Origin of the sequence: Arthrobacter sp. NPDC080031 (genome assembly GCF_040702485.1) — a bacterium.
Lineage (GTDB): Bacteria > Actinomycetota > Actinomycetes > Actinomycetales > Micrococcaceae > Arthrobacter.
The window spans coordinates 1-57026 of sequence record NZ_JBFBLA010000030.1 but is presented as its reverse complement, the minus strand read 5'-3'; the positions used below and the strand labels follow the sequence as shown (position 1 = coordinate 57026).

Below are 57026 nucleotides of genomic sequence, written 5' to 3'. Positions count from 1 at the left end.
GGTCCCGACTCGACCACCGTCCCGATTTCAACGACTATGACGCGATCAGCTATGGCGCTCACGACAGCCAGATTGTGCGTAATGAAGACGGTGGCGAGTCCCTCCTGGTGTAAGCGAGACAGTAATTTTAGGATCGCTGCCTGGACCGATACATCAAGGGCGGACGTGATCTCGTCACATATAAGAACCTCGGGCTGGGTCGCGAGGGCACGGGCGATTGCAACGCGTTGCCGCTGGCCGCCTGAAAGTTCTGCAGGGTATCGGTCTACGAAATCACGCGGCAATTCGACGCGCTCAAGTACGTCAGCTGCGATTTGCCTTGCCTTTTCCCCTCTGGCAATACCGAATTGCCGAACAGCGACAGCAATCGAGTCCCCGATGGTACGCCGGGGTTGGAGAGAAGCGTATGGATTCTGGAAAATGTACTGCACCCTGCGCTGGTCGCTCCTCGACCGTCTGCGCGCGTACGTCGAAAGCGGCCGTCCTCCCAGAGTTATTGACCCGGACGTTTGTGCATGCAGTCCGATCAGAGAGCGGGACATCGTTGATTTGCCGGAACCCGACTCCCCGACGACTGCTACGCATTCGCCTGGGCGCAGTTCGAAATCAATTCCGTGCAGAACTTCATGCTGACCATAGCTGGCGCGCAAATCACTGACCGTGAACACGGGGGCTTCACTCGCGGGCTCACTTTGAACTCTTTCCAGATGGCTGCGTAATGTCGGAGAGGCGGCGATAAGCGTTTTCGTGTACTCGTGCGCCGGTGAGGTGAGAACCTGCTGCGCAGGCCCGCTTTCCACAATCAGACCGTCCTTCATGACGGCGACGTCATCAGCTACGTGCGCGACCACCGCCAGATCGTGGCTGATGTAAATCGCAGATATGCCGTGTGCTTTTGTCAGGCTTGTAACCAGGTCCAGGACGCGGCGTTGCGTTGTAACATCCAGTCCTGTCGTTGGCTCATCCAAGACGACGGCCTTCGGGCGTGGTGCAACAGCCATGGCAATGCCGATGCGCTGCTGCTGGCCTCCGGAGAGCTCGCGGGGTTTCCGGCCGAGAAATTCGTCGTCGTCGGGCAGACCGACGTCACGGAGGATGGACCGTATCGCTTGCAGGGGTTCGGGTCCGGGCATCCCCTCTTTTAGTTGGGTCCGGAGACTGAGCTTTGGGTTCAGCGCCGTGCCTGGGTCCTGCGGAACGTATGCCACTCTTGCACCTCGTGCTTGGCGCAGGTCCTCAGGTGGGAGTGTGAGCATGTCAAGTTCATCTACCATCACGGAACCCTTTGTGATGGCCGTGCCGGGTCGTGAATATCCGAGTAGCGCGAGTCCCAGGGTGCTCTTTCCTGACCCGGACTCTCCGACTATTCCGAGCACACGCCCCGGCTCGAGCTCAAGATCAATTCCGTGAAGAATCGGCTGTCTTGTCGCGGTTGCGACTACGTGTAGGTTTCGCATCGAAATTGTCGACATTAGGCGGACCTCTCCTCTGTTCGCCCCACCACGCGAGCGACGCCTTCGGCAAAAAGGTTGCCTCCGATCGTGAAAACCGCTATCGCCAGGATTGGAGGGATAACGGACATTGCCTGCACACTAAGGCCGCTTCGGTTCTGGTTAATCATGAGGCCCCAATCAGACGCCGGCGGCTGGACTCCGTATCCAAGGAAGCTCAGCGCGGCAAATGTTCCGACGGACCACATCAAGCGCAGGCCTACTTCCACCATGAGCGGGGAGACCACGTTGGGAAGAATTTCGCCCATCACGATCTTCCTCGTCGGAAGGCCAACGCTTCGCGCCCAAAGCACGTACTCACTCCTAACAATTCCAAGTGCACTTCCTCGAATGACCCGTGCGGCGCTCGGCACGTGCGCTATGGCCACGACCGATACGAGTAACACCTCGCTGGTTCCGAACATCGATATGAACAGCAGGGCGAAGATTACGGTAGGGAAGGAAAGGAATACGTCCATGATCCGCATGGTGATCATGTCTCCCCATGAACCTGTGTAGGCTGCGAACAGTCCAACTGCAGCCCCTAGGGCGGTTCCGATCAGAGCAGCACAGATCGACATGACAATGAGGTTCCTGCCCCCAAAAAGAAATCGCGAGAGGACGTCGTGCCCCAGGTAGTCCGTACCGAGAGGGGTCTCTCCTCCTGGAGGAGCAAAGGGCGCCCTGATTATTGCGGTGGGGTCATGTGGGGCGAACCAGGGGCCGACCACTGCCACGGCAATCACGATACCCATCATGATCATGCCTATACGTGTACGGGGCGAGCGGAGGACGCGCACGGCCAAATTACGGGAGTGCCGTCGGGACGGTACATCTACGGTGAATTTATCCAACTTGTCCATATCAGGCCTCGCTCCCTGAACGCTCACCTGCGAGGATGTCTGCGACAAAATTACACACAAAGAAAGCTGTCGCAATGAGCAGGATTACTCCCTGCATCAGGGGTAGGTCGTGAGTCTGGATGGCATTGGAGAGCAGCATCCCGATGCCGTTGTAGTTGAAGACGTTTTCAATGACGACTAGTCCGCCTAAAATCACAGCCACGGAGATGGACGAGGCCTGTATGAGAGCCCCGGTCGCATTTGGTAGCGCGTGCAGGAACAGGATGCGCAATTTTCCGAGTCCTCTGAGTTCAGCCATCTGTATGAATTCGCTGCCCAGGACGTCGATGAAACTGGACCTCACGAGGCGGTACAGATACGTCGTGCACATGATCACGATGGTCATAACCGGGAGTACCATCCTGTCAAGGTGTGCCAGCGGCCCTTCCCCGAGGGGGATAAGCGCGACCGGCGGAAACAGATGGAACACCGTTGTACCGAACAAGACCACAAGCAGGAGTCCCAGCACGAAATCAGGGATGGCATTGGCAATCATCGAAAACTGTAAGAGAAATCGATCGGCTATTCCGTCACGCTGGACAGCGGTAAACACCCCAAGAACGATGGAGAGTGGAACGGAAATGATCATGCTGGCGCCCACCAGGAATAGTGAGTTCAGGAGCCGGGGAGTGATTTCCTGCAAGACCGGCGCGCCACTCGCCAGCGACACCCCGAGATCTCCGCGCAGCAGACCGCCTGCCCACCCCAGGTACTGATCGACAACCGGGTCGTCAAGGTGCAGGTTACTGCGCAGTTGCAGAAGCTGGTCAGTTGTCGCGTCTGGACCAAGAATGAGCCGGGCCACATCTCCCGGCAAGGCCTGGGTTGCTGTAAAAACAAGAACTGAGACGATTGCCAGGGTCGTGATTCCCATAAGGGCCCGAAGCAGGAGCCATCGCCCGAAGCTTCGGGCCCGGTTATCTCGCCGGCCAAAATCTTGGGAAGTCAGGCGTTCGAGGGGGAGAGTCACTGACTGATCCAAACGTCTTTCAGGCGGTTGACTGCCTTACCGGTCTTATCAGGCTTGAGCCCGTGAACCCGGTCAGAGTATGCGTTGACGACATTCGCGAACCCCCAAACGATGTTCGATCCCTCGTTGTACTCAACTTCGCGCATTTGCTTCTGGAGCTCGCAGCGTTTGCCCGCATCTGATGTTGCAAGCGCTTGGGCGGCCAGGCTCTGAAATTGAGCGTTGTCCCAATGCGTCTCCCAGCCCGAGCCTCCAGGCAGGAGGGTCCTTGTGGCCAGCTGGAGGTAGTTGTCAGACCAATAGTCGATCGTGAGGGGAAATGTGCCGAAGCCCTCGGTCCATGTGGATATGTCCAACGTTTTTACGTTCACCGTGATATCCGCTTTTTTGGCTTGTTCGGCGAAAATCTGAGCGGCCTCGAGCATCCCTGACGTTGCGTTGGCCGTGCTTAGAGTCACCGACAAGTTAGATTGCCCGGCGTCGGCCAGGAGTTTCTTTGCTTCAGCGATGTCCTGTGTGCGCTGGGGAACATCAGGAAGCCCGCAGGCTGAGTAACGGCCCACCCAGTCATTTCCAATCACCCCGTGACCTCCCAATGCATTTTGGACGAGCTGATTGCGGTCTGCGATAAGCATGAAGGCCTTGCGCACGCGGGGGTCATTGAATGGGGCGACGCTGCTGTTCATTACAATCGGAAGGTATTGGACGGTCTCACTGTCAAGAATCTTGATCCCGGGTGTACTCTTCAGCGATTCGATCTGCGCCAACGGAACGGTGTAGGCAATGTCTACTTGACCACCACGCAAGGCGTTTACGGCGGCGTCGTTGTCGGGGAAGTCTGTGACCTTCAAGGTGTCAATTTGCGCAGTACCGTCCCAGTAGTTGTCGTTCCGAGCGAAGGTTGATGACGCACCGGCGCTGAAGGACTGATACTTGAACGGGCCAGTTCCTACCGGTTGTTTGGGATTGAAGTCGGTGGGGACCATGCGGAGGTACTTGTTCGACCAAATCTCGGTGAACGGGCCGTAGGGACGCTTCAGGCCTACGCGGACTGTATGGTCGTCAACAGCCGTAAGCTTAGCTGGGTCGATAAAGGATAGAAGGGACTTGCCGTTCGCGGTGGAGGTAGGACTGATGATGCGGTTGATCGTGTAAATAACGTCGTCCGCACCGAAATCTGATCCGTCGTGGAATTTGACGCCCTTACGAAGGTGGATTGTCCATTCCGTTGCATCTGCATTCGGTTCCATGGATTCGGCGAGCGAGTAAACCAGCTTTTGATCCTGGTCGAGCTTAGTAAGGTTATCGAAGAGCTGCTCGCTGCGCATCGTATCGATGGCGTTGCCTTTGTTGATGTTTGGGTCCAAGCTGTCCGTTGAGCCGCCTGGCATCGAAACGCTAAGCGTGCCACCCTTTCTGGGCGTGGCGTTGATATCCGTCGATGAGGTCGAAGATCCGCTGCATGCCGCAAGAGCGGTGACGAGGCCAACGGATATCACTGTTGCGGCAAACCGTTGCCGCAAGCCTGCAGTCCTACTCAATACCATTGAAGGTCCTTAGCCTTGGGCTCGAAGTACCCGAACCAGTTCCGGTACCTCGAGTGTTTCTGGATGGAAGCTATTTCCCTTTGGGGTTTCCCTTAGGTGTTCGGCGGCTTCCCTCTGGGCGTGCAGGCAACCGGTGGGCGGCCTGCACGATGCTGTGCGTGTCTGGATACACTCAAGCAGATTTATTTCCAAATGAAAATAGCTGACTGATGTTTCCCGGATATTTCATGGAAGGACTCGGAGTGTTAACTTGCGGCTCGGATTCGAGTAGTCGCTTGCAACCGCACCCCGAGAGGACGCCGGCCCGACTGGGGACCCGAACTCAAATTGCGGCAGCGGGCGGAGACATGCGCCCACCGCTCACGGCATCACGATCTCAAACTTCAGCCCGTTGGCAACTGCAAGTTGCCCAGCACCAGCGGGTAGTCCTGCGATTGATTCATGCATATAAGGCTGGCCGTTAGGTGTGCCCAACGATGCCGGAACGAGAAGGCCCTCGGCATCGAGTCGCGAAAGGATGTGTACAGCGTGGTACGAACGCTCCCCCCAGCTTGTAAGCGTCGGGGCATCCGCAGTGAAGGCTTTCCGGTAACGCTCGGCGAGTTCCTCGCGAGCTCCCTCTCTATGCGCATCAAAATGATGCATTGACGCGAACAAGTTACCGCTGCTATCGCCCCCGATGGCGTAGAGGGCGTTCTCTTCTATAGTGCCAGGCGCGAACCTGACAATTTTGTTATCGAGCCGTCGGGAACGAAGCGCTCTGAGTACTGTAACTACGTCTCGGGGTTCCATGTTCAGCAGCACACCGCGGGCCCCAGACGTGCAGACGCCTTGAACCAAGGTAGCTACATGTGCCGGTACCGTTCCCTGAGGCACTGTGATGTCAAAAACGACCGAACCACCCGAAGCCTGAATAGCTGCGCACTGCACTGTCCGGGCCACACGCGGATAGACGTAGTCCGTGTTAATGACAGCCCATGTATCAATATTTCGCTCGCGCATCAGCCAAGCTATGCCTGCTGTTGATTGCAGGGGGGTCTCACCGGCGCAGTAGAAACCGGGGAGCCGGTTTACTGCTTCGTGCCCAGCTGTCACTATATAGGGCACTTTGGAGCCGAGGGAGCGCTCAATTGCTTCCAAGGTGTAACTGGTATGAAGACCCACGAAGGCTGAGACGGCATTCTCCGCGATGAGGTCGCCGAGCATCGACGCAACCGATTCTGGCTGACCTCCCGAATCAACCAAGACCAATTCCACGGGCCGCTCGGATGATCGACTATTGATCTCACTCGCCGCAAGACGACTCGCCTCAATCACAGTCGGCCCGATCATCCCCATCCCACCCGAAAGTGGTGCCACAAGACCCAGACGCAATGCGCGGGAATCAGGACCTCGAAGGAGTACATCCAACGGGTCTAGCATGTTGGGTGCAGCGACCATCCTCCTACTTTAGACAGTTTGTACGCTTCTGTCTCCGGGGATTGAACAATAGGACGGCGCCAAGGAGTTCGTATCTACCAACGCGCCGTATACCGCGGGAGTGATGTGGTATGGATCCCTGGTAGTCGTCGCCAGCCCCCCCTTCGAGCCGTGCGATCAGGCTTGTAAGGGCGCTGGGGGAGAGTGGTACGGCCCATGCAATTGCTGCATCCGCAAGCATTGGTTGGTGCCGTGGCGGCGTGTCGATCACGGACAGGCCGAAGGTTTGTTGCAGGGCTTGTTCCATTGCTACTCCACGATTGCGCGCAGGCTCGATGGGTTCCGCCAAACTTTCCGGAATCACGATTTTCCAGCACATTCCGCAAAATAATCGGATTGAATGGGAAGTCGGAAGCGGTGACGACAAAAGTCATTTGACCCGGGCCATGGGGCCGTGATCAGGGGACCTCGCCAATCGAGCGGTGCGGTCGGACCTTTGGAAAAGTGCACGCCGTGATACGAACGTCCACCCCAGTTTGTGAGCGCCGGTGTATCCGCCTGACGGCATTTTGGTAGCGATCAAAGCTACCATTACCCACCCCTGGTAGTTCATTTTAGAATGCATTGGGGTGGGAATCTGCAGTCTTCGTCGCCGTGCTCAGCCGCAGCATGGCCTCGTCCAGCTCGTTCACCTGCTCGCGCTCGAGCCCGAGCTTGCATCATGGTTTCTGGCTGCATGGAAAGTGCTTGGCTCCGAAGCGCAGAACCTGCAGCCGTGAGCTCAGCAGCGAGGGATCATTCGTTTCCCGCTGCCTGCGGCGTGTAATAGGCCCGACGACTCAAGCCGGCGAAACAGCGGGGAGATCGTGGTCGGTTCAAGGTCCAGTTCGTCGCTGATCTCCCGCAGAGAGCGGGGGGTATTTTCCCAAAGCGCCAGCATCACCAGATACTGCGGATGCGCGTGAGCCCAAGACGCTCCGATACCGGCTTGTAGTCGCTAATCACCCTCCTGGAGGCGTCGCTCAAGGCGAAGCACAGTTGCCTCTCCGCTAGGAGATCCCGGTCTCGGCTTCCGCGACTGCGCCGGCACCCATGTGCGAGGAATTCGTGCCCTCCCAACGTTCCTTCCATGCTTTGCCAACGGCGACAATGACAAATTCATACGTTTGGGCCCTTTCTTGGCCCCAGCGAGTCCAGCCGATGAATGGCGGGGGGTTGAGAGCCGTCCCACGGCCAGAGGGGCGGGGTGACAATCGGAGCCGGTGACACGACCAGGGATTCGCCGCCCAGTGCGTCCTTGACAGCGAAGGCATCGGGCTCGCTGGCTGTCCACACGCTCAGCACCGAGTCCGCACCGGTATGGGGCTCCGCCGCGTCGAGCTTCAGCAGGGTCGCTGCGACGGCCCATTCGGGGACCTGCGAGGGGTCGGCGCCGAATGCGAGGATCCGGCTGCCGGTCTGCCGGCCGGGTACCAGGACGGTCTCTTCGACCAGCGCGGAAAAGGCCTTCTCTCCAGACATGAAGGAGTGCTCGTGCTCCCGGATTACCTTGCTCTGATGACTGTCGAAGGCCTCTTGCTCGAGCGTGGCCGAGTCGTACCAAAGCTCGGCGACGCCGTCGTACAGACCGCGTCCCCACTGCGCGGCGACGGGCCGGTTCTGCACGTAGCCGCGCAGGTTAACGGTCGGCGTAAGTAGCCTCGAATGGACCATCTGCCATCCGAGGTGGAAGTCCTGGTAGGTGATATCGGTGTTCTTGGCGACGAAGACGATACGGTGATGCATGAGTTGCCTTTCCTTCATGAGCTGGAGTGGGTTGACCTGAATGGCTTGGGATCAAGAGCCTGGCAGCGATGCGGACGGTTCCCTGCTGGTTCAGCGCCGCGTGGCGGTGTAAGTGGGGACGTGACCTGTCAGCGGGCCACGCCGTTACTCGCTCTCGCCAGCCCGCTTCAGGCGGCGATTAGTGTCCGGCGGGTGGGTGTGGAGAGTCTGGTGAAATGTGATTGGTGGAAGACCAGGGGATCGCGAGGTGAGTCGGAGTTCTTGCGTCCAGGACCTTGCCCACAACGATGTCGTGGTCTCCCCCCCCCCCCCCGGGTACACGGCCTCGATCTCGCAATCGAACCAGGCCACCGCTTCGGCGAGTTGAGGGTTCCCTGTTACCGGTGCGGGTTTGAGCAGCATGCCATGGAACTTGTCGCAGTTTCTCTGCGCGAATTGGAGGGCGATGGCGGATTGATTGGCCGCAAGGATACTGAGAGAGAAGCTTCCGGCATCTCTGATGGCTTGCCAGCTGCCGGAAGTTTTTGCTACCGAGAGTTGGATCAGTGGTGGGTCCAGCGATAGCGAGACGAAAGACTGCAGGGTAAGTCCCGCAGGTCCTGTTGGGGTGTTGGCTGCAGCGACGACCACGCCTGTGGGGAAGCTGCCAGCCGCTCGTTTCATGGAATCAGTGTCTGCTTTGGTAAGAGCTTTAGCACCAAGGGCCTATGTGCGCCCTGAATCCCAGGTTTCTCGCCCGGATTCTCGGGGTTTTTGCAGGCAACGATGGGTGATGAATTGTCATTGGTTGCCGCTGATTAAGGTGAGTTAAAGGTGAGTCGGTTGCAATGGGGTCCCCCCAGTAACGCGCGACCGCTCCGCGTCCGAAACCCCGCACAGCCGCTACTTCCTCCTGTCCGCCAGAAGGATTTCAGCAGTCCGCAGCTGGTTCTTCATGGTTGACGATCTCCGATGCCGCATGCCTGCGGCTGAGCCTTTAGAACTTTTTGTCCAGTGAGTTGTTTTTCAGCTCACTCCCCTACACCGCCTCGGCGCGTTGACACAAATACGGTCGTGCCGGTTCGAGCGCAGCCTCGGAGAAGGTCATCTCTCTCGGACGGAGAGGACATCCTTGTCTCGCTTCAGATGTGTGCGTGCGCGGGACTCCCACCAGTGCTCGGGGTCTTCGGTAAATTTGAAGCCTGCCGGCAGTTCCATGACGATCCCCATTGTTATAGTGCATCCTGTTGACGTCGGTTCAAACGTGTAGGTGGATCGGCTGTTTGTCTTGTCCGGCGTGACAGACCTTGTCGCTGCCCACCTCGGGGTCTCCTCACCAATGACTTCAATGATGGACACCGTACCGTCGCGTCCGATGACGCATTGCTGCTCTCCACTGAACGTCGTAGCCGGACTGGTTGCGCGGGACGCCTGAGCCTTTTGCGCTGCTTTGACGGCACGCTTATGGCGCGTGTTCACGATGCCTGTAGCGACCGCCAGCATCAAAACCAGGGCCGAGGCAACGATTAGGACACTTAGTCCCAGCTCCGGCTGCCGAAAGCGCTGATCACTGTAGCGAGGGCACAGATGGCGATAAAGCCGCCAACAAAGAGGATGTTCTGGAGGACTTTCACGAACATGATCACGTCGTCATTATGACTGCCATAAGTTCTTGCGACCGTGAGGTTCGGCATGCGCGTCTGGCAAGAAGTCATAGTCGTTAGCCGGTCGATCAGGGGGAGAAGACCCCCGATCTCTCACCGAATTTGGGGGCAGCGCCAAATGACCTCATCGTTCGCTCTCATATCCCCAGGCTGCCTTGTCCTGCATGGCATCGGATTCAAAATACCAAGATTTCGAGACAGTCCTCAGAGCGGCAGAGAAAGCGGGGCCCGGATTCGATGTAGTTCAGCTTGTGGCGGTTTGGGCACCAGATGCGGGGCTCCCCCTCCCCCCCGTTACCTTTTTCATGGCCCCTTGATCGAGTGATGATTGGGGTAGTTGGCCTGTCAGTCCCGGCATGATTAGTGCCCCAGTCATTGATGATCCGGGGGTGTTGTCACCGGGATTCGATAGGCGCCAAGGGATCGCTAATGGGGACCGGACCAGCGCCATCAAGAATCGCATAGGTCAGCCGTAACGTGGATGCCGGGCCTTGCCGCCGCAGGACAAGCCAACAGAATTAGAGGACACAAATTCTGGGAGGTTTGCGTTGATCAAAGACCATGAACACGTCGACATCTTCATCGGTGTCGACGTCGGCAAAAGCAACCACCATGTGGTCGCCATCAACCGGGCCGGGAGGAAGCTCCTCGACCGGGCCCTGCCCCAGGACGAGGCAAAACTCCGGGCCATCACCGCCTCCGTCGCCGGCAAAGGGCGGGTCCTGATGGTGGTGGACCAGCCCTCGACCATCGGCGCCCTGCCGGTCGCCGTGGCCCAGTCCGAGGGCATCATGGTCGGCTACCTGCCCGGGCTGGCCATGCGCCGGATCGCGGACCTGCATCCCGGGGAGGCGAAGACCGACCTGTTGACCGAACTAGCGGCAGGGGTTTTGTAAGGAATACGCGAAGCGTCCTTGGCCTGTGGCTAGGCTCGCGTCGTGATTAACAACGAGGATGTGCCGCGGGATCTGTCCTGCCTGGTGGTGCCGTTGGTCGGGTCCCTCGAGGCGACGGAGGATCTGTTCGTGCCGTATCGGCTGTTGGATGGCCGGGGCTCGACGGTCGCGCCGGCCGCGGCGTTCTTCGCCGAGTTGATGGCCTCCGGGCGCCCGGCGACGACGCAGCGGTCGTATGGGATGGATCTGTTGCGTTGGTTCCGCTTCCTGTGGGCGCTCGGGTTGGGTTGGAATCAGGCGACACGGGTTGAGGCACGCGATTTTATCCGGTGGCTGCAGGTCGCGGCCAAGCCCACGCGGGCGCATTGGCGCTATCCGGCTGGTGGTTCCCCCGGATCGGGCGGAGACCCGGCGGTGGCCAGGGTGAACGAGGTGACCGGCAAGCCGTCTGGTGGCGATCGGTACGAGCCTGCGACGGTGGCGCATTGCGAGAGCGTGCTGCGCGGCTTCTATGATTTCCATCTGGAAGCCGGCACCGGGCCGATGCTCAACCCGTTCCCGCTGGCACGGCACGCCCGTGCCGGCCGTGCGGGAGCGCACCGCAGTCCGATGGAGCCGCTCGGCCGCGAACCTCGTGGCCGGTATCGGCCGAAGCTCGTGACGCGCGCGCCGCGCAGCATCCCGGACGATTCAGTTCGATGAGCTGTTCGCGCAGTTGGGCTCGCACCGCGACCGGGCACTCGTGGCGTTCTGGGTCTCGACCGGCGCACGGGCCAGTGAACTGCTGGGCGCCACGGCCGGTGATGTCGATCCGGGCCAACAGCTGATCACGGTGATGGGCAAGGGAACCCGGGTGATGCAACCGCTGCCGGCCGCACCGGACGCGTTCGTCTGGCTGCGGCTCTACCAAGCCCAGCTGGAGGACCTGGCACGACTGGCCGGGACGAGCCGCTGTGGTGGACGCTGCGCCGTCCGTTCCGGGCGTTGGGATACGACGCGGCACGGGCCATGTTCACCCGTGCGAACACTGCGCTAGGGGCGAACTGGTCACTGCACGATCTTCGCCATACCGCCGCGTATCGGATGGCGCGGGACCCGCAGATGACGTTGACGGATGTTCAGTGGGTGCTGGGCCATGCGCACCTGTCGACCACGCCACGATCCCGGAACCAGCGCGTTCCAGCCGCCTGTGACACGCCAGCGAATGTCGCCGCCGCTTCGCTCGCACACCCCGTCGCAATCCCACGCCAGAACACCCGCTCGGTGTCCCGCCGTAATGAAGGCTTCCGGGGGGATTTCATCACAGGCCTGCCCGTCAACGTCTTCATCCAGCCAGCCGGTCTGCCCATAACTACCTCCGGAATCGAGGTGTTGCGACGACCGGTTGAATCTGTCCTGGCTCCCGGCATCGGAGTGATGAATCAGCCCCGGGGGCACGGGCTGCTGGTGTGTCGGCGGCGCCAGAGCGCCATGCGCAGGCAGTGTTCCACGAAGGCAGTGTCCTTCGCCGTGGAGGTCTCCCAGCCCACGATGGCCCGCGAGTACAGGTCAATGACCAAGGCGACGTAGACGAACCCGGACCAGACCGGAACACAGGTGAAATCCGTCACCCAGGGATGGCTCGGAACGGGGACATGGAAAGTCCCGGTTCAGCAGATCCCGGGCCCTCCGGCCGTCCTTGCCCGGGATCGTGGTGCGCGTCCTGCGGCCGCGGGCACCGCATCACTGAGTGCCACAGTGAAGGAGTGACGGTCATGTCGCGTGACCAGAATGCCCCGACACCGTTCCTCCATTGCCCATGCCTTGGCGATGGCCGTGGCGTCATCGAGCTGCCGTTCCATGTTGGCGCGGGCGGTCACGATGACTGCAATTTCGAGGTCAATTAGGTTTTCCATGGCTCCAGCTTTTCGTTGCTCGATTGTTTAATGCGCCCACCGCTGTCACCGGCTCCTGCGGCCCCGGGTGTTCTTGCCAGATTTGAGGTAATTGGTTTCTAGCCCAGACCGTCGTTCCGGCTGATGGCAACGGGCGCGTCAACTTGGGCTGACGAAAGGGCCGTTATCGGAGATGGGACTCTGGCTCGGATTGGCAGGCTGCCTTCATGCAGAATTAAAAAAGGTGGCAACGAATGCACTAAATCAGTAAGATCATTTTATGACTCTAGCTGTGATCGCCACTGTATCCAAACGTGTGCTCATGATCGACGTGGACCTGGTGCAGGTAAACTTCAGCCGCTTCTTCGCCTGGATGGATGAAGGGTTCAACGGGCTGCTCCACGAAGTCGGACTACCGCTTTCAGGAATAGTCGCAGACGGTTTTGCGACGCCGGTGGTGGACGCCCGGTGCTCCTACCTCAGGCCCGTCGGCCTTGATGACACCTTTACAGTCCATTCATGGATTGGCCGCACGGGCACTTCAAGCTTTGAAGTCAAGCATCGCTTTAGCGACCAGAACGGCGTCTTCGCGGAGGGAAGGTGCACCCATGTGTGGGTCGAACTCAAGACCGACCAGCGAGCCATGCCGTTGCCGGACCAAATCAAGAATGCCCTGCTGGATGTATCGGAGGGCGACGCGGGGATACCCCTGGTACCGGCCAGGTAATACCCGTCAGGACCTGTGCCTCCGCGACGCAACAGCGGCACAACCAAGCAGCGGCACTACACACCGGCCACAATGCCGATATGTAGTGCCGCTACGTAGTGCCGCCAGGCTGTGTTCAGACCGAAGGTTCCTAGCGCGGGAAAGCCTGGAAGTACAGTTCCCGCAGGTCCTCTTGGGCCGACAGCAACTGCGGGCTTTCCATGTCTCGGACCGGGTGGATATTGTCCCGAACGCCTTCCGGAGTGAGGTCCGTATCCAGATGGCCCTTGCTGCGGGCAAAGTCCACCCGTGCAATTGCCCCACCGCCGGACGTGAAAATCTCCGAGGAGACCTCAAGCTCGCGGCTCACCAAGTACGTGCTCGTGGCAGCCACTTGCTCAGGCCGGAAGTGCCGCTCCATCCACTCACGGAACTTCGCATCAGGATGCTTGTTGAGCAGGGGTGTATAGGCAGAAGGCATCAAGGCGTTGACCAAAATACCCAAGGGCCGGCCAGTAATGCCCGCCTCCTTGGTGAGCCCGATCAAGCCAGCCTTACTCGGTGCATAGGCGCCACTGAAGCCCGAACCCAGGACCGCGCTCGAGCATGTATTCAGAATCCGGCCGTATCCCTGCTCGCGCATGACGGACCACGCCGCCCGCATCAAGGCATAGGGCCCCATGAGATTCACGGCCAGGACCTGTGCGATATCTTCGTCGCTGTCTTCACCGAATGCCGCCGGCCGGGAAATTCCGGCATTGTTGATGAGGATGTCCAGCCGTCCGAACGATTCCGTTGCGGCCCGGACTATATCCATCGCAGCGGAAGGTGATCCCACAGGCGACGATTCCATGACCGCCACCCCACCCAGCTGCTCGATGGCTTCGCAAGCTGCCTTCGCGGCAGCCGCGTCCACGTCATTGAGCACCACTTTGGCCCCGCGCTGGGCCAGCATCGTCGCTGTCGCGAGACCTATGCCCGATCCCGCCCCGGTGACCACGGCGACCTGCGCATCAAAGCGAATAGGCCCTTTGGTGTTCATGCATTTCTCCTGTTGCCGATGAATCGATGACTTTCCGGGTGCTCCCCGTGAGCTACGGCTCAGACCTCGCCCCAGGCAAGTGATTCCGGCGCCTTGGAGGTGGGGATGCCTACAACCTTTGTTTCCAGGAAGTTCTCGAAGCCGCGCACCCCGCCTTTTCGGCCAGTACCACTCTGTTTGTAGCCACCGAACGGTGCATCGGGTCCGCTCCAGACACCGCCGTTGATGCCGATGGTTCCCGAGCGGACCTTGCGGGCAAAGGCAAGAGCCTCCTCTTCCGTGGTGGCCACCACCGTGGCGGAGAGTCCATAGACAGTTCCGTTGGCAATCTCCAATGCTTCCTCAACAGTGTCGTAAGGAATGATGGCCAGAACCGGCCCGAAGACTTCCTCCTGCTCGATATCCGAACCCGGCGCAACATCGGCCAGAAGCGTCGGCTCCACAAAGTAGCCATGTTCCTGGTCCTGGGGAATGCCGCCACCGGTGACCAAGCGGGCGCCCTCGTCCACGGCTCGCTGAATGCGGGCGAGAATGCGCTCCTGGTGGAACTTCGAGACCACCGGCCCCATAAAGTTGTTGAGGTCCGATGGATCACCATAAGTCACGGCTTCCATCGCCGCTTTGGCGGCCCGGACCGCTTCTTCGTAGCTTTCACGCGGCACAAGGAGGCGGCTGCGTGCCACACAACCCTGTCCAGCATTGGTGCAGATGGTCTTTCCGGCCTCTGCAGCCTGTTCCGCTGCATCGACGCCCGGCAGGACAATCCAAGGCGACTTTCCGCCGAGTTCGAGATAGACCTGCTTGATCGTCCCGGACGCTGCTTCGGCCACCCTTCGCCCGTTCGGCACGGAACCAACGAACGTCACGAAGTCCACGTCCGCGCTTCGAGTCAACACCTCGGCCCGGGGACCTATGGATGAGGTCACGATGTTGACCGTTCCCGGCGGGAAGTCCGTTCCTTCCAAAATGATTTTCCCAAGGTAGGTGCCGGCAAGGGGAGTCAACTCGGAGGGCTTGAGCACGATGGTGCAGCCGGCAGCGGCCGCGTGGGCGATATCGCCGAGCAGCTGGGGCCAGGGCGCGTTGTAAGAGCAAAGACCAAGGACAACGCCGAACGGTTCACGCCAGACCAGGCGCTTACTCACTACTCCACGGAAATCGCGGTCTGCCAGGACTTTCTCCCAGGGATAGGCTTCAGCCAGGTCAGCGATTTCGCGGATGTTCTGCACTGCAACGTCGAGAATCGTGTCCCTGGTCAGCCAACGCGGTGATCCGATCTCTGCAACGAGCAGGGTCCTGATCTCATCGATGTTCTGCTCCACCACATCCGCAAGCTGCCGGAGGCATCGGAGGCGAAAATCAAGGTCGGTGCTCCACGTCGTATGGTCGAACGCGCGTCGTGCAGCAGCCGCGGCCAGCCGAAAATCATCTTCGGTTCCATCGGCCGCTTCTTCAATGACTTGCTCGGTATAGGGATTGATCGAGGGAAAGCGCTTCTCGTCCGAGGAAGGCACCAGTTTGCCATCAATGAGCATCCGCCATTCAATGTCATCCAACACCACGGATTGGCTATCAGCCATATTTCTTGCACCTAACTTTCGAAGTGGAGATACAGATTATTGTTTATATTCATCTAGATGTTTTGATGAGATTAGTGGCGATGCCGTCGCTCGTCAAGGGTTTCGAAGACATTTTCGGGCTGGGTTTAGTGGAGCACCCATGCGGGCCGGTGGGAGGACCAAGAGCGCCAAAAGGGCAAGGACAACCGTGGTGCAACCCACCGCCGCCAAGGCGGCCGCTGTTCCCACCGCGTCGATGAACCACCCTAAAAGCGGACTCCCGAACGGAGTTGATCCTACGAGCAACAAGGTCTGCAAGGAGAGGATCCTTCCCCTGACTTCGCGGGGCGCAATAGATTGGATGGTCACGCCACTCCCCACGGCATATGCCATGGAACAGATCCCCAGTCCCAGAGTTGCCAAGCCCGCCAGAATGATACCGGACAGTACCCCAATCAGCACGATACTCGTTCCCAGCCCCACGGCGAACACCAAAACACCGCGGGCACCATACTGCATGCGTCCCGCCAATGTTGCTCCAATAATGGAACCCACGGCAATGATCGTGTTCAGGAACGCGTACAGCTCGTTGGTATTTGGTGACAAATCCACGGCGCGCGCAATAAGCAGGACCGAGAAATTGTAGGCTAGGACACCACAGACTGCGGCAAGAACCAAAAGAAAGCGAATTGTCTGATCACTCGTGAAATCACGGACACGGACTGTGTTCCCGCTGGTGGGTTTTGCTGGTACGGCCCGACGACGTGACGCCAAAAGCTTCCTCATCACCTGGGAGGCAGCCACAGCCGCACTGGCCATGAAACCGACCGAAAACCACAGTGCCAGTGAATAGCCGCCTGCGAGGATAAGCAACCCACCAAGGGAAGGCCCTGCCAGACGCCCGATCTGCTGGGAAACCGATCCGACCCCCAACGCCGGACGCAGGAGCTCGAGTGGCACCACATCGGCAATGGTTGCCTGGCGCAGAGGGATGTCCAGCGCGGTGGCAACTCCGAAGCAAAGGGCAGAAACGACAAGGCCGGGCATCGTGAGTGTGCCGCTGGTGATGGGCAGCAGCAAGCCCAATGCTCCACCCCCCCACAAGAAGTGGCGAAGCAAGCAAGGCCCAAGGGCCAAGCCTGCTGTCCGCAACCTTTCCTCCGAGATAGGTGAGCAGCAGGTGGGACCAAACTGGCAGGCGGTGACAAGCCCTACCGCGGTGATGGAGTGGGTGAGTTCAAGAGCCACGAGGTCCTGCACAACCCTGAACAGCCAGGCCCCCATGGAGGCGGTAAAGGTGGATGCAACGAATAACCGGAAGTCCCTCAGCGCAAACAGCGAGCCGCGGGCGGAGGCCGGCTTGCCCTGCCGCCTCCGCCCGCGTCGCAGCCCCTCGGCTGTCCTGGCCATCAATGGAACGCAAGTCCTCCATCAACGTTGATCGTCTGGCCGGTGACGAAGTCGCTTGCCTCGGAAGCGAGGAACACCACCGTGCCCACGAGGTCCTCCGCTACCTGGACTCTCCGCAAAGCCGTTTCACCGGCCATTTTCTCGCGAGCCTCGCGTGTTATGGTGGCTCGCTCCACCTCCGTCTCGGTGGAACCGGGTGCGAGCGCATTCACCCGAACTCCCTGCGGTCCCACCTCACTGGCAAGTGCACGGGTGAGGCCAATCACCGCGGCTTTGCTGGTGACGTAGTGGAGGTATCCCGGTCGCCCCGTAAACACGGTGGCCGAGGAGATGTTGACGATTTTCCCGTATCCAGCTGCCGCCATGCGCGGAGCAAATTCCTTGCAGCAAAGGAACGTGCCCGTGACGTTGACGTCCATCACGCGTTTCCACGTCTGAAGGGAGATCTCGTCATAGCTTCCCATCGACAGGGTGGAGAAGATTGCGGCGTTATTGACCAGCACTGAGACAGCTCCAAGCCCCCCCTCAATCTGCTCGGCCAGCCGGCTAACCGCGTTTTCGTCGCTTACATCGGCGTGGAAACCCTTGGCGATACCGCCGGATGCTTCAACCTTTCCGGCGATTGCCCGGGCATTTTCCAGGTCCAGGTCAACGACGGCGACCGCCCACCCGGCTTCCGCCAGCGCCAGACAGAAGGAACGGCCGAGCCCCTGCCCGCCACCGGTAACCACCGCGACACGCTGTTGCACCGTCATATCTTGGACACTTTGAGGGTTGAGGGGGCGAAGAGGTCATCGGGTGAGAGCGTCCTCGAGGTCAGGCCCTGCTCGTGTGCGTACCGCAGGAACGTCTCCAGTACGTGGCGGTTCTCTTCGAGGCCGTAGGTGAACGGATTGCCTCCGAAAAACTGATCCGTCCGCTCGGCTTCGTCCACCATCCATGGAAGCATGTACTTCAGGGCCGTGGTTTGGCGCAGCTCTTCGTAGGCCAAATCCTTGGCTTCTTCGAACGCTTTCATGAGTGACCGGACTACCCAAGGCCGCTGTTCGTAGACATCCTGTCGCACCACGATGACGTGCATGATGGGGAAGATCGAGGTCTCTTGGTAGTACTGCTGTTCAACGGTTGCAGAATCGGTCCACAGTCGGCGTACCGCGCCCTTGCCGTCCTTGAAAGTGGAGGGCATGTGTGCGGTGTAGAGAGCGTCGATTTCGCCGGTTTCGAGCATCGTCGCGAGCGTACGGTCAGCCGGGATGGGCTCGATGCTGATGCCCGGAGGCGGTGTCAGGGCAACCTCCGTGCGGCCGGGTTGCTCAAGGCCGCCAGTGAAGTATGAGACCGAATCGACCGGAACACCGTGGTGGTCGGCCAGGATGCCTTTGAGCCATACGGCAGCCGTCATCTGGTATTCCGGCATGCCTACGCGCTTGCCAACCAAGTCCTCGGGGCGCTGGATCCCACTGTCAGCGTTGACGTAGACACACGAGTGACGGAACATCCGCGAAGGAAAGACCGGAATGGCAATGAAGGGGCGTTTTTCGGCTTCCACTGTGCGCACATACCAGGCCAGTGACATTTCCGCGGCCTCGAACTCGCCGTGATGCAACATCCGGAAAGCGGGTTCCGGCATCATCAGTGGCAGGAACGTGAGGTCGATGCCCTCGGCACTTACCCTGCCGTCGGCCAGCGGCAGCATCCTGTCATAGTCCCAACAGGCCAGGGTCATCGGTATATTAGCCACGGCTGCCAACCCTTCCCGAATCCAGGCTGCTGAGCCTTTCAAGGGATGCGCGGGCATCCATCGGCTTCCACCACAGCGGCACACCCATGTCTTCACAGATGATGCGGCTGGCAATGTATCCGCCGCCGCCGGAAATCGCACCACCCGGGTGGGTCGGTGAGCCTGCCATGTAGAGGCCTTCGATGGGCGTGCGGTAGCCGAAGTGGTTCCACATTGTCTGCTCGCCGGAGAACGAGCCGACGAAGATATCGCCATCCACCATGTTGATCAGTTCGCGGGAGTAGTCATTCGCCGTGTAGATGTGTTTGGCGAGGATGTTCTTCTTGTTGACGTTGGGAGCCCACTTCTCCCATGTCTCCAGCATGCGTTCGGCGAATTCTTCCTTCGCGTCCTCGATGTTGGCTGGATCGCCGTCCGGCGCATACGGCATGGCATGCCATGCGTACGCGGTTGCCTTGCCGGGCGGGGCCTGGCTTGGATCGAACTGGGACACCGCGCCGGTTCCGAAGGATACCGTGCTTGGGATCTTGCCTTCGGCGACCTCCTCGTGGAGGGCGAACAGCTGCTCGATGGACTCGCAGCCAATATTGACCTTGAGGGACTCGTTGACGTGCGGGTTGAAGTCGGTGCCAATGTGCCGCGGCGCCTCTTCCAGCGCCAGGTGAAGGCCGAAGAGCGTCCATGCCGTCTGCTTGAAGTTCTTGACCTTCTCGCGGTACTCAGCGGAAAGCTGTTCCTCGCCGACCATGTTCACGAAGGTCTGCGGAACGTCCACCGTGCTGGCAACAAACTTCGAACGGATGACGGTTCCGTCCGCGAGCTCGACGCCGGTTGCTTTGTTGTTCTCCACGATGATGCGCTCAACGTGGGCGCCGGAGCGGAACTCGCCCCCTGCTGCGATAAAGGTTTCCATGAGACTTCTGGCGAGCGCCACCGAGCCACCCTGGGCAACCTGGTACTTGGCCTTAAGGTCGAAGCCACGTACCAGTGCGCCCATGGGGCTGCGTGTGCTGACTTGGTCGTAGAGGACGGTGCCGAAGAGCGAGATTTTGAAGAGCAGGAGCAGTTTGACCTGTTCGCTCTCGAAAAGATCGTTGACCGCTACGAGCGGCTGGCGGTCAATGATCTCCAGGAAATCCCGTCCCACTGCGCTGCGGGAGAGGAGCTCATCCCGTTCTATTTCGGGGAGGGGCTCGCTGTAGCGCTCGGGCCAGAAGATGTGATCGCTGATGATGTCAGCCCGCTGGTTCCACTCGCGGTACGTCTGGGCGTCCTTCTTGCTGAAGTGTGCTATCGAATCGCACATCTCATCAATGTCGTGCGAGAACACCAGGGCAGTTCCGTCGGCGTGCGGCTGGGCGAAGTCGTAGCGCGGGGTCACGTACTTCACTTTGTTCCGCAGGCCGAGGTCCTTGTACCAAGGTGCCTCGCTGATATTGAAGTGGTTCACCGAATGCATCTGGTGGTAGAAACCCGGCTTGGTGACCTCGGTGGTGCCAAGTCCACCACCGAAGATGAGGCGGCGTTCGAGCAACAGGACCTTCAGTCCTGCCTTTGCCAGATAGGAACCGAGGACCAAGCCGTGTTGGCCGGACCCGATAATGATTCCGTCGTATTCTTCGGTCATCGTTTGCCCTTCCTGTGGCGCTTCGCTGCGCACTCAGATTGCTAGAAACGGATATAGATGTTCTTCGACTGGGTGAAGCTTTCAAGCTCCCCGAGGCCCTCCTCGCGGCCGATGCCGGAGTCCTTGACACCGCCAAATGAAGCCCCGGGGATGTGACTGGAGCTCCAATTCACCCATACGTAGCCTGTCTCGATGTCGCGGCTGGCCTTCAGGGCGGTCGCGAGGTCCTTGGTCCAGACGCTCGCGGTCAGGCCCAGAGGCAACGCGTTGGCACGAGCAATGATTTCGTCATAGTCGTCGAAGCATGTGGCTACCAGAACCGGTCCAAAGATCTCTTCACTGAAGAGGCGGCTCTGCTCATTCTCGGCAGCAAAGAGGGTGGGACGGATGAAGTTTCCCGGCTGGGCAGGGTCGGGCAGGCCGCCCGCGATCAGTTCCAGTCCGTCGTCAATCCCGGAGTGGAAGTAGGACGTGACCTTCTCGTACTGTGCCCGCGAGACCACGGGTCCAACCTCTGTCTTCTCGTCCAGAGGGTCTCCCATTCCCATGAGGTCGAGGCGGCGTCCAAGTTCTTCCACGAACTGCCTGTAGATGGAGCGATGCACGTAGAGCCGTGACGTAGATCCGCACGACTGTCCCTGCCAGGCGAAGTTCATGCCGCGGATCGCGCCCTGGATTGCCTCCTCGAAGTCGGCGTCCGGGAACACGATCATCGGGTTCTTCCCGCCGAGTTCCAGGGTGACGACTTTTACCGATGCGGAAGCTGCCTGCGCCTGGATACTCCGGCCGACTTCCCCGCTACCGGTAAAGGCAAGCCGGCGCACTTCGGGATGCCTCACAATCGTGTCACCCACGGTGCGGCCGGGACCGGAGACGATGTTGAGGACTCCGGGCGGGAAGATGCCTGCGGCGATCTCACCCAGCCGGAGTGCGCTGAGGGATGTTGCTTCGGCAGGTTTGAGAACCACCGTATTCCCGGCGAGCAGGGGCGCCGCGATGCGCGACGCGGCGAACATGAAGGGGTGGTTGAAGGGAACGATCCGCCCCACGACGCCAAAAGGCGCCCGGACGCTGAAGTCGACAGCGTCCCGTTGGTCCACGGGGATGCTCTCGCCTCGCAGTTGGAGGGCAAGGCCCGCAAAGTACCGGAGGTGTTCGACGGCGATCCGGTAGTCCCCGCGCATCACGGCGATCGGACTGCCGTTGTCGATGGTGTCGATCCATGCCAACTCCTCCCCCGCTTCCTCAATGGCATCGGCAAGACGGTGCAGGTGCGCTGCGCGATCAGTGATTGCCCGGGCTGCCCAAGCGGGGAATGCTGCAAGGGCCGCGTCGATAGCGCGGTTGGCGTCGGCTTCGTCGCCCCGCGGGATGGTGGTTACCTGCTCGCCTGTGGCCGGGTCGAAAACAGCTGCACGCTCTCCGGAGAGGGAGCCGGTGAGTTCGCCGCCGATGAGCATGCGCCAATCGCGGTCGATACCTTCCCGCAAATCCTTCGCAGCTTGCAGGTACTCCGTGGCATTAGCGCTCATCAAATCCTCCTGAACAGTTAATAGATCTAAATCATCTTACTAATTAATCTAAATAGCAATCCTCCCGGACACAAATGCAGATGTTGTGGGAAGTTCCGAAACGGGTGGTCTATCTGTGTCCCCCGCGGGGATAGTGCTGCGAAGGCTACTGTCTTCAGTGCTTGCGGATTGGCGCTCCGCCGTCGACGCGAAGCAGTTGCCCGGTAATCCAGGCCGCCCGCGGACTTGCGAGAAACACCACTGCCTCAGCGATGTCCCAAGGAGTGCCCTCGGTTTCGAGAAGCGTCAGCATCCTCCGACGCTCGCGCAATGCCGCGGCATCGCCGGGCTTGCGCGCCCGGGCAACCATATCGGACCACACCATTCCGGGCGACACACAGTTGGCCCTGATGCCAAGCGGACCGGCTTGGGCCGCCGTCGCACGTGTCAGTGCTTCGACGGCGGCCTTGGACGCCGCGTAAGCGGTACCGCCGCCCGGCTGGTCGACCGCGGCAGAGGAAATGTTAACTACGGCTCCCCCGGCAGACATGGCTGGCAGGGCGGCCTTGCTCATGAGGAAGGTGCCTGTGGCATTGACATCCATGACCCTGCGCCATTGGACCTCCTCGAGGTCTACGACGTTTCCGCCCGCACCGATGCCCGCGTTGTTCACCAGTACATCCACATCGCCCCACTCCTCGCGCACCCGGGCCACAACCGCAGCACAGTCCGCTCCGGAAGTGACGTCACCGGGTACCGCAAGCGCCAAGGCGCCCTCGGCGGCGACATCGCGCGCAGTGCGTTCTGCCGCCGCCAGATCGCGGTCGACGACGGCGACCCTTGCCCCCGCCCTGGCGAGCAGGATGCAGATGGCCCGGCCGATCGCCATCTCTTCGCCGGTCGAACCGCCGCCCGTGACAATGGCGACCCGGGAACGCAAGCCGCCGGAAGTCCCCTCACCGCTTGCAGACGTCATTCCGCCATCACTTCGGCAACGGCAAAGGCTGATTCGGCGGCAAGCCTGCCGAAACACAATCCATCGGACAGGTTTCCGCCGTCGGCCGGGTAGAGAAGGCCAACGGCCTCGCCGAGCTCACCGGCGGAGTACAGGCCGGGAATCGGGGCACCATTCGTGTCGAGCACACGTGCTTCATGGTCGCGGCGCGGTCCACCGCACGTGTTCGAGCCTCCCGGATACAGTCGAACGCAGTAGTACGGGCCGCTGTCGAGGGGAATGAGTGTCTCGACCGGCCGTCCTTGGGCGTCCGTTCCGCTGCGGCAGGCTTCGTTATATGCGGCGACGCTTCGTGCGGCCTCGGCAGGATCCGACATGCCAGCTTTGCGGGCCACTTCCTCGATGGTTTCGCCGCTGACAATCCAGCCCAACTCGAGTTCTTTCCGGTTGTCCTGGCTCCACGGACGCAGCCCGTCACGGCCCACGGCCCTGCCGCCCAAGGGCCGGGTGGTAAACCGGCGCTGGTCGAAGAACCAGTACGCCGGGATGCGGCTGCGTTCCAGGTGCTCAAGTGAGTAGTCGAACAGCGACAAGTAAACGTCGTGCCGGGAGCGTGCCTGGGCGTATTCATTCATGAAACGCTTGCCATAGCGGTCCGTTATCACGTACCCCGGCGGCCCGATGCTAATCGAGTACGTCAGCTCCTCGCCGTCGGGCATTTCCACGTGCGCAACGCCGCGGCCAACCATCTGGTTCATGTGCCACAGGTCCGCGCCAACGGCCTGCGCCATCCGCACGCCATCGCCGGTATTTCCCGGGTTGCCATAGAAGTAGACGGGGTTGGCAGGTAAGTAATTTGCCTTGAGCTCGTCGTTGAAGGCAAACCCTCCGCACGCCAGCACCACACCGCGATATGACGCCAAAGCCAACGGTTCTCCATCTTTCTCCACCACAACACCGGTGACACGGCCGTCGTCGTGGATGAGCTCCAAGGCCGGCGCGCCATACCAGACCTCAATCGCGGGGTTCCGCAACACGCAGTCGCGCAGTTCTTCGAAAAGCCGCTCGCCACCCATGCGGGGCGGACCTGCACTGGTGAACCAACCTGTCGCAGCCTCCGACGTCGTAAAGCTCTTCGAACGGACGTGGCTGGTGTACGCGGCATTCTCAGCGTTCCAGTAGCACACCACGGCATCATGGCCCGGGATCTCCTCGTGCTCCCCCTGACCGAACTCCGCGAGTTCAAGGTCAACGCCGATCTCGCGCAGCCATTCCTTGATCGTGGACGCCGACTCCGCCCATGCCCGCGAGACGCTGAGGGGGATGAGCCCGCCGCTGCAGGCGTCGAGGTACTCCGTGGCGGCCTCGACGTCCTTGACCCCCATGATCACTCCGCCCGAAAGATACGTGCTGGGGGTATGCCGGTCCTTGGCTTGCTTTTCGATGATGAGCACACGGCCACCAAGCTGGGCCGCGCGGAGCGCCGCCGCGGACCCGGCAGCGCCGAATCCGACGACGATCAGGTCCCATGGCCCCCGGGGCTCACAGCCCGGCGACATGACGCCCCGCGAGGTAGCCGAAGGTCAGCGCCGGCCCGAGGGTGCCGCCACCACCGGGGTAGGACGGTCCGAACACCGAACTGGCCACATTTCCCGCCGCGTAGAGGCCGGGAATCGGAACGGAGTCGAAGTCGAGCACCTCACCGTTGGCGCCAATAGCGGGGCCGCCCTTGGTGCCGAAGCAACCCGCACGCACCCGGAAACCGTAGTACGGACCGTCCGCGAGGGGAACAAGGGCGGGATTCTTCTGGGTGCTGCCATAGTTACGGTAGTCGCGTTCCCACGCCGATTCGCCGCGGTGGAAATCCACGTCCACGCCGTTCTCGCAGTGCTTGTTGAAGCGTGCCACTTCTTCCTCCAGGCCCCTGGGATCAATGCCCAGCTTCTCTGCCAGTTCAGCCAAGGTGTCTGCCTGCGCCACCACGTCTCCGCTGCTCTCGTAAGCCAATCCGCCCGGGGTCTCGTGGTCCAGGGCCACGCTGACGCGCACGCTGCGGTCCGAGATGGCAAAGGCGGGGCTGTTCGGGAACTCGTAGCGGTCAGGGTCGAAGTGTGACAAGACCTTCCCGAAGTCGTTGTAGTTCAGGGTTTCATTGCCGAAACGGCGGCCCTCCGAGTTGACGATGATCTGACCCGATCCACCTGTGCGCAGGCGGGGATGACCCTCATACTCGTCGCCGATCCAACGTGACGGGATCCACCAGACGCCGTCCAACTGGACAGGCCGTGCTCCCGCCGACAACGCCATCTTGAGCCCGTCGCCCTCATTGTAGGGAGGGCTCAGGGGTCCGTCGTAGGGGACACCGACCAAGTCGTCCCACAGGCGGCGGTTCCATTCGAAACCGCCACTGGCCAGCACGACGCCGCGCTCTGCGCGCACAGTCGTGCGCGTCCCTTCCCTTTCCACCACCACGCCACGGGCGGCGCCGTCCTCAATCACGAGCTCGAGAGCGCGGGTGTTGAGGTGCACGGTGACGCCCTTCGCAAGGCAGGTCTCCATCAGCCCGGCCACCAGTGCACAACCTCGCAGGACGATGCCCTTCGCCATCCGTTCCTCGGCAAGTTCAACCCAGCCCAGCGGGTTGCCCGAGCGCACGAACTGCTCCATCTCGTCGTAGCGGATCGGCAGGGTTCCGCCTGGCCAGTGCGGCCGCATCAGAGTTTCGGCCCACTCGCCCAAGCGGGCGGCGTCGTACTCTCCCACGCCCACCGTCCGTCCGGCCAACTTCGCTCCGGGGTAGTCAGCGTGGTAATCCGGCCGCTCGAGGTCGGGATAGAGCTCAAGCACGGTGTTCTCTTGCATAAAGCGCACCGCCTGGGACGCACCATCCAGGAAGCCCTCGACCGTCTCCTCAGGCACGTGCCCCATGGTGAGCTTGTCCAGATACTGCTTCGCATCCTCGCGGCAATCTTTGTTCCGGTTTTCGGGATCAAGCCCGTTGTTGGGCAGCCACATGCCGCCACCGGAAATTGCGGTCGTACCACCAAAGCGCGGGGCACGCTCAACAACGGTTACCTTGGCGCCGCCCTCGGCAGCCGCCAGGGCGGCAATCAGGGCGGCACCCCCGCTGCCTACAACGACGACGTCATTGTTCATCTGGCTCATCTTTTCCTCTTTCTTCTCGTGTGGGATCCCACGTTGACGTGGGGCGGAGGCAAGGCTCCTCATGCCACCGGCGCCGGCTCTTGGCCAGAAGCTTGTTCGGCTTCGGCTCGTGCCAGCAAGTCTTCCGAGTAGTGGCACGCCGCGAAGTGACCGGGGCGCACCTCCCTCATCTGGGGCTCCTCGGCCGCGCACCGATTGGTCGCCATGACACAACGTGTCCTGAAGCGGCAACCCGACGGCGGAGCCAGGGGCGAGGGCAGATCTCCCGCAATCTCCATCGGCAGGATTTCAACTTCAGGGTCCGGAACGGGTATTGCCTCGAGCAAGGCCCGCGTGTATGGATGGGACGGAAAGCGGTGAAGGTCGCCGGACGGTACAACTTCGCAGAGCTTGCCGAGATACATGACGGCGGTACGATCGCTGATGTTCTTGACTACCCCCAGATCGTGGGCAATGAACACCAGAGTGAGCTCCCGCTCCTCGCGCAGACGCTCCAGGAGATTGAGCACCTGAGCCTGGACGGACACATCCAGCGAGGACACCGGCTCGTCACACAGGATCACGTCCGGCTCGAGCATCAGCGCACGCGCAATGGCCACGCGCTGGCACTGTCCACCAGACATCTCGCCGGGCCGTCGGTCGCCGACCGCCTGGGGATCGAGGCCGACGGCGGCGATCAGTTCATTGATCTGTTCGTCGCTTACCTTTCGACCCCATATTTCCGGCCCTTCGCCGATAATCTTGCGCACAGTGCGGCGCGGATTCAGCGCCGAGATCGGGTCTTGGAAAATGACCTGCAGTTTGGGGCGCAGCTGCCGGCGTTTCGACGCCGACAACGTAGTCACCCCGTGACCGGCAAAGTCGATCGTTCCCGAAGTGGGCGGATCAAGCATGGTCATGGCGCGGCCCAACGTCGACTTGCCGCAGCCTGATTCGCCCACGATGCCGAGCGTTTCACCCCGACGCACGTCGAGGGAGACGTTGGAAACGGCATATACCGTGCCCGCTTCTGTCTCGTATTCCACAACGATGTCCTCCACCCGCAACAGAACATCGTCTGTATCGCGGAGATGGGCCTTTCCGCTTCCTGCCATCAGGACATCACCCTCTCAATATTGAGGCCGGCGGGGGTAGTTCCCCTTTTCCGATTCTCTGCCAGAGCCCGCTCGCCCACTTCGGTTCCCACCGGGAAGAAGCACGCCACAGATGTTCCCGTGCCCGGGTCGTGAACGAGGGGCGGATCCTGGGTCAGGCATTCCGGCTGTGCCCGCAAGCAGCGCTCGGCAAACCGGCATTGATTCGGAGGATCGATCACCACCGGGGGTCGGCCGGGGGGTGCACTGAGCCGAGTGTGCGGTGGCTCGGAGAGCTTGGGCAAGGAGCCAAGCAGCGCTTGTGTGTAGGGGTGCCGGGTCTGGGCGAACACCTTTCGGGTGGGGCCTTGTTCAATGATCCGGCCTGCATACATCACCGCGATATCGTCGGTACGCCCCGCGGCGACCCCCAGGTTATGGGTAATAAGGATCATGCCCATGCCGTTCTGTTCCTGCAGCTCACTCAAGAGGTCCAGGATCTGGCGCTGGATTGTCACGTCCAGGGCTGTCGTAGGCTCATCGGCGATCAGGAGTTGCGGTCTGCAAGCAAGGGCTATCGCGATGCCCACCCGCTGGCGCATGCCCCCCGAGAGCTCATGCGGGAACTGGCGCATCCGGCGTTCCGGCTCCGGGATACCGACCCGGCGCAGCAGGCCGATGGCACGTTCCAACCGTTCTGCCTTGTCGAGGGACAAATGCTCCTTCATGCCCTCGACCAGCAAGTCCCCTATCCGACGAACCGGGTTGAGTGAGGTCATCGGGTCCTGGAAAACCATGGACACTACAGGGCCCCACAGCTCGCGAAGGTCCTTACGCGCCAGGCTCCTGATGTCGGTGCCGTTCAAATGTACGGTCCCGCTCGGCTTGAGTGCCTTGGGACTAATGAGGTTCATGATAGAGCGCCCGAGGACTGACTTCCCCGAACCCGACTCCCCGACGATTCCCAACGTCTTTCCCCGCTCTACGGTGACGTCCACACCGTCAACGGCATGGACGGTTCCTTGGTGGGTGTCGAACCAGGTACGAAGATCGCTCACCTCCAGGAGCCGTGTGGCCTCTTTTACTTCCCCGATGCTGGGATCGGCTTCCGTGTCAACCTGCTCTACTGCCCTCATAGAGGTCACGCTCCCTTCGATTTCGTGGGTGCCTCGGCCAGCTCGCGGGCCCAATTCCCGATCACGTTGAGCGAATGCACGGTGAGCACCAGGGCAACGGCGGGCAAGAAGATGAGCCAAGGTGCCTGTGCCAGGAGCGACCTCGAGTTGGCGATCATGCCGCCCCAGCTGGGAGCCGGTGGCGGAATGCCCAGGCCGAGGAAGCTCAGTGAGCCTTCGGCCACTATGACCGTCGCGGCGACGACGAAGCCGTAGGCCATTAGCGACGGCGTAACACTCGGCAGGATCTCTTTGACGATGATCCGACCGTCGCGGGCGCCCATGGACTTCGCCGCCTGGACGAACTCCCGGTTTCGTAGCGGCAGCGTGCCGGCCCGGGCGAGACGTGCGAACGCGGGAATCGTCAGTAGCGTCAGCGCAGCGGTCAGGCTCGGCAGGCTCGGCGTCAGGACTGCCGTGACTGCCAGCAAGAGGATCAGCGGCGGGAAGGCCAGTGCCGAGTCGATGATGATGTTGAAGATGACCTCGACTTTGCCCCGCAAGTACCCCGCTGTGGCACCCAAAAGCCCCCCGACGATCATTCCAACCACGACGGCGGAGACCGAGACGATGAGCGACACACGGGCACCGTAGACAAGCCGCGCAAGCACATCGCGGCCCAGTTGGTCCGTGCCCAGGATCCAGTTCGGGTTGGCGAACGGTGCCAGCCGCGCGGGTCCTTCCGAGGCCTCGAAGTTGCGAAGCGGGAGCCAGTCCGCAGCGACAGCTGCGAACACGATGAGGCCAAACCAGAAGAACGCCACATAGAGTTCGACTTTGTGGGGCCGGCGGCGGCGCATCGTGAACGGAAGAGGCTTCTTTGCCGCTTCCTTCTTGTGCGGGGCGTTGGGAATTGTTGGCTTTGTGATTGTCACCGGCGCTTGCCTCCCATGCCGATTCGAGGGTCAAGTTTGGCGTAGATCAAGTCCACCAAGGCGTTGACCAATACATATGCGACGGCGATGAACGCGACTGCTCCCTGCACCGTCACGATGTCCTTGTTGAGAATGGACTGGTAGAGGAGTTGCCCGATTCCCGGTATGGAGAAGATGACCTCGATCGTGACGGTTCCACCGATGAGCCTGCCCAGGCTCAGTCCGGCGAGCGTAACCAGCGAAAAGGACGATGGCCTTAGCGCGTGCCGGACGAGGATCACTATGGGCCGGAGGCCACGGGCGGTTGCGGCCAGGATGTACTCCTGGCGCAGGACCACCAGCATGTCGCTTCTCAGGAGCCGGGCGAAGACCACTGCTTCCGCCAGGCCAAGAGTGATCACTGCCAGCGCCACGTATCTGAGGTTCTGCCCGGGATTTGCCGTGAATGACACCCAGCCGCCGATCGGAAACAGATGCACCTGGACCGCAAGGAAGAACGAGAACAGCAAGGCCGTGAGGAAGCTGGGAGTCGAAATGAGCACGGAACTGACTACTTGGACCACCCGGTCAAAGGTGCTGTTGGCCAGGTAGGCGCACAGCGTTCCGAGCGGAATCGCGATGACGAGGCCGAGAAGGAGCGAGAGCACTGCAATCTCGAAGGTCACGGGAAGTCGTTCCATGATCACGGTCATAACCTGCTGGCCCGTCCGGAGGGAGGTTCCGAAGTCTCCCCTAAGCATGCCTCCGAGCCAGAGCAGCCACCGTACAAACATGGGCTGGTCGAGATTGAGCTGCTCGCGGGCGGCCGCAAGCTGTTCCGGACTCGCGTTGTCGCCGGCGGCAATCCGGGCCGGGTCCCCGGGCGAGAGATCGAGCAGCAGCATCGTCACGAAACTGACCACCAGAAGCACCACGACTACGTGCACTGCTCGTTCGCTAAACCTCTTCAGCTTGGCTCTGGATCTGCGGCGCCGTAGGGAATTTAGGGAGCCGGTCCGAGCCGGTGCCGTTGTTTCAGTTTGAGTCATCGCCACTCACCGCCTCAGCTTTCCTGGTGCACTTCTTTGTGTCCATGCTTTTTGCCTCAGTTCAGTCGGCCCAGGCCTCGAAGATGTCGCCGGCTGAGCGTTGCACCAGCTCGGCAGCTTCCATTTCGCCGTAGACCAAGGAATTTCCGATGATGGTGAGCACGTCCGACTTGGCGACGCCGAAGGCCTTGGCCAGGAGCACGTTCTCCCTGATGCCTTCCCGGTTGCGGCTCAGGCACGCGAAGAACAACTGCGTCGTTGGCCACATCTGCTTCGGCAAGTGGTACAGCGTGTTCTCGAAACGGTTGCGGTAGCCCTTGAGAAGTTCAGGCTTATAGCGGCCCAGGAAGTCTACGTAGCAGGGGATCTCACCGTAGTTTTCTTGGTACCAGTCACGCAACATGCCAAGCTCTGCACTGCTCATGACTGGGTCGCTGAAATCGAGGCCGGAGGCAAACGCTTCACGGTCCACCGCCCAGCCGTCGGGGAACTTGGCAGGGTTGTCGGGCTGCTCGATCCATTCGTAATCGCTCAGTGCGTTGGCTATGAGTTCCATGCCACGCGGCCCGCAGTGCATGAAGGCCATCGCAATGGTCTCCAGGCTCTGCGCTTTGGAGAGACCGGCCTGCTGTCCCGAGTGCACGCAATAGCGTACGCCGGTTTCGAACCCGAGAAGCGAATAGTAGGCAATATAACCATGGCCCATGGTGCGGGGCACCACCGGCAGTGAGAGGCTCCCGAAGAGGCGGTAACGCTTCAGGACCTCCTGGTTTTGGTCGATCCACCAGTCGAGACCACTATGGGCCGTACCGAATTGCTTGGCGTAATGAGCCTTGAACGCGTCGATCTCCGTCGGGGTCATCTTCGTAAGATCGCTGAGGTCCAGCCCGCGATGAATGCGATTCTGGCTATCGGGGGCGAACCCCGTATTGATCTTGACGTCGTTGTCCCGGTCAATCGGCTGATATTCCGCTGTAGTGCGCATCAGCACCCTTCCTATAGTTGTCTATATCATCAGAATGATTCAGATCACGTTGCGGTGACTTTGAGTCAATATTTCTGGCCGCTTCAGCACCTGCAATCGTTCCTGTCACAAGGGCCTCCGACCACCCGGCACCCGGCGAGGGATAAATGCATCCGATCAGCTGGCTGACTGAGCCTGCCGCATAGAGCCCCTCGATGGGCTCCCCGAACGCGTCCAGAACCCGGCCGCCCGCATCGTGGCGGGGCCCACCGGAGGTGTTCACGCCGCCAGGAAACATCCTGACCGCGTAGAACGGCCCGTGGCGCAGCGGTTCCGAGGTGGAAGCATCCCTGCCCCACGCGTCCGAGCCCGAGTCGACTGCGGCATTGAACGCACGCACTTCAGACTCAAGTACATCCGGGTCCATGCCGAGTTCCTCTGCCAGCTCCCGGATGGTCGGCGCCGATACAACCCAGCCACGCTCGAGTTCAGCCACGTTGTCCTCGCTCCACCGCGGACGGGACGTTCCCTGCGGCTGCGGGCCTGCGGCGAGCCGCGACGCAAACCGACGGGCGTCGAACACCCAGTACGCGGGAATCTTGGAGAATCCCCTCTCGCGGGTGTTCCATTCCTGCATCTCAGCCCAGGTGGTGTGAATCGGAATATAGGCAGATTCGTCACAGAATCGTTTGCCGGAACTGTCCACCACCACGAAAGCCCCTGGGACGATGCTCATCTGGTAGTTGCAGGCCAACCCGTCAAGGTCAAAGTTCGCAGCCTGGCGACCGATTGCCACCTGCATATGCCACAGGCCGGCGCCTGCTGCCTGCGCCATCCGGAGGCCGTCCCCGGTGTTGGCCGGATTTCCTGCAAAGTACATGGGCCAGGCCCGGAGGTAGGTTCGGCAGAGTTCCTGATCGTTCTCGAAACCGCCGGTCGCAAGAACAACAGCCCGACGGCTACGCACCTGGGCCTGCTGCCCGGCGTCGTCTTCCCAAGACACGCCGTCGATTCGCCTGTTCGTCCTTAGCAGCCGAGACGCGCGCACACCCCAGCGGACTTCCACGCGGCCAGTCTTCTCCATCACCCGTTCGAGGCGGCGGAACAGCCACTCGCCCGATCCGCTGGAACGGCCCGGACCGCGGAAGTCGCGCGTAATGACAGCACTGGCGCCGTCAAACTCGGGATAGAGGGCTCCGCCGTGATGGCCGGCGAGGGCATGTACCTCAAGCTCCGGGATGCGGTCTTTGAGCCACTGTTCGAGCTCCGCGGCGCCCTCCGCCCAGGCTCGACATTCGGCGGGACCAACGGCGTCGCGGGCACATTCCTCCAGGTACCTGGTGGCGGCATCGATGTCCGTGGCGACCATGATCATGGACCCGGCAAAGACCGCAGACGGCGTGTGGGCTTCCTGCGGAAGCTTCTCGAGGACCAGCACGCTGGCCCCGGACTCGGCTGCGGAAATCGCCGCAGCCACTCCCGCCGCCCCGAAACCGACCACTACGACGTCGACGTCGGCCACCACTCCGCTGGTGCTGCTCATCGGGTCGGCCGGAACCGGAAGAACCTACCGGCATTTCCGCCCAGGATATCCGCCCGGAGGCCAGGGTCCGCACCAGCGAACACCTCGGCAGACCCCTGCGAAGACCACATCGGATAGCCGGAGCCGTACATGAGCAGCGAGCCGGCGTCGCTCACTTCAGCCCAGTCCTCCAGGAGCTCTTGCGGAGGACCTTCGATGGGCGAGGTGATGAAGCGGACATGGTCGCGCAGGTATTCGGACGGAAGCCTGGGAACCCACGGCGTTTCGACCCGAGTGATTGGCCAGTCCATGTCCATACGCCACATCAGCGGAGTGAGCACATCGAAGCCGCCGTCAGTGAAGACCCAGCGCAGGCCCGGATTTCGGTCGAAGACACCTTCACAGATGAGGCTAGTCAGGTGGTAGATGAAGTTGCTCTGCTGGAGTGCGGCGAACTCGGCGTAGTGCCGCGGGAATCCGCTCGGAGTCGGGTGGAAGCTGGCGCCGGAGTAACCGTCGTTGCGCACGGCCACCGGAAGCCCGGCTTCCGCGATCGCATCCCACAAGCGCTGGTAGACCCTGTGCCCGTACGGCATGTGTGACTCAAGGGGGACACCCACCTGCACGAAGCGATCATCGCCCGCCCAGCGCTGGACTTCCCTCATGGCTGCGTCTACGTCCAGTGGATTCACGCGGATAGTACCGTGGAACCGGACCTCGCCAGCCGTCGGGAGCCACTTCGCCGCGAGCCAGTCGTTAGTGGCGGCACAGATGGCGCTGCCGAGGTCCAGGTTCGGGTTTACCCCGCGGGTAAGCGGCATGAGGACCGCGTCGGAGCTACCGTAGCCGGCCACATGGCGTGCGGCGAGCAGTGGGTCGGATCCGGGCGCGTCTTCGCTTTCACGGGCCAGTTCGCTGTAGGTACCATAAGGGCCAACGCCGGTCGGCACCGCGAAAAGGTAGCGCAAGACTCCCGGGAACGGCCGGTCGCGGTAGGGCCGGGGAAGGTACTCCCGTAGCTCCGCAGCATTCTTGAAGGACGGGTAGACGGCGGCGTCCACAGTCCGCACTGCGACATCGCTTGGTGCAGTCTCGATGTTCACGGGCTACGCCCCTTCCAGGTAGATGCTGTCGTCTTCGACGAAAATGTTCCATCGACGTGCCTTGAACTCCGTGCGCGCCCGCGCTTGGCCGGTCTCGATATCAAACTCCCAGCCATGCCAGGGGCAGCGAAGAAACTCTCCGTCGCGTTCCCACTCCAGCTGATACTGATCGCCGTTCGTCTTGACGGACCCTTCGACTTCGCCAAGGCAAAGGGGGGCACCGCGGTGCGGACAGTAGTTGCTCAGCGCATGGTAGCGGCCTTCGACGTTGTAGACGCCGACACCTTGTTTGCCGACCTTGACGAGCCGCATGGCCCCGGGCGGGAATTCTTCGACTTTGGCTACCAGGGTGCTCTTCCGTTCAGGTGTTGTGGACATCGTCAGTCCTCCTGTTCGGCGAAGTACTGGGGCGCCGTCGTCTTCCGCACGAGGCTGATGGTGCCGGAGAGCGGGTCGGCAAGGAACTTTTCACGTTCGTCATCATTGGCATCGCGGGGCCGTTCAGACGGCAGCCCATATAGCTCGATGGCGTTTCCGGCCAGCACTTGCTCTTTACGGTCACGACCCAGCTGGCGCATCACCCATGTTGGGCTGTCGAAGTCGTAATGCGGATAGTCGCTCGAGAACATCAGCACCTTGCTGGCATCAAGCCAATCCATGGCCTTGGCCAGGTGCTGGTGGTTCTTCGGTTCTTCCAGTGGTTGCGTGGTGAAGCGCACCGATTCGGCTACGTATTCGGAGGGACGCCGGCGACAATCCGTGAGCTCGCCGCGCATCCGCTCCCAGACCTTGTCCAGACGCCACAGGAACGGCGCCGCCCAGCTGAAACCACCCTCGACGTTGACGAATTTCAGACCGGGGTACTTGTCCAGCACGCCCTCGAACACGATGCTTGCCATGTTCGACATGAAGTACAGCGGCCACTGGGTAAAGGTCTCCATGTGGTAGCCGGCGAAACCCGTCGGCGTGAGGTTATACATGCCGGGGCGACCCGTCACATGCATGGCGATGGGTAGGCCCGCCCGCTCGGCCGCCTCATAGATCGGGTGGAACTGCGGGTTGCCGAGCGGAACAGGATCCTCGGGAACGATGTACACCTGGCCGATATGCGGGTGTCCCGCCCACTTTTCGATCTCGCGCGCGGCTGCGATGGGATCGTGCGTCGAAACGCGGATCGAACCTCGGTAACGGCCGTGCCAGTTGTGCCTACCCAGCCACGTGTCGGCCATCCATTCGTTGTGGGCAGCGAACACTGCGCTATCAAGCTGTGGATTATGGAACTTGGTCTTCGGCTGAAGGAAGATCAGGAAAGCATAGTCCACGCCGGCTTCCACCAGCACCTGCCGGCGGAGGAAGTCCGGATCACTGCCCGGAGCGCCGCCAGCAGGCGGGATCGAGTCCGAGCGGGTGGTGGTTGCGGGCGGGGTGTACAGCGAAGAGTTCTGGTCGAATTCTTCGATGTCCTTGAGGAAGTGTCGGCTTCGGTAGGGCTCGGCCACGTAGTCGACCAGTTCCCGCAGGGGGACGATTGGGTGGGTGTCGCAGTCCACGACGCCAACCTGCATATTCGCAGCGGTGCCGGTACTCAGTCCGGTTCCGGCAGTCGTCGTTGCTTTCATAGAGTGCACGCCTCTGCTCATTCTTGTCGGCAGGACCCGGGGTTGGAATCCTCTTATTCGTTAAGATGATTGTGCTGTATGATTTGGAATGGGTCAAGCAAAAACTCAAGAAAGGTCATAAGATATAGCTAATTGAACTGATAAGATTTTGCCCCCAGATTCGCCAACAGATTGCAGGTCGCTCGATGAACGCCCCTTTGACGGTCACGAACCAAGCTCCCGCAGAGCGAAAATACGGGACGTCCATACAAATCCCGAAGGCCGCGGAAATCGTCTCCGCTTCCCTTCGAAACCAGATCATCCGCGGAGAGATCGTCACCGGCCAAAGCCTGCCCTCGGAATCCGTGCTCATGCAGCAGTTCGGGATCTCGCGCCCAACACTGCGCGAAGCAGTGCGGATCCTCGAATCAGAGCACCTGGTCACCGTTCGCCGGGGTGCCCGTGGTGGCGCCGTCGTGCACGAGCCGTCCTCCGATCTCGCCGCGCGCCATGCCGCCTTGGTGCTGCAGTTCCGGGGAGCAACGCTCGCGGACATCTACCAGGCACGGGAGATTTTCGAGCCCGCGTGCGTACGGATGGTTGCAGAGAAATGCACCCAGGAGCACATCGAGCTGCTGCGCGCCGTTCTTGAGAACGAACAGCTGGGCGAGCAAGAAGTGCACGACCTCTCCAAGAAGGTGGGATTCCACCGCACCTTGGTCCAGCTCAGCGGCAACCAGACCCTCATTCTGATCAGCGACCTTCTCCGCGACATCATGCTCAAAGCCGCCGTGAAGGAACACCAGCTCAGCGTGGATCATGGCAGCGCACTCAAGCAGCACGCCGAGGTGATTGGCCTGCTCGAACACCATGAAGGCGAGGCAGCCCAGGAACTTTGGAGCAAGCACCTGAAACGCACCACCGAGCGGGTGCTCAAGCAGTTGGGTGGCAGCACCACCGTGCTCGATGTCTTGAGCTGACGAACCCGCCCCAACAATGGCCAAAGCGTTCAGGTGTTGGCCACTGCGCAGGCTACGAGGTCCAGTCGAAGAAGCCGCGTCCCGATTTACGTCCCAGATGTCCCTGGTCAACCATCGTGCGCATCAGCGCCGGCGCCGTGAACCGCTCACCGAGCTCGGCGGCAAGGTAATCGGCAATTCCAAGGCGCACATCCAAGCCCACGAGGTCCGTGAGGCGAAGCGGTCCCACCGGGAATCTATAGCCGAGCACCATGGCGCGGTCTATGTCCTCCGCAGAAGCCACTCCCTCCTCAAGCATCCGGACGGCTTCAAGGCCGACCGCCACACCGAGCCGGCTTGAGGCAAATCCAGGCGAATCACGGACAACGATTGGCTCTTTGCCTAGGGACCGAACGAACAGCAAAGCCGCGTCCACAGCATGGTCCTCGGTGTTCTCGCAGCGCACCACTTCCACCAACTGGCTCGACGGCACGGGATTGAAAAAATGCATGCCCAGCAAGCGCCCGGGAAGGGCCGCATTCCGGGCAATCGATGAAATCGCGATGCTGCTGGTGTTGCTCGCAAGAATCGCGTCCCCATGGGCCGAATCCGAGATCGTCCGCCACGTTTCGTGTTTCAACGAAGGGATTTCCGGAACCGCCTCGATTATGAGGCCCGCATGGCCGAGGCGGTCGAGCCCCTCGGTCACCGACAGCCGCCCGAGGACTTCATCCATCGGTTCCTCGAGCCGCCCCCGATCGAAAGACTGCCGGACCATACGGACAATCCGCTCGCGTCCGGCCGCGGCCGCGGCCGCAGAGACCTCCCGCACCTCAACCGTGTTTCCTGCGGTCAGGAAGGCATGTGCGATGCCGGCACCCATGGTGCCGGCTCCCACGACTGCTACCGGGCTATCAGCGTTCACTGCATTACTCATTTCTTCTCCTTGCGACGTGCGAGGAATCGATCCATCCGCTGGTCCTTCTCCTCCGACTCGAACAACACAGCCTGCGCTGCCAGATCGAAACGAAGGGTTCCTTCGCCGCCGGCCAGGCGCAAGGCAGACTTGGTGAATTCAAGGGCCTGCCACGACGAGCGGAGCATGCGGGACGCGAGCGCACCGGCCGCGTCCAGCACCTCTTCCGGTATCGCCAGTTCGTCCACAAGGCCAGACGCGAGGGCTTGTTCGGCGTCGAGTTGTTCCCCGGCAAGGAGCATGCGGCGGGCGGTCTGCAGCCCGACTACCTGGGCCAGGCGCCAGTTCGCCCCCGCACCGGCAAGGATGCCGAGTTGCGGCTCCGGTTGGGCGAAGCGGGCCCGTTTGCTCGCGACTCTGAAATCGCATGCGAGGGCCAGTTCGCAACCGCCGCCGATTGCGGGGCCGTCCACCGCGGCGATGACCGGCCATCGGTGGGCCGCAATCCGGTCGAAGAGATGGGCGTTGATTCCTTCTAGTGCATCGTTTGACCTGCGGTCCCGCAGCTGGGCAATGTCCGCACCGGCAACAAAGATGCCGGGTGTGGTCGAGTGGATGACGAGGATGGACGGTTCATGCCGAAGGCTGTCCAGGACGGCCGCCAGTTCGGCAACAAGCTCCGCATCGATCGCGTTGTGCTTCCCGGGGCGATTGATGCCAATGCGGATTACATCGCCTGCCCGGTGGACGTCGATGAGCGCCACCTAGACCTCCGCGAGATCGGCGCGGCTGAGGATGCCCTCGAGGGTGTCGCGCGCGCTCTCGGCCGACGCCCCGGACGAGAGGACGTAGCGGTCCGGCCTGACGACGATGACGTGTGCATTGGCGCGTGCGAGTGCGCTTTCAAAGAACGCGTCCGCGAGCCCGTCGCCCACAACGGCAACGTGTGCTCCGGCAACATCCTGCCACCAATCCCGGTCCGGTATGTCTGCCTCGGATGCGGCAACCACAAGGAACCGGCTGCCGATGAGGTCATCTAGCCGTGGTTCGTCGGGCTCCGCTGCAGCTTGCCCAAAGAGCCTGCCGCCGCCCTCGAGAACGAGCCGTCCCGGCGCGAGATGCGGGAGGGAAAAGGGCATCCGCTGTTCAATCGGCCGCGGGTCCACCGCGTAGGCTTCATCACGGGCGCGGGCCTTGTCCACATCCTGGGTGGAGATGACGGCACCAAAGTCCACCACCGCCGTCGTGATGGCGGCAACATGTTCCCGACGTTCCTCGACGTAGCTGTCCAAGAGGGCGTCAGCGGCCGGTCCGGTGAGATTTTCGCGGACCACCAGCGCCAGCTTCCAGGCAAGGTTGACGGCATCACGCAGGCCGGAGCACATGCCTTGGCCCAGGAACGGAGGCATCTGGTGGGCAGCATCGCCGGCAATCAGCACGCGGCCGCGACGCCACGACCGGGCGACGAGCCCGTGGAAGGTGTACGTGGCGGCCCGTTCCACATCGACCTGGCTGATGTCGAGCCAGTCGCTCAGGAGGTGCGCAACCGAAGCAGGCTGTTGCACCTCGACCGGGTCCTCGTCGGCACGAAGCTGCAGCTCGAAGCGGTAGCGGTTACCAGGCATGGGGATCGCCGTGTGTGGTCGGGCGGGATCGCACACGTGAACGGCGTGGCTTGGCAGACAGTCGATCGATTCGGGCAGGTTGAGGTCGACAACGAGCCAGTGCTCGTCGAAGTCGTAGGACTGGAGCTCGAGTCCCGCCGATTCCCGGACTGTACTGGAGGCACCGTCGCAGCCCACCAGCCATCGCGCCTGCTCGGTCATGGACACGCCGCCCTCGCCCTCCAGACCGAGCACCACTCCTTCATCGCTCTGCTCGATCGATACAAGGCGGGCTGGAATACGGGCCGAAATATTGGGATGTTCGAGCGCGCGCCGACGCAAGGCGGTGTCCAAGGTTGGTTGGTGGAAATACATGCTTGCCGGGAGGCCCGAGATGCTCCCCTGGTCACCGGGGATCCGCATGAGCGGAACACCGTCCCCGCTGCGGAACTCGAGGCCGGGGTTGGGAATCATTCCGGGCAGCAGTTCGTCGAGCAGGCCGATCTGTTGAAGGGTGCGAAGCCCCATGTGATCTATGTGCGCGGCCCGCGGCAGAGCGAAAACAGTTTCCGATTGCTCGATGAGCAGCACATGGAGGCCCTGGCACGCCAGCAGTGTGGCGAGGGCCGAACCCACGGGACCCGCTCCGACGATCGCGACGTCGCGAAGGGGCTTATGCGGCTTCATGGGCGGTTCCTTCGGCTCGGCGGATGACCTCGGCGAGGAGGGCATCTTTCTGGTCAAGCGGCACATAGTGGCCGCAGTCATCCAGGATCACGAGTTCCGCCCCCTCAAAAAGCCGCACGCATTCTGCGCTCACCTCCGTGGAGACGATCGTGTCGTTGGCCCCATGGATGAACGTGCTGGGCACGGTCCACCGCTGCGAAACGGTGGTTGGTTCAAACTCCGCCAGCAGTTCGGTACCGGCGATCGCCGCGTCCAGCCGGGTGGACCCGTACATGTGTCCAAGCCACGCCAAGGTTGCGTCGCTCTGCTTGCGGTGGCAGATCGTGGTGACGGACCGCTGGGCGAACAGGGGCCAGTCGCGTTTGATGGCCCGGCGCATGCGATCGTAGGGGGCGCCTGCGGCGGTTGGCACTCCAATACTTACGATGCCTCCCACGCGTGCATAGTCCTCGAGCGAAAGAAGCACCGCTGCGCCGAGGGCGAATCCCACAACAGTGACGCCGTTCAGGTCCAACTCGTCCAAGAGGTCCTTCATGTCCCCGGCATGCCTTGACAGCGTGTAGGGTCCCGCGACGTCGGAGGAGGCGCCATAGCCGGCCAGCGCCGGTGTGATGACTTCATATCCGGCGTCAACCAGGTCCTGCTCCAGATACAGCCACGCGGTGCGGTCCAGGCACCAACCGTGTACCAAGAGAACGGCGGGTCCGGTACCGCGCTGTCCGTAAACAAGGCCGCTGCGGGCCCTGCGGATGTCCGTATTTTCCATTAGGCCGTCTCCTCCACCATCGTTGCGAGGGCACGTTCCCTCATGACCTTCGGCTGTACCTTGCCCACATGATCCCGGGGCAGGGCGTCGATGAACTCAAGCCGTCGCGGATACTTGTATGGCGAGAGCGTCTGCTTGACCTTGTTCTGCAGCTCGGCCCGGAGGTCGTCGGAGGGGCTCACGCCGTCTTTGACCACCACGAACGCGGAGACAATTTCCTGTCGTACTGGATCCGGAAGCCCAATCACGACGACCTCGCGGACCGACGGGTGGGTGGAGAGCACGTTTTCGACTTCCCCGGGAGAGATTTTGTTTCCGTTGCTACTGATCATGAAGTCGGTTCGGCCAAGGTACGCATAGCCGTTGCCGTCCCGTTGAATGAGGTCATCGACAATCACCCAACCTTCGCGCACGTCCTCCCGCTGCTTCTCGGACAGACGCCAGTACGTCAGTCCCGAGACGCCCCGCACGGCCATTTGTCCGACGTCGTTCCCGGCAGTCGCGGCGGGTGCGCCGTTCGCGGACCCCGGAACGAGGGTCCGGACTTCGTAGCCGGGGGCTGCGTCGCCCAGTGACCCTCGCGGTGTCTCGAGACCCAGCCCCGGAACCAGCACCCATGTTGCGAAGGCGGTGGATCCAAAGTTGTTGAGCAGGGTGATCCCGCGTTCCTTCCACCAATCGAAGACATCGGAGGACGACGAGGACTGCCACATGGCAAAACCGTTCACGAGGCTGCCCGGCGGGCCATCCGCAGTCCCTGCTTCGATCGCGTTCATCATGGCAATCCAGGTGGCCGTGATCGCGGTGAACGTCGTGACCTTGTGGGTCCGCATGGCTTCCAGCAACTGGCCGGCATCAGTGAACTTCTCCACCATGACCACGGCGGCACCGTGGAGGAGCGTGAAGTTGGTGTGGTAAATCATGCCAAGCGCGTGGCCGATGGGAGCGGCGGCCATCCAGCGCTGCCCGGGAGCCGTCTCGCGGGCCAGGCCCAGCGCCCCGCCGGCAAGCAGGAACCGCCGCTGCGTGTGATAGCAGCCTTTCGGACGTCCCGTGGTTCCTCCGGTGTGCCACACGATCGCCACGGTATCGGGATCCACGGGCGGGAGCGGTTCGTCGCCGCTTGTGCCCAGCAAAGCTTCCCAGTCCAGGACGCGGGATTCGCTCCCCCTGTTGTCGAGGCCGATGACGTGACGCACGCCGGCCCGCGTGGTTTCCTCGAGCACCATGTCCAGGTCCGGGGCGCCGGCCTCGACGATGATGGCGGCAGGTTCCGTGTCCTCAAGGTAGAAGGCAAGTTCCGAGGCCCGTGACAGGACCGGAACGGGCACAACGACGGCACCCAGCTTCCACACGCCAAGTGCGGCAATGAGGAGCTCGGGTCGGTTGCCCCCTCTGAGTGCGACCCTCTCGCCGGGACGGATACCCAAGGTGCGCAGGGCCCGGGCAGCTTGGGTGCTGAGCTCGGCAAGCTCCCTGTACGTGATGCTACGACTGGATTCGTGATGGATGATCGCGATGTCATCACCCCGTCCGTCGCGCACATGGGCGTCACTGAGGGCTTCACCTAGGTTGGGGCCCGGTGTTTCTAACACCTCGAGGTAGTCAGGCTGCTCCTCAGGCGGTACAAGCCATTCGGCAGGAAGCGTATCGAGGAGCGGATAGATGTCGTGCACGGGTGCCTCCACGGCGTTGGGGGGACGGGTTTCAGTACTGCGATTCGGGTATGCCGAACCGGCACCCGGCCAGCTCGGGAGTCGCACGGATTTGGCAGCTAAGGCGACTGCGTGGTTCGCGGGGGGAAGCCGTCGCGTCAAGCATGGCGTCTTCCAGATCGCTCATGGCCGGCAAGTGGCCGGTAAATTCCTCGTCGACATACAGATGGCAAGTGGCGCAGTTGAGTTGGCCCCCGCATTCGCCGTCTACGCCCGGCACGCCAGCTGAGACCGCGGCGTCACGAATGGATTGCTCAAGCTCGACCTCCAGCTCTTCCTGACCACCGTCTGCATGGTCGAAGTGGACCGTGATGCTCATCATGTTTCCTAACTCTCAAACGGACATGGCCGGGATGGCCTGCTTCAGGGGTATGCAGGTGTCGGTGGCGGCCTCGACGTCGATCGTCGCTCCGATCATCGCGCGGGCCGCTACGTGATCCGCGGGACTGCCAACGGACTCGGCCGCGACGAGCCGGTGCTCGGCGTCGACGTGCAAGAGTGAAAACACTCCGGATCCGGGCTCTCCTCTTTGCAGTTCGCGGGTTCCCTCGCGGAGCAGCCCGGCCATCTGCATCTTGAAGCTGTATTGCTCGGTCCAGAACCAGGGCACGGAGTCATACTCCGCGGACGCGCCGGCGACGACGGCACCTGCGGTCCGTCCTTGGTCGGTAGCGTTCTGCACCGATTCCAGCCGCAACGGAGCGGAGCCTTGGGCAAAACGTGTCTTGAAGGAGGCACAGTCCCCCATCGCATAGACGTCCGGCGCATTCGTACGCATCGAGGAATCGACATTGATGCCACCGGAAACGATCTGGAGACCGGTTTGTTGGGCAAGTTCGGTCCGGGCAACAGCCCCGACACCAACGATCACTAGATCGGCGGGCAGGAGCGCCCCCGAACCCAGTCGGACCGCCTTGACACTTCCGTTGGCGCCTTCGAAGGCGGCGCAAGCTGCGCCGGTGTGGATACGCACTCCGTGGGTGGCATGCATGTCGGCAAGGAACGCGGCTGCTGACGGCGACAGTGCCCTGCCCATGATGCGCGGAGCGGCTTCAAGCACATCGACGGATTTACCGAGGGTCCGAAGGGTCGCGCCGATCTCAAGGCCAATGAATCCGGCACCAACGATCACGACCGACTCCGCCGAGTCGAGCCGTTCCCGCAGCGCGAACGCGTCTTCGATAGTGGAAACACTCAACACTCCGTCGAGCTCGGCCCCGGGCACCGGAAGAGCCCGGGGTCGGGAACCGGTGGCCAGCGCCAAGGCCTTGAAATCCAGCCTCGACGAACCATCCATCGTCAGCATCCTTGAGCCGAGGTCGATATCCGTGACGATGGTCCCAGTCATCAATTCGATGCCGTTGCGGGTATAGAACGCCTCGCCCTTGAGGGCGATCCCGGACGGCTCCGCCCCGGTCTCGAGGAAGCTCTTTGACAGGGCGGGCCGCTCGTACGGTGCGTAGGATTCCGAGGAAACGATGGTGATGGGGCCGGCCCAGCCTCCACGACGCGCGGCTTCGGCCATCGAGACTGCCCCGTATGAGGCACCGACGATTGCGAGTCGCTGGGAGCCGTTCATGATGCCATCCTGTGGGACGCGTCGCTGGCGAGCACAGTAATCGCGATTGAGGCGGTGTCGTTCAGGGCGTAACCTCCGGCGTTCTCGGCGACACCTATGCGGGCGTCGGGCACCTGGCGTTGGCCCGCCTCACCCCTCAGTTGCTGCACGAGTTCGATGATCTGGGCACCACCTGTAGCCGCCACCGGATGGCCCCTGGATTCCAGGCCCCCGCTCGTATTGACAGGGATCCTGCCGCCCAGATGCGTCTCGCCGTCCAAGATCATCCGCGTGCCTTGGCCGGGCTCACACAGTCCCAGTTCCTCGTAGGCAAGGAGTTCGTTGAAGGCCACGGAATCGTGGACCTCGGCAACGTCAATGTCTCGAGGTCCAATGCCGGCTCGTCGGTAGGCGCGGTTGGCAGCGTACGCGATGCTGGACCCTTCGCCCCCGCCCATGGCAATGGCAGAAGCGAGCAACCACACCGTGCGCCCGCCTATGGCCCGATCGGCGCTGGTGACCACGAGGGCGGATGCGCCGTCGCCGATGGGCGCGCACATCAGGGTCGTCAGGGGCTCGGTCACCATCCGGGCGGAAAGGACATCTTCGGTGGTGATGGCGTCGGTGTACTGCGCCTGCGGGTTAAGGGCAGCATTGCTACGGTTCTTCACGGCGACTTGCGCAAGAGCCATGGGATCAAGTCCCCATTTCGCCTTGTACGCTTGCAGCCGCTGCGGGTAGATGCTCGAAACAAACGCACTGCCCCGCGCGGCGTCGATTCCTGTCGCTTCAAACGTGGGCACGTCGATCGCACCATTAAGTGCGCGGAACGCCAGGGTTCTGTCCTCGGAGTAGAGTTTTTCGACGCCGAAAACCAGTACGGTTTTCGCCTCGCCTGCCGCAATTGCCTGGGCTGCCAGTGACAATGCGCTCGAAGATCCGGCACATGCGTTATCCACATTGAAGACGGGGATCGAGGAGAATCCGTAAGGGCGGAGCACCGACTGGCCCACGACGCAGACCTGGCCCGTGGTGATCGATGCCATGGCGTTGGCGGCAAACACCATGTCGATCTCGGCAATTTCGACGCCTGCATCGGCAAGTGCCAAGTCAATTGCATCGGCAGCGAGGGTGTGCAGGGGCGTGTCGATGTACTTGCCGAACTTGGTCATGCCGACGCCGATGATCGCGGAGGCGGTCATGAGCGCGAAACCCCGTATTTGGCCACGAAAGCCTCGACGCCGGGGATGAAGTTCCCGCGACGCATGGCGTCCCAGTGGACGGACTGATCGAAGGCAAGGGCAGCCTCGAGCGGGAGTTCGGATCCTATATGGACCGACCGCTTGGCGGCGTGTACTCCGATGCGGCCGGCCTTTCGGGCAACCTCCGCCGCGAATCGCTCCGCAGCCTCTTGGGCCGTTCCGTCGTCGATAAGGCGGTCGACGAGGCCCACGGTCAAGGCGCGTCCGGGGTTGACAGGTTTGGCATCCAGGATGAGGTCCAGCGCCCGGCTCGCCCCGCACAGCCTGGTCAGGAACTGCGCACCGCCACCGCCGGTCGGCATTGCACCGAAGAGGTCCATTTCCGGGACGCTCAGCTGGATCTTGTCGTTGGCTGCGCAGAACCGCAGGTCGCATGCCGCGGCGAGCTCAAGGCCACCGGCGACTACGTGACCGTCGAGGGCAGCGATGACCAGGGCCGGCATCCTGCGAATCTCCATGCAGACCTCGCGGAAGTCGTCCATGGTCGTATTGAAGGCCTCCAGCAGGCCGCCCGTACCGTTCTCCTGAACCATGGCAGCCATCCATGCGGCATCGGCGCCGGCAGAGAAGACCCGCAGGCTGCTCGCCAGCACCACTGCGCTTACCTCGGGGTCGGCCGAGGCGGCGGCGATCGCCGCACGAAGCTCCGTCAGCAGCTCAGGATTGATGGCGTTGACTGGGGCAAGCTGCATGGTCCAAATCTCATAGCCCTCGCGCTTGGTGACAGTCAGGGCGGATTCGCTCTCGGTCATGTACGTGCACCTTCGATCGTAGGCATTAACTTCTAAATCAGTAAGCTAATTGAACTATATAGATCGTTGCCGGTCAAGAAGATCGCACTGGAGCTTCGCCACCCGGGAGTTCTGGGCCTTCTCGTGAGACAACCCTAGATTTTCATATAGATCATTGCTATCTTTCTCAAAAGCTTCTGTCCTCTGCCACGGGGCAAAGGCATCTACTCGACGATGAGAAAGAGCGTCCACATGACAAATCGACAGCACCGACGGCTCAAAGGTGCCCTGGCCGCATCCGTGGCCGGGCTCCTGGCATTGAGCTTGGCCTCATGTTCCTCCGACGCGGCGGCCACCCCCTCAAGTGGACCGACGGGCGATCCCGTCCATGGCGGTTCGTTCACCTACTTGTCCTTTAACGAGTCCGCGGGCCTGGACCCGATCAAGATGCATTTCGGCAACCAAAGCGGTGATACCGATCAGGGCGAAGCAATCTTCGACACCCTGATGTACCAGGACACCAGCGGAAGACCCGTCATGAAGACCGCCGAATCACTCACCTCCGATGACGGCGTGCACTGGGACCTGACCATTAAGAAAGGCATTGCCTTCACCGACGGAACCCCGTACGACGCCGCCGCCGTCAAGTTCAACTGGGAACGCATGGCCGATCCGGCGAACGGCGCCCCCAACGCAGCCGGCATGGCAAACGTGGCGGGCCTGGCTATCAAGAGTGACCTGGTCCTGTCCATAACGCTCTCGAAGCAGTACCGTTCCTTCCCCCAGACCGTCGCCCGCTACTTGTCAATGATCGGATCCCCCACCGCCATCAAGGCGCTCGGCAAGGACTTCGCGATCAAGCCCGTCGGAGCCGGGCCGTTCATGGTCCAGAGCTGGACCAGGGACAGCGAGCTGCGCCTCGTCCGTAACCCCAAATACTGGCAGGAAGGCATGCCCTACCTCGACTCCATGAACATCCGGCAGGTCTCCGATGAGGAACAACGCCTGAACACCTTCACCGCCGGGCAAGCCGATGCTGCCATGGCCGGCCCCAGCACACCTTCGGCCAAACGAGCGGCGGACCAAGGCGCCCAGGTCTTCACGAAGCCCTACGGCGGCGGCATCAACATGATCTTCAACACCCGGGTCGCACCGTTCAACGACGCCGAAGCGCGCAAAGGGGTGGCCATGGCCCTCGACCTCGGCCAACTGAACGAGGTCATCAGTCAGGGCACCAGCCCGGCCCCGACCACCATGTTTGTCGACGGGACCCCGTTCTACGAACCCGACGTGAAGTTCCTCTCCGCCCAGCAAAACAAGGCGCAAGCACAGCAGTTGTTCAACGACTACGCCGCCAGGACCGGCGGCCCCGTCAAGTTCAAGCTGACTTCCACCACCGTCCTGCAGCAAGCCTTCGAACTCATCCAGGCACAACTCTCAAGCTACAAAAACGTCGAGGTCACCTTCCAGGCGATCCAGAACACAGCCCTGGCCCCGGCCCTTGTCTCCCATGACTTCCAAGCCGTCAGCTACGCAGCCTACGGCGACGACTTCGAACCCACGCTCTACAACCAGTACTACAGCACCGGCAAACAGAACTGGTCAGGCATCAACGACCCCGTCCTCGACAAGGCCCTGGACCAAGGCCGCAACACGGCCGATCCGGCCCAGCGCAAAGCCGCCTACAAAACCGCGCAGGAACGTCTCGTGGCCCTCGTACCGGACGTCTTCGTTGAACGGTACGAATTCAACTACATGTTCAGCCCGAAGGTCGGAGGCTTCCAAGCCCCCTCCAGCGGCGTCCAATGGGAAAAGGTCTGGCTAGCGAAAAACCAATAACACCCACGCACCAGTAGACCAACACAGGCTGGCAGGGGCCCGGGAACTCCCGGACCCCTGCCACTGAACACACCGGAACCCACGCCCTATGACACTCCTCGAACACACCAGGACGCCGCGGCGCACCCAGGGTCTCGCCATCATCACTCTGACCTACTCGGCAGCCATCGTCTCCATCATGCAGACTCTGGCCTTGCCGCTCGTCCCGCTTATGCCCAGTTTGTTTCACGAATCCATCTCGGCAAGCTCCTGGGCTGCGACCGGCGCCACGCTTGCCGGGGCGATTGCCAACCCTGTCCTCGGGCGCGCCGGAGAGATCTATGGGAAGAAACGGGTGATGCTCCTGGCGCTCGGCTCCCTCACGGTCGGATCCGTGCTCTGCGCAATTGCGTGGAATTTGCCCATACTCATCGCGGGCCGCGTCCTTCAAGGCGTCGCCGTGGGATGCATCGCCCTCGCACTGGGGATCGCCCGTGAATCACTCTCGGGGAAAAACATAGCCACCGCCACAGCGTCGATCGGCGCCATGATGGGAGTCGGAGCCGGCATCGGCGTGCCGATGGCCGGCGTCCTCGTCCAAGCGGGCGACTGGCGAAGTATCTTCTGGGTGTCCGCAGGCCTCGGCATCCTCGGCATGTCCACTACGGCGGTATTCGTACCTGCCGGCCCCCGGGGCCTAGGGCGTCTGGACATCGTGGGGTCCCTGGGCGTGGCCCTCGCGGCAGCACTGCTCCTCACAGCAGTTACCTATTCCACGGAGTGGGGGTTCTCAAGCCCGGTTTTCATCGTCGTATGCTGCCTGATCCCAGTCATAGGCATTCCATGGGTCATCCACCAGCGAAGTGCGCTTGACCCAGTGGTTGATCTCCGACTCCTGGCACGTCCGCAGGTGGCACGGCTCCACGTTCTGGGCCTGCTTGTCGGATTCACGATGTTTGGCAATTTCGCATCGGCCATACAAGTTGTGGTCTTCCCCAAGCCCGGCTTCGGAGGCGATCTCCTCATGGCCGGGCTGCTCATGCTTCCCGCAACCACAATCGGGCTCCTGCTGATCGGTCCCGTGGCAGTGATGACGCGACGGCTGGGCAGCCGCACGGTACTGGTCTGTGCATTGCTGTTCTCGATCACGGGCAACGTGGCCCGCGCCCTCTGGCCGGAACAGCCTTGGCAACTGGCCATCGGCTTCGCACTGGTTTCCGTTGGCACCTCCATGGCTTTCGCCACTATTCCCATGCTCCTGGCCCCTCACCTTCCACCCGGCACCACATCGGCGGTCAACGGTGTCAACAACCTGTTCAGGCAGATCGGTTCCTCCCTTGGGAACTCCGTCAACGCCGCGGTCATTTCGGCCGCAGCAGTCCTCGGCGCGGCCGCCACAGCGCTTGCCTTTAATCTGCTCGCCTTTGCAGGAGCCGCGGCCATGGGCATCGGGCTCCTCCTGGCACTCCTGAGCTCCTCTATACCCGGCCAGCGTCCATCCGAGTGAGCCGCATGGGCATGCCGGCTGATCCGGCGTACCGGTCAGCCGCGTTCCCGCTAACCAACAACATTGATTGGAAACACAATGCCTGAGGCCTTCCTGATCGGCGGCGTCCGCACCCCTGTCGGCCGCTACGGCGGCGCACTGTCCTCTGTCCGCCCTGACGACCTTGCGGCACTCACAGTGCGTGCCGCCGTCGAACGCACCGGTTTAGACCCGGAGGTGGTGGATGAGGTCATCCTCGGCAATGCCAACGGCGCGGGTGAAGAAAACCGCAATGTAGCGAGGATGGCCTGGCTGCTGAACGGATACCCGGACTACGTTCCCGGCATCACAGTAAACCGTCTTTGTGCCTCCGGCCTGAGCGCGGTGATCATGGCTGGCCACATGGTGAAGGCGGGGGCCGCCGAGGTTGTAATCGCCGGCGGCGTGGAATCGATGAGCCGCGCCCCGTGGGTGATGGAGAAACCAGACAAGCCCTTCGCCAAACCCGGAGCCGCTTTCGACACCTCCATTGGCTGGCGTTTCGTCAATCCCGCGTTTATGAAAGGGCCGCTCTCTCATGCAGGAAAGGCGGCCTTCTCCATGCCCGAGACAGCCGAGGAAGTGGCCCGCGTCTACGGCACCACGCGGGATGACTGCGACGCTTTCGCGGTTCGCTCCCACGAGCGCGCCCTGGCCGCCATTGATGCCGGCCGCTTTAACGCGGAAATCGTGCCCGTCACGATTACGGGCCGCAAGCGCGCAGAGACGGTGGTCGGCACAGATGAAGGACCTCGCCCCGGCACCACCATGGACGTCCTTTCCGGCCTGCGTTCTGTGGTCCAAGGTGGTTCGGTGGTGACCGCCGGCAACGCCTCATCGCTCAACGACGGTGCATCCGCTATCATCGTCGCCTCCGAGGCGGCGGTCAAGAAGTACGGGCTGACTCCACGGGCGCGGATTCTGGGCGGCGGTTCGGCGGGCGTTTCGCCCGAACTCATGGGCATCGGCCCGGTTCCGGCCACACTCAAGGTCCTTGACCGCGCAGGGGTCTCCGTCAACAGCCTCGGCGCGGTGGAACTCAACGAGGCCTTCGCTTCCCAATCGCTCGCTGTGATGCGCGATCTCCGGCTTGCGGAGGAAAGAGTAAATGCCGACGGCGGCGCAATCGCGTTGGGCCATCCTCTCGGCTCGTCTGGTTCCCGGCTTGTGGTCACACTGCTGGGGCGCATAGAACGCGAATTGGCCGGCGAGGCACGCAAGCTGGGTCTTGCCACCATGTGCGTCGGCGTGGGCCAAGGCACCGCCATCCTGCTGGAGGGGATCTGACAACGCCGTGGGGATTGGCGCTGGCCCCCCCGAATCGCAAGCCAAGTGTGACAATATGCAGCAACTTTTAGGCAGGTGAAGCTACCCATGTACCAGTATCAAAAGTGGAGCCGGCTCCTCGGGTCCACAGTGGAAATTCGACAGAACGGCAAAACCATTCGAGTTGGAATGGTCGACCAGGCAATGGCCGATGATTCGGCCCTCTGGCTGGCAGCTGACGGAGTCGAAGGACGTGCACTTATTGAGGCGGCCGCAGAATTCGAGGTCTGGGTTAAGTCTGAGGTTTTCTACTCACTCAAGTAGGGGCATTCATGCGGGTCGTGGCATGTTTCCGGCCCCGTCCGAGCGCCTCGGCGACGTGATCGGCCGTGCGGATACGCGCGAGGACGGGAAGCCTGTGACGGCATGCAGCTTCGTGGGCCTCTGAGGTAAATGCCGCCGTCGCGTCCTCGACGACTACCACGTTAAATCCCAGGTCATAGGCCTGCCGCACAGTGGCTTCGACGCCGAAGTCCGTCGCGATGCCGCAGATCAGCACGGTATCGATGCCCCGCCCCCGCAAATTATTGTCCAGGTGGGTTTCGTGGAAGGCACCCCACCTCGGCTTGGCAACGACGACATCCCCTTCGCGTGGGCCGAGCGCTTCGGGCCACGTCCGATCGTCCGGACCCACCGGGATGGGCGGCACAGATGAGTCGGTGAGCTGCTCGGCCCGGGCGGACCCGCCCGGTTCTACAAGGACCACCATTGCACCTTCCCGCCTGCACGCGTTGGCGACCTGGACGCAGGCACCGAGCACAGTGCGCCCATCGCGGGGGGAGGTATCAAGCCGGACAATGAACGGCAGCATATCTATGATGAGGAGGGCCGTCGTTGACGGGCTCAATGTATCCATTAGAACTCCAGTGTAGGATATGGGCCGCCATTGATGCGGACGAGTTCACCGTTCACGCCGGAGGAGGCCGGACCGGCCAAGAAAGCAATAACGGAGGCAATCTCGTCCGTCTCCATCCATCGCCCGGCGCCGGTGTGCTGCTCAAGCCCTTCGCTTGAATCAGCCGCCAGGCCACCGGGAACGACCACAGGTGCTCCTCTGTCGGGTACGAAACCGCTCCGTTTGACGCGCGTAATCCCAGGACTGACCGCGTTGACACGGACCCCCCGCCGCGCAGCCTCGAACGCGAGGGCCTTGGTCAGCGGGACCACACCCCCCTTCGCTGCCGCCTGGACACTGTAGCCATGGATTGGATCGAAGGCGGCATCGGCAGACATGTTGACGATGCCGCCCGAGCCTTGGGGATACATGATGGCAAGAGCTTGCTGGCAACAGAAGAAGGTGCCCCGGAGGTTCACCCCCACAACCCTGTCCCACTCCTGCGGGGTCACACCCAACGTATCGCCGCGCCACGAGTAGCCCCCAACGTGAGCGGCCGCGTCGAGGCGTCCAAATTCTTGGTGAACGGTTTCGTATGCTGCCACGATCGAGTCGTAGTCGCCCAGATCTAAGGTGACTTCCAAAGCGCGGGCACCGGCCAACTCCACCTCACCTGAAGTCGATGCATTGCCTTCGACATGGACATCAAGGCACGCGACTCCGGTTGCCCCGGCAGCAGCGAATTTGAGTGCTGTGGCTCGTCCGATGCCACTTGCAGCTCCGGTGACGAGGGCGAACCACGGCTGTTGCTGAGGAGTTGACGGCTGCATCGGAATGCTCCTATCCGCGCTCGGTTTGCATCTATGCAATACGGAGCGCTGTGGGAAATGGTTGCCGGACGGTTCGCCTGGCTGAACAAGGCCTCCCGCATCAGCTCACCAGTGATGACGTTTATCAGTTAGATAATAGTGATCATATAGGGGAACTTGCAATGGCAGGACTTCCGGCGGAAATGGAAAACCGTCGGCTGTATCCGCTTATCGAACTACTCTCGTTTTTCCTATAGATCATTGCTATCTTTATGGAAGCTTCTGTCCGCCAACGCGACGGACCAAAGGCATCTGCTCAACGATGACCCTGCCCTCCCCGCGACGGACATCAGTGATGGTCCTGTTTGATATGGAGGAGGAAGTAGCCATGGAAGTCGTCCATGTCCGTTGTGCCGGGCTCGACATCTCCAAGAGGGACGCAAAGGTCTGTGTCCGGATCGCCGCGTCAGGGCGTCGCAAAACAACCGAGACAGTGACGACCTGGGCCTCGATGACCAACCAGATCCTCGCATTGCGAGAACACCTTGCCGCTGAGAGGGTCACCTGTGTGGTGATGGAAGCGACCGGAGACTACTGGAAGCCCTTCTACTACCTGCTCGAAGACCTGCCGGGCGTCGAGGTGATGTTGGTCAACGCCCGGCACGTGAAGAATCTTCCAGGCCGCAAAACCGATGTCTCCGACGCCACCTGGCTAGCTCAGCTCGGTGCGCACGGCCTGGTGCGCGGTTCGTTTGTTCCACCGGAGCCGATCCGTAGATTACGGGACCTGACCAGGGCCCGGACCGCGATCACCCGTGAACGAGGCCGTGAGATCCAGCGGCTCGAGAAACTCCTCGAAGACGCCGGGATCAAACTCTCCGCGGTGGCCTCCGACATCACCGGTGTTTCCGGACGGCTGATGCTCGAGTCCCTGATCGAGGGCCAGCGCGACCCCTCCGTCCTCGCGGACCTGGCCAAGCGACGGCTGCGCTCGAAGATCCCGGAGCTGATCGAGGCGCTGACCGGCCAGTTCAGCGAGCACCACGCGTTCCTCGCCCAGGTGCATTGGACCTGATCGACCGGCACTCGGCCGCGATCGAGGACATCACCGCGCGTATCCAAGCGGTGATCAAACCCCTTCAAGGATTCCGAGAGCTGATCACCACCATTCCCGGCATCAGCGTCTTGACCGCCGACGTGATCATCGCCGAAATCGGAGGGGACATGTCCAGATTCCCCACACCCGGCCACCTTGCATCCTGGGCCGGCACGACCCCGGGCAGTAACGAGTCCGCTGGACGGGTCAAATCCACCAGGACCCGTCCAGGCAACCCCTACCTCCAAGGAGCCCTTGGCGCCGCGGCAATGGCCTGTGCACAGAACCCGACAACCTACCTCGGCGCCCGATACCGTCGGATCGCTTCCCGGCGGGGTCCGCAGAAGGCAAACGTCGCGATCCAGCACACAATGCTCGTCTCGATATGGCACATGGGCATGGACGGGACCCTCTACGAGGACCCCGGCAGCGATTTCTACACCCGTTTACAGCCGGAACGGGCAAAGAGCCGGGCAGTCCACCAGCTCGAAACCATGGGCTACCAAGTGACCCTCGACCGCGTTAGCTGACCGCAGCAGCGGACTCTGACGCGAATTCAATCTTCGCGTCAGAGCCAAACTAAGAGCCCCCTGTCGGATTCGAACCGACGACCCCCGCTGTCATCGGTGCGTTCATAAGTGTTCCTCACGGTTGGGCCGGGCCTGCGGGGTCTTGGCCTGATCGGATGCCCGGCGGCCGGCTACTGAGAGACGTTCTCCCGGGCGGTGTTGGTCCATCCAGGGAAGTAGCGCAACCATTCGAACTTCCAGACGCCATCTTCCAATCTGAGGCGGCTTTCGTACCTCGCCCCGAAAATCGGGGCGTCCAAGGTCTCCAATGTCGGCATGAACGGCACGACGCGGTAGATGTCCATGGTTGCGTTGGTCCCCTGGATGTCCACAGTGAAGTTCGAGGCCGCGTGCTGCATGTAAGGCTGGCCAATTCGGAGCGCCTTTAGGGAACCTATAATTTCCCGGCGTCCCTCCATGTTTCCGAACGGCACCATGTCGGCTCTGGCATCGTCCGTGAAGGCGGATGCCATGAGCTCGAAGTCGGCCTGGTCAAGTCCCCAGGCATACCGGATGTACGCTTCACTCACCAGTTGCTCGGGGCTCTTTCCGGCATCCGGGCTCGGCACTGCCCGCCAAGGAGCGTCGAGCTCACTCACGATCAGCGGTTCTGACGGACCACCTGAGGATGCGCTTTCAAGGGACCAGGCTGGGACATGATCAGCGTTACCATGGTGCCAATCGAGAGTGAAACTGAGACGCGTTATCCGCCATCCGTCTTTTGTCAGGGCATACGTCACGATGTAGTGCCCGCCAAAGAGGAACGCGTTGAGGCTGCCATCAACATTCGGCGTGGCCAGGGTGCCGAGCAGGTAGGCGCTTTGCTGGCCGTGGTCCTGTTCGAGGGCAATGTACGGATTGGTGATGCGGTACCGGACGATGTGCAACGGTGGAGCCATGCGCGTCAGAGCGGAAGCGATACTCGATGCTCCGCGGAATTGCCCTAAGTGGCTGAAACTTGCCTCCGCGTCGGGCGTGAAACTAAATTCGAGTTTCTCTGTGTCACCGGCTTCCATAGCCGTATGCAGGTCAGTGATAAGCCTCGAAACGGAATCGTAGGACGAGGTTGCAATATCTGTGGTCGGAGCGTTACGGGGCTGCATCCTAGGCGCTCACCTTTGCTGCGGTTACCGGTGTTCCAGCGGGGAAGTGCGGCAGGATATATTCGCCGAATTCCTGGATGACGTCGGCTACCGGACGGCGGCTGTGTTTGAAATTGATCATCAACTGGTCGATGCCGATACTCTCCCAGGCTTTGAGGAACTTGAGCAGAGGCTCGCGTCCGAGGGACAGCCCCTGGTGGATAGCACGCGGCATGGCCTTCGGGTTTTCAGACAGGTCGATATACGTTGCCTGGTTGAAGGGCTTATACCCGGCCTCCCCACGATGGGCTGTAAGACGGCGCCACTGCTGGATATTCAGCTCCTGCTGCTCAGGCGGCAACGTGTAAAACAGCCACCCGTCGGCATTTTGGGCTATCCATTCCAATTCCTGGCGTCCCCGGCCAGTCATAAAGACGGGAAGCCTCGAGTGGGTTGGCTTAGGCAGCAGGTCCGTTCCGCGCATTGCGCCCAATGATGAGGCAACCTCGGGAAAGCGGTTCTCCGTAACCTGTCGCAGAACGGACAGGGACTCGCGGAAACGCTCGCCCCGGCTTTCATGGTCGACACCATAGGCCGGGAACTCAACTGCCCGGTCACCGGTGGCCACACCGAGAAGGAGCCGCCCGCCCGAAAGGTGGTCGATGCTGGACGCAGCCTTCGCAGTGTCCAATGGGTGGCGAAGCGGCAGCACCACACTGGACGTTCCGAGACTGATGCGTTCTGTCTTGGCGGCAAGATAACCGAGGTACGCCCAGGTGTCGAAGACCTGACCGGTATCTCCGAAGCTCGGGTCAAGCAGCGGGACATCGCGCACCCAAACGGTTGCAAATCCGGCCTTCTCCGCGTCCTGGATCAGACCGGCATGGTTCTCCAGCCCTGGAACAGGACCGTCAAAGCCTTCCAACGGAGTGATCACACCAATGGTCATGCCATCGGGGCGAAAAGCGGCGGCCAGGCCGGGGTGTTCTGACCATGGGCGGGGAGCAGCGCCGACTACGTCGACTGATGTTGGGGTATCCATGTCCACTACTGTAAAGTTTGACGTTGACGTTAAGGTCAAGCTCATATCTGGAGGGATACATCACATGCGCATCGGAGACCTCGCCCGCGAGTCCGGCGTGACAACCAGGCAGTTGCGCTACTACGAAGAGCAGGACCTCCTGCACCCCATCCGGTCGTCAAACAATTACCGGGAGTATGCCGAGGAGTCCGTACAGCAGGTACAGCAAATCCGCGGCCTTCTCGATGCGGGTCTTCCCACCCGCCTCATCCGGCTGCTCCTGCCCTGTGTGCAGGGGCCGGCGGCGGAATTACCGCCACAGCCGAACAGCGAGATGGCCGGCCTGCTGCGGACGGAACTCGAAAATCTGCAGGCCCGCATTGAGTTTCTCTCGCACAGTAAGAATGAGATTGAATGCTATTTGAAAAGGGTTGTGTGAGCCGGGCCTGAACGGCCTCGGAAGCTTCAGGCCACAGTCGCCGCCAGCACCTTACCCGGTAGCACCGCTCCAGCCCCGCTTCTCAGGGGCTCCAACTCCCAAGCAGAAGATGGGCGACAACCGTGAACGTCCTTACGTGGCAACGAGGCTGGGTTCGCCGCCAGGGGCGTGCTTGACGTAGAAGTGGCAACGATTCGTCGGGCACTTGAACTGACAATGCATTGCTTCGACGCGAGTGTCGCCCGCAGATCCCGGGAGGCATCTCAGCATGACCACGGGCGGGTGGCCAACACGGGTTGCCGGAACGCCAATGATGTAACCAGTCTATGTGCAGCCACTGCAACTCCGCCGGCATGGCTGGAGACATTACGGCTACTGTCAGGCCGCCGAACACAGCAAGAAGATCATCCTCTCCATTGCAGCAGATCAGTATCGGTATTCAGGGGTCGGCCTATTGAGGGCCCGGAGAACAGCAAGCCATAATGCACCGAGCCTGTTCAGCAAAGCCCTCTCTAAAAGCAGCCATCTATATGATCGTTGGCGACCGGAACCCGTTCGCGGCCCCTCACATGCGCCAAGCCCTTATCGATGCAGTGATGTATGTCTCGGACCTGCAGCTTGACCTTAACGTCAACGTCAAAGTTTAGGCTTGTGGGTATGAGCGAGTAATGCACGAACGAATGCTGAATCACGTTCGGTGTCATCACTCTCCCTGGAGGGTTCCATGA

50 protein-coding genes and 5 pseudogenes (1 of these 55 running past the window's edge) are annotated in these 57026 nt (G+C 61.7%); 12 read left to right on the top strand and 43 right to left on the bottom strand.

Annotated elements, in window-relative coordinates; all coding sequences use genetic code 11:
• From AB0323_RS20490 to AB0323_RS20455, 8 genes are all read right to left on the bottom strand, one after another.
• Nucleotides 1-1457 carry the 5' portion of an ABC transporter ATP-binding protein gene (locus AB0323_RS20490; RefSeq protein WP_366178973.1) on the bottom strand. 109 nt of this gene lie to the left of the window's left edge, so the window shows 1457 of its 1566 coding nt (coding positions 1-1457); it begins with the start codon at nucleotides 1455-1457; its stop codon lies beyond the left edge, outside the window.
• A gap of 14 nt (nucleotides 1458-1471) precedes the next feature.
• Complete coding sequence (locus AB0323_RS20485) at nucleotides 1472-2353, bottom strand: ABC transporter permease (protein ID WP_366178972.1); 882 nt, start codon at nucleotides 2351-2353, stop codon at nucleotides 1472-1474.
• Between the two features lies 1 nt (nucleotide 2354).
• Nucleotides 2355-3362 (bottom strand): ABC transporter permease, encoded by a 1008-nt coding sequence (locus AB0323_RS20480; RefSeq protein WP_366178971.1) that lies wholly within the window; start codon nucleotides 3360-3362, stop codon nucleotides 2355-2357.
• Nucleotides 3359-4909: an ABC transporter substrate-binding protein gene (locus AB0323_RS20475; protein WP_366178970.1), complete on the bottom strand. Its 1551-nt coding sequence runs from the start codon at nucleotides 4907-4909 to the stop codon at nucleotides 3359-3361. Before AB0323_RS20475 ends, AB0323_RS20480 begins: the two co-directional genes overlap by 4 nt.
• A gap of 360 nt (nucleotides 4910-5269) precedes the next feature.
• Nucleotides 5270-6349, bottom strand: a complete 1080-nt coding sequence (locus AB0323_RS20470) for an ABC transporter substrate-binding protein (RefSeq protein WP_366178969.1) — start codon at nucleotides 6347-6349, stop codon at nucleotides 5270-5272.
• A gap of 760 nt (nucleotides 6350-7109) precedes the next feature.
• A complete protein-coding gene (locus AB0323_RS20465) occupies nucleotides 7110-7268 on the bottom strand; it encodes a hypothetical protein (RefSeq protein WP_366178968.1) in 159 nt (52 codons plus the stop codon).
• 218 nt (nucleotides 7269-7486) lie between these two features.
• A complete protein-coding gene (locus AB0323_RS20460; RefSeq protein ID WP_366178967.1) occupies nucleotides 7487-8113 on the bottom strand; it encodes an EthD family reductase in 627 nt (208 codons plus the stop codon).
• A 144-nt stretch (nucleotides 8114-8257) separates the two neighbouring features.
• The gene (locus AB0323_RS20455) at nucleotides 8258-8776 is read right to left on the bottom strand and encodes a flavin reductase family protein (RefSeq protein WP_366178966.1); all 519 of its coding nucleotides are present in this window, start codon (nucleotides 8774-8776) and stop codon (nucleotides 8258-8260) included.
• Between the two features lie 1461 nt (nucleotides 8777-10237).
• On the opposite strand from AB0323_RS20455, the pseudogene AB0323_RS20450 reads away from it, so the two are divergent.
• From AB0323_RS20450 to AB0323_RS20435, 4 genes and pseudogenes are all read left to right on the top strand, one after another.
• A pseudogene (locus tag AB0323_RS20450) lies at nucleotides 10238-10619 on the top strand (transposase); the annotation flags it as partial.
• Between the two features lie 75 nt (nucleotides 10620-10694).
• Nucleotides 10695-11354, top strand: a complete 660-nt coding sequence (locus AB0323_RS20445) for a hypothetical protein (RefSeq protein WP_366178965.1) — start codon at nucleotides 10695-10697, stop codon at nucleotides 11352-11354.
• Nucleotides 11355-11367: 13 nt separating this feature from the next.
• Nucleotides 11368-11688 (top strand): hypothetical protein, encoded by a 321-nt coding sequence (locus tag AB0323_RS20440; RefSeq protein WP_366178964.1) that lies wholly within the window; start codon nucleotides 11368-11370, stop codon nucleotides 11686-11688.
• Nucleotides 11661-11747 (top strand): annotated as a pseudogene (locus AB0323_RS20435) (hypothetical protein); the annotation flags it as partial. The gene AB0323_RS20440 and the pseudogene AB0323_RS20435, both read left to right, overlap by 28 nt.
• A 59-nt stretch (nucleotides 11748-11806) precedes the next feature.
• Here the strand turns inward: AB0323_RS20435 and AB0323_RS20430 are convergent.
• The 3 genes and pseudogenes from AB0323_RS20430 to AB0323_RS20420 all read right to left on the bottom strand — a co-directional run.
• A pseudogene (locus AB0323_RS20430) lies at nucleotides 11807-11980 on the bottom strand (IS30 family transposase); the annotation flags it as partial.
• Between the two features lie 67 nt (nucleotides 11981-12047).
• A pseudogene (locus AB0323_RS20425) lies at nucleotides 12048-12350 on the bottom strand (DDE-type integrase/transposase/recombinase); the annotation flags it as partial.
• On the bottom strand, nucleotides 12302-12547 hold the full coding sequence (locus AB0323_RS20420) for a hypothetical protein (RefSeq protein WP_366178963.1): 246 nt from the start codon (nucleotides 12545-12547) through the stop codon (nucleotides 12302-12304). The pseudogene AB0323_RS20425 and the gene AB0323_RS20420, both read right to left, overlap by 49 nt.
• 259 nt (nucleotides 12548-12806) lie before the next feature.
• Here AB0323_RS20420 and AB0323_RS20415 point away from each other — a divergent pair, with 259 nt between their 5' ends.
• The gene (locus tag AB0323_RS20415; protein WP_366178962.1) at nucleotides 12807-13253 is read left to right on the top strand and encodes a thioesterase family protein; all 447 of its coding nucleotides are present in this window, start codon (nucleotides 12807-12809) and stop codon (nucleotides 13251-13253) included.
• A gap of 130 nt (nucleotides 13254-13383) precedes the next feature.
• On the opposite strand, the gene AB0323_RS20410 is transcribed toward AB0323_RS20415, so the two are convergent.
• The 19 genes from AB0323_RS20410 to AB0323_RS20320 form a co-directional block, all read right to left on the bottom strand.
• Complete coding sequence (locus AB0323_RS20410) at nucleotides 13384-14274, bottom strand: SDR family NAD(P)-dependent oxidoreductase (RefSeq protein WP_366178961.1); 891 nt, start codon at nucleotides 14272-14274, stop codon at nucleotides 13384-13386.
• Between the two features lie 59 nt (nucleotides 14275-14333).
• Complete coding sequence (locus AB0323_RS20405) at nucleotides 14334-15854, bottom strand: aldehyde dehydrogenase family protein (RefSeq protein ID WP_366178960.1); 1521 nt, start codon at nucleotides 15852-15854, stop codon at nucleotides 14334-14336.
• 93 nt (nucleotides 15855-15947) lie between these two features.
• On the bottom strand, nucleotides 15948-17243 hold the full coding sequence (locus AB0323_RS20400) for an MFS transporter (protein ID WP_366178959.1): 1296 nt from the start codon (nucleotides 17241-17243) through the stop codon (nucleotides 15948-15950).
• Nucleotides 17243-17998 carry an SDR family oxidoreductase gene (locus AB0323_RS20395; RefSeq protein ID WP_366178958.1) on the bottom strand — a complete coding sequence of 252 codons (756 nt, stop codon included), beginning with the start codon at nucleotides 17996-17998 and terminating at the stop codon, nucleotides 17243-17245. Before AB0323_RS20395 ends, AB0323_RS20400 begins: the two co-directional genes overlap by 1 nt.
• Complete coding sequence (locus tag AB0323_RS20390) at nucleotides 17995-18984, bottom strand: ABC transporter substrate-binding protein (RefSeq protein ID WP_366178957.1); 990 nt, start codon at nucleotides 18982-18984, stop codon at nucleotides 17995-17997. Before AB0323_RS20390 ends, AB0323_RS20395 begins: the two co-directional genes overlap by 4 nt.
• Nucleotides 18977-20611: an NAD(P)/FAD-dependent oxidoreductase gene (locus AB0323_RS20385; RefSeq protein ID WP_366178956.1), complete on the bottom strand. Its 1635-nt coding sequence runs from the start codon at nucleotides 20609-20611 to the stop codon at nucleotides 18977-18979. The genes AB0323_RS20390 and AB0323_RS20385 overlap by 8 nt, the downstream gene beginning before the upstream one ends.
• 41 nt (nucleotides 20612-20652) lie before the next feature.
• Entirely contained in the window at nucleotides 20653-22143 is a 1491-nt protein-coding gene (locus AB0323_RS20380) for an aldehyde dehydrogenase family protein (protein WP_366178955.1), read from the bottom strand.
• A 154-nt stretch (nucleotides 22144-22297) separates the two neighbouring features.
• Complete coding sequence (locus tag AB0323_RS20375) at nucleotides 22298-23098, bottom strand: SDR family oxidoreductase (RefSeq protein WP_366178954.1); 801 nt, start codon at nucleotides 23096-23098, stop codon at nucleotides 22298-22300.
• A complete protein-coding gene (locus tag AB0323_RS20370) occupies nucleotides 23095-24636 on the bottom strand; it encodes an FAD-dependent oxidoreductase (RefSeq protein ID WP_366178953.1) in 1542 nt (513 codons plus the stop codon). Before AB0323_RS20370 ends, AB0323_RS20375 begins: the two co-directional genes overlap by 4 nt.
• Nucleotides 24620-26242, bottom strand: a complete 1623-nt coding sequence (locus tag AB0323_RS20365) for an FAD-dependent oxidoreductase (RefSeq protein ID WP_366178952.1) — start codon at nucleotides 26240-26242, stop codon at nucleotides 24620-24622. The genes AB0323_RS20370 and AB0323_RS20365 overlap by 17 nt, the downstream gene beginning before the upstream one ends.
• Nucleotides 26243-26301: 59 nt before the next feature.
• Nucleotides 26302-27336 (bottom strand): oligopeptide/dipeptide ABC transporter ATP-binding protein, encoded by a 1035-nt coding sequence (locus AB0323_RS20360; RefSeq protein WP_366178951.1) that lies wholly within the window; start codon nucleotides 27334-27336, stop codon nucleotides 26302-26304.
• Nucleotides 27336-28451, bottom strand: coding sequence for an ABC transporter ATP-binding protein (locus AB0323_RS20355; RefSeq protein WP_366178950.1), 1116 nt, complete (start codon nucleotides 28449-28451; stop codon nucleotides 27336-27338). The genes AB0323_RS20360 and AB0323_RS20355 overlap by 1 nt, the downstream gene beginning before the upstream one ends.
• A 5-nt stretch (nucleotides 28452-28456) precedes the next feature.
• Nucleotides 28457-29365, bottom strand: a complete 909-nt coding sequence (locus AB0323_RS20350; protein ID WP_366178948.1) for an ABC transporter permease — start codon at nucleotides 29363-29365, stop codon at nucleotides 28457-28459.
• Entirely contained in the window at nucleotides 29362-30291 is a 930-nt protein-coding gene (locus AB0323_RS20345) for an ABC transporter permease (protein WP_366178947.1), read from the bottom strand. Before AB0323_RS20345 ends, AB0323_RS20350 begins: the two co-directional genes overlap by 4 nt.
• Nucleotides 30292-30454: 163 nt before the next feature.
• Nucleotides 30455-31378 carry a hypothetical protein gene (locus AB0323_RS20340; RefSeq protein WP_366178946.1) on the bottom strand — a complete coding sequence of 308 codons (924 nt, stop codon included), beginning with the start codon at nucleotides 31376-31378 and terminating at the stop codon, nucleotides 30455-30457.
• Nucleotides 31347-32900: an FAD-binding protein gene (locus AB0323_RS20335; RefSeq protein WP_366178945.1), complete on the bottom strand. Its 1554-nt coding sequence runs from the start codon at nucleotides 32898-32900 to the stop codon at nucleotides 31347-31349. Before AB0323_RS20335 ends, AB0323_RS20340 begins: the two co-directional genes overlap by 32 nt.
• Nucleotides 32897-33982: an amidohydrolase family protein gene (locus AB0323_RS20330; RefSeq protein ID WP_366178944.1), complete on the bottom strand. Its 1086-nt coding sequence runs from the start codon at nucleotides 33980-33982 to the stop codon at nucleotides 32897-32899. Before AB0323_RS20330 ends, AB0323_RS20335 begins: the two co-directional genes overlap by 4 nt.
• Nucleotides 33983-33985: 3 nt before the next feature.
• Nucleotides 33986-34360, bottom strand: a complete 375-nt coding sequence (locus AB0323_RS20325) for a Rieske (2Fe-2S) protein (protein ID WP_366178943.1) — start codon at nucleotides 34358-34360, stop codon at nucleotides 33986-33988.
• Between the two features lie 2 nt (nucleotides 34361-34362).
• Nucleotides 34363-35547 carry an amidohydrolase family protein gene (locus tag AB0323_RS20320; protein ID WP_366178942.1) on the bottom strand — a complete coding sequence of 395 codons (1185 nt, stop codon included), beginning with the start codon at nucleotides 35545-35547 and terminating at the stop codon, nucleotides 34363-34365.
• Nucleotides 35548-35786: 239 nt separating this feature from the next.
• Here AB0323_RS20320 and AB0323_RS20315 point away from each other — a divergent pair, with 239 nt between their 5' ends.
• Nucleotides 35787-36560: an FCD domain-containing protein gene (locus AB0323_RS20315; protein WP_366178941.1), complete on the top strand. Its 774-nt coding sequence runs from the start codon at nucleotides 35787-35789 to the stop codon at nucleotides 36558-36560.
• Between the two features lie 52 nt (nucleotides 36561-36612).
• Here the strand turns inward: AB0323_RS20315 and AB0323_RS20310 are convergent, their stop codons facing one another.
• Genes AB0323_RS20310 through AB0323_RS20270 form a run of 9 tightly spaced genes read right to left on the bottom strand, consistent with a single transcriptional unit; the run spans nucleotide 36613 to nucleotide 45799 of the window.
• Complete coding sequence (locus tag AB0323_RS20310; RefSeq protein ID WP_366178940.1) at nucleotides 36613-37476, bottom strand: 3-hydroxyacyl-CoA dehydrogenase family protein; 864 nt, start codon at nucleotides 37474-37476, stop codon at nucleotides 36613-36615.
• Complete coding sequence (locus tag AB0323_RS20305) at nucleotides 37473-38219, bottom strand: enoyl-CoA hydratase/isomerase family protein (RefSeq protein WP_366178939.1); 747 nt, start codon at nucleotides 38217-38219, stop codon at nucleotides 37473-37475. The genes AB0323_RS20310 and AB0323_RS20305 overlap by 4 nt, the downstream gene beginning before the upstream one ends.
• Nucleotides 38220-39746: a bifunctional 3-(3-hydroxy-phenyl)propionate/3-hydroxycinnamic acid hydroxylase gene (locus AB0323_RS20300; RefSeq protein WP_366178938.1), complete on the bottom strand. Its 1527-nt coding sequence runs from the start codon at nucleotides 39744-39746 to the stop codon at nucleotides 38220-38222.
• Nucleotides 39733-40512, bottom strand: a complete 780-nt coding sequence (locus tag AB0323_RS20295; protein ID WP_366178937.1) for an alpha/beta hydrolase — start codon at nucleotides 40510-40512, stop codon at nucleotides 39733-39735. The genes AB0323_RS20300 and AB0323_RS20295 overlap by 14 nt, the downstream gene beginning before the upstream one ends.
• A complete protein-coding gene (locus tag AB0323_RS20290) occupies nucleotides 40512-42188 on the bottom strand; it encodes a class I adenylate-forming enzyme family protein (RefSeq protein ID WP_366178936.1) in 1677 nt (558 codons plus the stop codon). The genes AB0323_RS20295 and AB0323_RS20290 overlap by 1 nt, the downstream gene beginning before the upstream one ends.
• 31 nt (nucleotides 42189-42219) lie before the next feature.
• Nucleotides 42220-42549: a 2Fe-2S iron-sulfur cluster-binding protein gene (locus tag AB0323_RS20285; RefSeq protein ID WP_366178935.1), complete on the bottom strand. Its 330-nt coding sequence runs from the start codon at nucleotides 42547-42549 to the stop codon at nucleotides 42220-42222.
• Nucleotides 42550-42561: 12 nt separating this feature from the next.
• The gene (locus tag AB0323_RS20280) at nucleotides 42562-43806 is read right to left on the bottom strand and encodes an FAD-dependent oxidoreductase (protein ID WP_366178934.1); all 1245 of its coding nucleotides are present in this window, start codon (nucleotides 43804-43806) and stop codon (nucleotides 42562-42564) included.
• Nucleotides 43803-44987 carry a thiolase family protein gene (locus tag AB0323_RS20275; RefSeq protein WP_366178933.1) on the bottom strand — a complete coding sequence of 395 codons (1185 nt, stop codon included), beginning with the start codon at nucleotides 44985-44987 and terminating at the stop codon, nucleotides 43803-43805. The genes AB0323_RS20280 and AB0323_RS20275 overlap by 4 nt, the downstream gene beginning before the upstream one ends.
• On the bottom strand, nucleotides 44984-45799 hold the full coding sequence (locus tag AB0323_RS20270) for an enoyl-CoA hydratase/isomerase family protein (RefSeq protein WP_366178932.1): 816 nt from the start codon (nucleotides 45797-45799) through the stop codon (nucleotides 44984-44986). Before AB0323_RS20270 ends, AB0323_RS20275 begins: the two co-directional genes overlap by 4 nt.
• Before the next feature lie 231 nt (nucleotides 45800-46030).
• Here AB0323_RS20270 and AB0323_RS20265 point away from each other — a divergent pair, with 231 nt between their 5' ends.
• The 4 genes from AB0323_RS20265 (at nucleotide 46031) to AB0323_RS20250 (ending at nucleotide 50711) form a co-directional block, all read left to right on the top strand.
• A complete protein-coding gene (locus tag AB0323_RS20265; protein ID WP_366178931.1) occupies nucleotides 46031-47617 on the top strand; it encodes an ABC transporter substrate-binding protein in 1587 nt (528 codons plus the stop codon).
• Nucleotides 47618-47705: 88 nt separating this feature from the next.
• On the top strand, nucleotides 47706-49103 hold the full coding sequence (locus AB0323_RS20260; protein WP_366178930.1) for an MFS transporter: 1398 nt from the start codon (nucleotides 47706-47708) through the stop codon (nucleotides 49101-49103).
• 78 nt (nucleotides 49104-49181) lie between these two features.
• Nucleotides 49182-50408 carry an acetyl-CoA C-acyltransferase gene (locus AB0323_RS20255; RefSeq protein WP_366178929.1) on the top strand — a complete coding sequence of 409 codons (1227 nt, stop codon included), beginning with the start codon at nucleotides 49182-49184 and terminating at the stop codon, nucleotides 50406-50408.
• Nucleotides 50409-50495: 87 nt separating this feature from the next.
• Entirely contained in the window at nucleotides 50496-50711 is a 216-nt protein-coding gene (locus AB0323_RS20250; protein ID WP_366178928.1) for a hypothetical protein, read from the top strand.
• Here the strand turns inward: AB0323_RS20250 and AB0323_RS20245 are convergent.
• Nucleotides 50704-51303, bottom strand: a complete 600-nt coding sequence (locus tag AB0323_RS20245; protein ID WP_366178927.1) for an isochorismatase family protein — start codon at nucleotides 51301-51303, stop codon at nucleotides 50704-50706. The genes AB0323_RS20250 and AB0323_RS20245 overlap by 8 nt on opposite strands.
• Nucleotides 51303-52112: an SDR family oxidoreductase gene (locus AB0323_RS20240; RefSeq protein WP_366178926.1), complete on the bottom strand. Its 810-nt coding sequence runs from the start codon at nucleotides 52110-52112 to the stop codon at nucleotides 51303-51305. Before AB0323_RS20240 ends, AB0323_RS20245 begins: the two co-directional genes overlap by 1 nt.
• A 367-nt stretch (nucleotides 52113-52479) precedes the next feature.
• Here AB0323_RS20240 and AB0323_RS20235 point away from each other — a divergent pair.
• A pseudogene (locus AB0323_RS20235) lies at nucleotides 52480-53717 on the top strand (IS110 family transposase).
• A 170-nt stretch (nucleotides 53718-53887) separates the two neighbouring features.
• On the opposite strand, the gene AB0323_RS20230 reads toward AB0323_RS20235, so the two are convergent.
• Nucleotides 53888-54859, bottom strand: coding sequence for a nuclear transport factor 2 family protein (locus AB0323_RS20230; protein WP_366178925.1), 972 nt, complete (start codon nucleotides 54857-54859; stop codon nucleotides 53888-53890).
• A gap of 1 nt (nucleotide 54860) precedes the next feature.
• Nucleotides 54861-55880 (bottom strand): LLM class oxidoreductase, encoded by a 1020-nt coding sequence (locus tag AB0323_RS20225; RefSeq protein WP_366178924.1) that lies wholly within the window; start codon nucleotides 55878-55880, stop codon nucleotides 54861-54863.
• A gap of 64 nt (nucleotides 55881-55944) precedes the next feature.
• On the opposite strand from AB0323_RS20225, the gene AB0323_RS20220 reads away from it, so the two are divergent.
• A complete protein-coding gene (locus AB0323_RS20220; protein ID WP_366178923.1) occupies nucleotides 55945-56298 on the top strand; it encodes a MerR family transcriptional regulator in 354 nt (117 codons plus the stop codon).
• Nucleotides 56299-57026: the final 728 nt, after the last annotated feature.

What these genes read in the sequence shown, in the direction of transcription:
- AB0323_RS20485 (WP_366178972.1), bottom strand. Translation starts at nt 2,353, where the DNA reads ATGGACAAGTTGGATAAATTCACCGTAGATGTACCGTCCCGACGGCAC.
- AB0323_RS20475 (WP_366178970.1), bottom strand. Translation starts at nt 4,909, where the DNA reads ATGGTATTGAGTAGGACTGCAGGCTTGCGGCAACGGTTTGCCGCAACA.
- AB0323_RS20470 (WP_366178969.1), bottom strand. Translation starts at nt 6,349, where the DNA reads ATGGTCGCTGCACCCAACATGCTAGACCCGTTGGATGTACTCCTTCGA.
- AB0323_RS20465 (WP_366178968.1), bottom strand. Translation starts at nt 7,268, where the DNA reads ATGCTGGCGCTTTGGGAAAATACCCCCCGCTCTCTGCGGGAGATCAGC.
- AB0323_RS20460 (WP_366178967.1), bottom strand. Translation starts at nt 8,113, where the DNA reads ATGCATCACCGTATCGTCTTCGTCGCCAAGAACACCGATATCACCTAC.
- AB0323_RS20455 (WP_366178966.1), bottom strand. Translation starts at nt 8,776, where the DNA reads ATGAAACGAGCGGCTGGCAGCTTCCCCACAGGCGTGGTCGTCGCTGCA.
- AB0323_RS20420 (WP_366178963.1), bottom strand. Translation starts at nt 12,547, where the DNA reads ATGGAAAACCTAATTGACCTCGAAATTGCAGTCATCGTGACCGCCCGC.
- AB0323_RS20415 (WP_366178962.1), top strand. Translation starts at nt 12,807, where the DNA reads ATGACTCTAGCTGTGATCGCCACTGTATCCAAACGTGTGCTCATGATC.
- AB0323_RS20410 (WP_366178961.1), bottom strand. Translation starts at nt 14,274, where the DNA reads ATGAACACCAAAGGGCCTATTCGCTTTGATGCGCAGGTCGCCGTGGTC.
- AB0323_RS20405 (WP_366178960.1), bottom strand. Translation starts at nt 15,854, where the DNA reads ATGGCTGATAGCCAATCCGTGGTGTTGGATGACATTGAATGGCGGATG.
- AB0323_RS20400 (WP_366178959.1), bottom strand. Translation starts at nt 17,243, where the DNA reads ATGGCCAGGACAGCCGAGGGGCTGCGACGCGGGCGGAGGCGGCAGGGC.
- AB0323_RS20395 (WP_366178958.1), bottom strand. Translation starts at nt 17,998, where the DNA reads ATGACGGTGCAACAGCGTGTCGCGGTGGTTACCGGTGGCGGGCAGGGG.
- AB0323_RS20385 (WP_366178956.1), bottom strand. Translation starts at nt 20,611, where the DNA reads ATGACCGAAGAATACGACGGAATCATTATCGGGTCCGGCCAACACGGC.
- AB0323_RS20380 (WP_366178955.1), bottom strand. Translation starts at nt 22,143, where the DNA reads ATGAGCGCTAATGCCACGGAGTACCTGCAAGCTGCGAAGGATTTGCGG.
- AB0323_RS20375 (WP_366178954.1), bottom strand. Translation starts at nt 23,098, where the DNA reads ATGACGTCTGCAAGCGGTGAGGGGACTTCCGGCGGCTTGCGTTCCCGG.
- AB0323_RS20370 (WP_366178953.1), bottom strand. Translation starts at nt 24,636, where the DNA reads ATGTCGCCGGGCTGTGAGCCCCGGGGGCCATGGGACCTGATCGTCGTC.
- AB0323_RS20365 (WP_366178952.1), bottom strand. Translation starts at nt 26,242, where the DNA reads ATGAGCCAGATGAACAATGACGTCGTCGTTGTAGGCAGCGGGGGTGCC.
- AB0323_RS20360 (WP_366178951.1), bottom strand. Translation starts at nt 27,336, where the DNA reads ATGGCAGGAAGCGGAAAGGCCCATCTCCGCGATACAGACGATGTTCTG.
- AB0323_RS20355 (WP_366178950.1), bottom strand. Translation starts at nt 28,451, where the DNA reads ATGAGGGCAGTAGAGCAGGTTGACACGGAAGCCGATCCCAGCATCGGG.
- AB0323_RS20340 (WP_366178946.1), bottom strand. Translation starts at nt 31,378, where the DNA reads ATGCGCACTACAGCGGAATATCAGCCGATTGACCGGGACAACGACGTC.
- AB0323_RS20335 (WP_366178945.1), bottom strand. Translation starts at nt 32,900, where the DNA reads ATGAGCAGCACCAGCGGAGTGGTGGCCGACGTCGACGTCGTAGTGGTC.
- AB0323_RS20325 (WP_366178943.1), bottom strand. Translation starts at nt 34,360, where the DNA reads ATGTCCACAACACCTGAACGGAAGAGCACCCTGGTAGCCAAAGTCGAA.
- AB0323_RS20320 (WP_366178942.1), bottom strand. Translation starts at nt 35,547, where the DNA reads ATGCAGGTTGGCGTCGTGGACTGCGACACCCACCCAATCGTCCCCCTG.
- AB0323_RS20315 (WP_366178941.1), top strand. Translation starts at nt 35,787, where the DNA reads ATGAACGCCCCTTTGACGGTCACGAACCAAGCTCCCGCAGAGCGAAAA.
- AB0323_RS20310 (WP_366178940.1), bottom strand. Translation starts at nt 37,476, where the DNA reads ATGAGTAATGCAGTGAACGCTGATAGCCCGGTAGCAGTCGTGGGAGCC.
- AB0323_RS20300 (WP_366178938.1), bottom strand. Translation starts at nt 39,746, where the DNA reads ATGAAGCCGCATAAGCCCCTTCGCGACGTCGCGATCGTCGGAGCGGGT.
- AB0323_RS20295 (WP_366178937.1), bottom strand. Translation starts at nt 40,512, where the DNA reads ATGGAAAATACGGACATCCGCAGGGCCCGCAGCGGCCTTGTTTACGGA.
- AB0323_RS20285 (WP_366178935.1), bottom strand. Translation starts at nt 42,549, where the DNA reads ATGATGAGCATCACGGTCCACTTCGACCATGCAGACGGTGGTCAGGAA.
- AB0323_RS20280 (WP_366178934.1), bottom strand. Translation starts at nt 43,806, where the DNA reads ATGAACGGCTCCCAGCGACTCGCAATCGTCGGTGCCTCATACGGGGCA.
- AB0323_RS20275 (WP_366178933.1), bottom strand. Translation starts at nt 44,987, where the DNA reads ATGACCGCCTCCGCGATCATCGGCGTCGGCATGACCAAGTTCGGCAAG.
- AB0323_RS20270 (WP_366178932.1), bottom strand. Translation starts at nt 45,799, where the DNA reads ATGACCGAGAGCGAATCCGCCCTGACTGTCACCAAGCGCGAGGGCTAT.
- AB0323_RS20265 (WP_366178931.1), top strand. Translation starts at nt 46,031, where the DNA reads ATGACAAATCGACAGCACCGACGGCTCAAAGGTGCCCTGGCCGCATCC.
- AB0323_RS20260 (WP_366178930.1), top strand. Translation starts at nt 47,706, where the DNA reads ATGACACTCCTCGAACACACCAGGACGCCGCGGCGCACCCAGGGTCTC.
- AB0323_RS20255 (WP_366178929.1), top strand. Translation starts at nt 49,182, where the DNA reads ATGCCTGAGGCCTTCCTGATCGGCGGCGTCCGCACCCCTGTCGGCCGC.
- AB0323_RS20250 (WP_366178928.1), top strand. Translation starts at nt 50,496, where the DNA reads ATGTACCAGTATCAAAAGTGGAGCCGGCTCCTCGGGTCCACAGTGGAA.
- AB0323_RS20245 (WP_366178927.1), bottom strand. Translation starts at nt 51,303, where the DNA reads ATGGATACATTGAGCCCGTCAACGACGGCCCTCCTCATCATAGATATG.
- AB0323_RS20240 (WP_366178926.1), bottom strand. Translation starts at nt 52,112, where the DNA reads ATGCAGCCGTCAACTCCTCAGCAACAGCCGTGGTTCGCCCTCGTCACC.
- AB0323_RS20230 (WP_366178925.1), bottom strand. Translation starts at nt 54,859, where the DNA reads ATGCAGCCCCGTAACGCTCCGACCACAGATATTGCAACCTCGTCCTAC.
- AB0323_RS20225 (WP_366178924.1), bottom strand. Translation starts at nt 55,880, where the DNA reads ATGGATACCCCAACATCAGTCGACGTAGTCGGCGCTGCTCCCCGCCCA.
- AB0323_RS20220 (WP_366178923.1), top strand. Translation starts at nt 55,945, where the DNA reads ATGCGCATCGGAGACCTCGCCCGCGAGTCCGGCGTGACAACCAGGCAG.